Below are 57,671 nucleotides of genomic sequence, written 5' to 3'. Positions count from 1 at the left end.
GTTATCGAACATAAAGAAGATCTGGATAAATTGGATTACTCCAAAAATATTTGCCTGTTTTCACAAACAACGAAACCACTGGATGGATTTCAGGATGTTATTGACATTATTTCGTCCAGAATAAGTCCCGATGCTCAGTTTGAGTACTTTGATACCATTTGCCGTCAGGTATCCAATCGTATTCCTAACATAAAGGAATTTGCGACTAAACATGATCTGATCTTTTTTGTTGCCGGTAAAAAAAGTTCTAATGGTAAAGTGCTTTTTTCTGAATGTAAAAAGTATAATTCTAACTCTTATTTTGTATCTTCACCCGATGAAATCGACCCGGCTGTAATCAAGCAAGGGATTTCAATAGGTGTATGCGGTGCCACATCTACCCCCAAATGGCAAATGGAAGAAGTGGAGAAAAAAATCGCCGACATTTCGTCTCTAATAGCGAAATCTGTATAATAAAATAAGTTGAATTAATCATGGCAAACATTAAGTGTATTGGCGTTCTAACCTCTGGAGGTGATGCTCCGGGTATGAATGCGGCTATTCGTGCTGTTACCCGCGCTGCTATTTACAATAACATTGAGGTAAAAGGCATTATGAGAGGTTATAGAGGATTGATTTTTGACGAAATCGTCCCTTTCAAAACCAATAGTGTCAGTAATATTATCCAACAAGGAGGAACTATCCTTAAAACAGCCCGTTGTAAAGAATTTATGACAGCTGAAGGCCGTCAGGTTGCTTTCGAGGCTATGCAACGCGAAGGCATTGATGCCCTAGTTGTTATAGGAGGAGACGGTTCTCTAACAGGAGCACGAATTTTGGCTCAGGAACATAATATACCTATTGTCGGTTTGCCCGGAACTATTGATAATGACCTGAATGGTACTGATATGACCATCGGTTATGATACAGCGCTTAATACTATTATGGATGCTGTGGATAAGATCAGAGATACAGCAAGTTCACACGAAAGGCTGTTCTTTATAGAAGTAATGGGGCGTGAATGCGGATATTTGGCTCTAAACGGTGCTTTGGCAACAGGAGCTGAGGCTGCAATTATCCCTGAACGTGTATTCGAGTCTGACCAGTTAGGCGAACTTATTTCTAATGGGTTCAGAAAAAGTAAAAATAGTAGCTTAGTTCTTGTAACTGAAGGTGATATAACCGGTGGTGCTATGACCATGGCCGAACGGGTAAAAAAAGAGTATCCGCAATATGATGTGCGTGTTACTATTTTGGGGCACGTGCAACGCGGAGGGTCTCCGACTGCTGCCGATCGTATTTTAGCGAGCCGTATGGGAGCTGCTGCGATAGATGCACTTTTGGATGATCAGCGTAATGTTATGATCGGTATTCAGAATGATAAAATAGTTTATGTGCCATTCTCTAAAGCGATCAAAAAGAATAAACCAGTTAATGAAGATTTGATTAATACCTTGAAGGTGTTATCTATCTGATTATTACGGATTATATATAAACTGTAAAAGGAAGAACTTCAATAGGGTTCTTCCTTTTCTGATATTCAGATCGGCATATTTTGGGATTTCTTGAAAAAGAGACTATTTTTGTAAAAATTTCACATATGAAAAAATCTGTATTATTACTCTTTTTTATATTATTGGGATATACATTAAGTTACTCGCAAACTTTTATCGGATTCAGAGGTTCCGGAAATATAACATCCCTTAGTACTGCTGACGCTAAAAGCCGTTTCGGATTTAAAGCCGGAGGAATGTTGAGTACGCCATTAAGTGAAAAGCTATTTTTTCAACCAAGCCTTTTGGTCTCCTTAGACGGTTCGAAATCAGCTAAGAAATACAATCCTGACTATTCGGCATCAACCTATTCACTGGAAGTTCCTCTAATGCTTTCTCTAAGAGCAGGAGACGAAGATGTTAGCGTTGGATTTGATTTCGGTGCTTTCGCCCGTTATGCGTTTGCCGGAAGTTACTGGACTGATTCAGATGAGGGACGTATAAAGCCCGATATTTTTGATTCATATAAGCGTTTCAATTTCGGTCCCCAAGTCGGTTTTAGTGTAATGGTAAATGGTTTTTATATAGGTAGCAGCTTTCAGTTTGGAGTTATTAAACCGTGGGATGGAAAAAGAGGATGTAGCTACAACTATGGTATAAATATCGGTTATTTGTTCGAATTATATTGACATAAGTATACCGTAAAATAACAGAAGGAGAAAGGCTTTGTGGCTTTTCTTCTTTTTTTTCACAAAAAATAAATCTAAGAAATTATTCATCCATCAACAATCGAACAATTTCTTAGATCTATCCACCTTAATTCAGTGCGACTTTATCATTCAGAATGACTGTGCCCTCTAAGGAAACCAAATAGACAGCATATCATACCTACTATAATAGCTCCCATTCCATAGAGCATAAAGAGGTTTGCTTTATCCACTATTCCGGCTTCTCTGAGTCCACCTATCTGCATAAAAAAGAATAAAGAAGAAACAACCAAGCAGACTCCGACAACAGTCATAATAGTACGTCTTTTTTTGCCTTCCATAATAAACTTTTTTTAAGAGATTAATATATCTTTTAAACATCACTGATTGCTTTTAGTTTACTGAAATGCCATTTTTAACATAACTATTTCTTTTATTAAATATTGATTCTGTTTTTGAAGAAATAGACTTTCTTTTGAATAATCAAAACAATCCCTATATTTGGCACATCAGATAAGCTTTTTCGAGTAGAATGACCGATATTTTTACACGTAAAATATCGATAAATATCTAGATTTTAGCAGCTTGGGATAATGCATTATATGGTAACAACCTAATGGGGGAGGCGAATATATGGCTTTTCCTACAGCCTTGTATGCAGGATATTGTTATCCTACGGATTACTTGTATATAAGATTTGCTCTGGTAATGGGATTTAGGGTTTATAGTACGGTAACAAACCCGGCAGATGGATATTATACGGTGACCAACACCGAGCCTTGTATTATTACAATATATAATATGTGAGTACAAAAAAAATTAACAGAGAAATAATCAATATGTAAGGTAAAAGTATAGCCATACTTATCGATAATACCAATTGGAGATAAACAGAACCTCTTTTTATCCGTAATTATTCTTTCTCATTATAATTAAATTAGTAATTTTGTAAACAATAAAATTTACTAACTTTTTTATAGAAAGACATGAATATTTCGCACATCGAACATCTTGGCATTGCTGTAAAAAGCATTGAAGAAAGCCTTCCATATTATGAAGGCGTGTTAGGCCTGAAATGTTATAACATTGAAGTGGTAGAAGATCAGAAAGTGAAAACTGCATTTTTCAAAGTAGGACAAACTAAGATCGAACTTCTTGAGCCGACCAGCCCCGATAGCACTATTGCTAAGTTTATCGAGAAAAAAGGTGAAGGTATACATCACATTGCTTTTTCAGTTGACAGCGTAGCTGCTTCATTAGCAGAAGCAGAAAGCAAAGGAGTCCAATTGATCGACAAAGCACCCCGTCCGGGAGCAGAAGGGCTTAATATTGCTTTCCTTCATCCGAAATCAACATGCAGTGTACTTACCGAACTCTGCGAACATCCAAATAAGTAATATAAGCATATCAAAGAAGTTTTACTATATGGTTGGTAAAACTTCTTTGGCATATTATACGATTTAGGATTAAACAAAAAGATAAAATAAATTTAAGAATCAAAAAATAAAAACATGAGCCAACTTGAAAAAGTAAAAGAGCTTATTGAACTTCGTGAAAAGGCACGCCTTGGAGGTGGTCAGAAAAGAATCGATGGTCAACATGCAAAAGGAAAATACACTGCTCGCGAACGTATTGCTATCTTATTAGATGAAGGTAGTTTCGAAGAATTCGATATGTTCGTTGAACACCGTTGTACAAACTTCGGAATGGAGAAAACTAAATTCCTTGGTGACGGGGTAGTAACCGGATGCGGAACAATAGGCGGACGCCTTGTTTATATCTTTGCACAGGACTTTACTGTAATCGGAGGTTCGCTGTCTGAAACATTGGCAATGAAAATCTGTAAAGTAATGGATATGGCAATGAAAGTTGGTGCACCTTGTATCGGTATCAACGACTCGGGTGGTGCTCGTATTCAGGAAGGTGTAAATGCTCTTGCCGGTTATGCTGAGATCTTCCAACGTAATATTCTTTCATCAGGAGTAATTCCTCAAATTTCAGGAATCTTCGGGCCATGTGCCGGTGGTGCTGTATATTCACCTGCATTGACCGACTTCAATATCATGACTGAAGGAACTTCATACATGTTCCTTACAGGACCAAAGGTTGTGAAAACTGTAACAGGTGAAGATGTTACTCAGGAAGAATTAGGTGGTGCAAGTGTACATACCACAAAGTCGGGAGTTGCTCATTTTTCTGTTGAAAATGAAGACGATGGTCTTGCTTTGATCCGTAACCTGATGAGTTTCTTGCCTTCTAACAATAAAGAAGAAGCTCCTCGCGTGGAATGTACTGACCCAATCGCAAGAATGGACGACCTGTTGAATGAAATCATTCCTGACAATCCGAATAAAGCATATGATATGTATGAAGTAATCGGTGCTGTTATTGATAATGGTGAATTCCTTGAGGTACACTCGGCTTATGCTAAAAATATAATTATCGGTTTCGCTCGTTTCAACGGACAATCGGTAGGTATCGTAGCTAACCAACCTAAATATATGGCTGGGGTATTAGATATCAATGCCTCTCGTAAGGCAGCACGTTTCGTACGTTTCTGTGATGCATTCAATATTCCTTTGGTAACATTGGTAGACGTACCAGGATTCCTTCCCGGAACAGGTCAGGAGTACGGTGGCGTAATCGTTCATGGAGCAAAACTTCTTTATGCTTACGGTGAAGCTACTGTGCCTAAAGTAACTGTAACTTTACGTAAATCTTACGGAGGTTCTCATATTGTGATGAGCTGTAAACAACTTCGCGGAGATATCAACTATGCATGGCCAACTGCCGAAATCGCTGTGATGGGTGCTGATGGTGCTGTAGAAGTATTGTATGCAAAAGAAATTGCTGCTGATCCGGATCCGGTTAAGCAAGCAGAAGCTGCTGCCGCTAAGAAAGAAGAGTATAACAAACTATTCTGTAATCCTTACAATGCAGCTCGTTATGGTTATATCGATGATGTAATTGAACCTCGTAATACACGTTTCCGCGTGATCCGTGCTTTGGAACAATTAAGAACTAAAAATCAGGTAAATCCTGCTAAAAAGCACGATAACTTACCTCTGTAATTAGATCTGATTGAGAGTAATAAGTATTAAATAGCTTGAAATTATGAGTGATAAAAATATACCCACAGAGGTTTTAGCGGCTATTGCTATGGCGATATATGATTTTCAGCATCAACACGATGTTGAAAGTAATGTTCTTACCATTAAGCATGAGTCTAAAGCTAATCTTCCCTGGGTTGACAGAAGTGCAATGATGCTTCAAATGCCAACAAGAAAATAAAAATTAGAGAAATTTTATCATGAAACAATTCATATATAGAATTAACGGTCAGGACTATATCGTAGCCGTAAACAAATTAGAAAATTCTATTGCTCAGGTTGCTGTAAACGGAAGCAATTATGAGGTAGAATTAGTCAACAACGAGGAGGAAGTAACATTTACAGCGAATCCGGTTGCTAAACCAACTGCGGCCGCTGCTCCTAAGAAAACAGTTGTTGCGTCGACTCCTAACAAGCCTGCCGGTGGAGGTAGTAGTGCCGGTGCTATAAAATCGCCACTTCCCGGTATTGTTGTCGGTATCAATGTAAATGTGGGTGATGCTGTAAAGAAAGGACAAACTGTAGCCGTATTGGAAGCTATGAAGATGGAAAATTCTATCAATGCTCCTAAAGACGGAACAGTAACTTCGATAGGAGTGAATCCAGGTGATTCAGTTCTCGAAGGTGTTACTATTCTTACTATCGAATAAGAGTTCTTTTATTTGAGATAATAAAACCGATGGGAATCCCATCGGTTTTTTCGTATAGAGATATATCCGGACAATTTATGGCTAATCAATTTTTACTTTGAGAGCATATAAACTACATCCGGTGTCAAATTTTCCTACAGAATCGATATATCCGGACATTGAAGTCCCTACAGCCTGAGTTATATTTCCTACTGCCAGATAATAATTTTTGGAATTATCAGAGGTATTATTTATAACTATTTTAGCGTTAATGGTACTTGTAAGATAAGGAAATACGAGATTACCCCAATCGGAATGCCGATAACCGGCAGCTGTATCCAGAAAGATATCAGAAGATGCTGTAGATATACTTCCGGCTATATTGTTATCGGTAATAGTGATATGAAGCCACAGCCGGGCATTATAATCGATAGAAGGAATTGTAATACTGCTTCCATCTACCACTAAAGATATATTTAAGAGCCAGATACCTTTGTCGAGTGAAATATAAGTACCTGTGTTTATAAAGTTGCTTGTATTAACAGGGATACTTACTCCATTAGAGCTAAAAGTTCCGAATTTAGCAACTCCGGGTATAAGGTCTTTCCATAAAGTCTTTCCGTTAGAGTACATGAAAATCCTGTCTTTCTTTTCACTTCCGTCTGTTATCTTAATAAGAGGTTCCGGGCTATCACTGCTCTTTTTCTTGATATGTAGTTTGTACTGAGGGGAGATGGTTCCGATACCTACATTTCCGTTATCTGATATAACGATGTCATCATCATACCGGTTGCCGGAAGAACTGCTGCTATTGCCTAGAGGATCTATTTGCATTATCAGACCCGATGAAATAGTTTCTGTATTAATACCTATTTGAGCAAATAACGGGCATATATTTATTGTATACCACCAGATAAAAAGTATGGTTAAATTAATAATGTATTTATTCATAAAGAACAGAGTTGTAGTTTTATATTTGAGTAATGTATCTTAATTAGTTATCAGCCATTTTTATAGCTATAATTTGATTCTCGTGAGAGTCGGTTGATGGATAAGCAAACTTTGTGAGTATATCGGATGTTTCCAGATTGATATTCGATACAGGTCTTAATCCGAAGTAATAAGTAATATCTTTGTCTTCAGTATTTAAAATAATGCTATATCCTTCCATTATGCCATAAGATGCTGAGTGTCCGAATCCGGATACATACGAACCTGATACAACAGAGCCAGTCGAATAGTTTATGGTTTCGATTGTGCCATCTGTATATTGTGGTTTATCGGAGATGAAACCTGCTCTTATCCAAGCTCTTTTATCTCCGTCCGGCGATATACTGTTTACTGATAATTTCATTGTTATAGCTACTAACCATCGACCTTTAGGTAAAGTTATCCATCCGTTGGCATAAATAAAGGTTGGAGGTGAAGATGTCATAGTCGTTAAATAAGAAAATGGCAAATCACGTAATCCTCCATTCAGTTGTCCGTATATCAGAGGGATTGTTCCGGGATAAGTATCCCAACGAGCTACACCATTCTGGTCAGATAATAGCATTTTATCTTCGCCGGAAGATCCGGACTCTTCAGAGCCGTCATCGACACGAAAAGCCTCTTGACCCAAAGACGATTTGATGTCTAATCTGGTAATGGGTGATATATGTCCGATTGAAACATCACCATTGGTGTTAATAAATACATCATCTGTTGTTCCTGCTGTGTTATCCCCTCTGGAATCTATGTATAATGTACCACTAACAGGATTTTTTGTATTGATTCCTACTTGCCCGTATAGTGCAACATTTAGGAGAAATGTTATGATTGTTAATGCAAATTTCATATAATTATTGATTCTTAGTTATCGTTTGGTATAAGGAATGCAGACATGACATCCTCGGTCATTTGGGCAAAGTAAAGTCTGTTATTACCTGCTGCAGTTGGGATCAGAGAAACATCTCCAAGCATACCATAGTATGTTTTGGTTGCATTTGATGTGTTATTAACAATAATAGATCCCGATAATATACCGGATGCACCATAATGAGAGAAGAAGGATGTACGTGCAGTTAAATATTCTTCGATATCGGTTGATATATCAGAATCGGTCATCGGGTAATCATTTCCCAAATTTTTTTCGGTAAGGGTTACGTTGATTGAATACCGTCCTTTGTTACTATTTGTAGTTCTCATGTAAAATGTGAGCATTACAACCCAACGTCCCGGAGGTAATGAAATATATCCGCCTCCAATTAAAAAATATTGACCTTGTAATTCAGATAATAATTTATTATTAGCCGAAATTAGGGTTTTCCCGGTTTGGGCACTTTTTTCTACAATTGTAGACCACGTGGCAAGACCCGAATCATCGATACTTGTCAATGCTTTGTTTAGACCTTGATTTCCATCTTCAAGTTGAAACCCGGGAATAGGAGAGGTTGGGGTTCCTAATGTTTTGATATGAAACTTGGCTGTAGGAGTTATCGTTCCTATTCCAACGTCGCCATCGGTAGTTACTATTACATCATCCGTATACCCACTAGTACCACTTGCATTAGTATCCCCTTTTGGATCTATATGGAATACGCCCAAAGGGTTTTGCGTGTTTATTCCTACCTGTGCATTGGTTATTCCCAATGAGAATACTCCCATCAGTAAAAGAATCTTTTTTTTCATTGTCATTTAATTGAGTTGTTGTTTTTAGGGTTGGATACCCATTTGTTGTTTTTATGTAGAGTGATTGTTTTTTTATGTGGTTTTTACAGAGGAAGTGTTTTCCCCCTTTGTATCTTTGCGCCTTTGCGTTTAAAAGACTATCCGACAAATCTCGAAAATAAAGCAGCAAAGTGCACACACTGCACCCTGCTGCATGAATTAGTTGGCCAAAGCATAACCTGTTATCCGAAATAGTATTCGAACGACAACAAAACAACAATGATCCTACCGGACACAGCCTGCCCTGCCAACTTATTAGGAATTGGATATATACGACAAAGTGAACGGAGACATAAAAAAATGCCCCGTTATTTTGACACAATAAAACTTTTTGTTTAGTTAACGCCCTGTGATGCGTCTCTCTCTCTCTCTCTCTCTCTCTCTCTCTCTCTCTAATATTTCAGCACACAAAGACAAATCTAAACTGTTAAAATTTAGAAGATTGTTAATGCTTTTATGTGTGAAAATATCGGTCATTCCTTATTGGTAAAGGGTTGTTTGATGGGGCAAATATAGGGAATGTTTTTTTATTATGAACAAAAATTCGAATTATCTTCCCAATAACTATTTCTTTTATGTAAAGATCAGATTGACTCAGTGAAGTGAGAATTAACAGAATACAATTAGAGCTATAAGAATTCTTATAGCTCTAATTGTGTTCTAAAATGAACCTGAGTATATTAACTTTTAGCGTTGCTTATTTGTTTGTTATAGCATCGATTCTTCTCATGATAAACTTCTCAATTTCTACAATTATGAATATAGCAAATCCGAATACAAATGGATAAATCCAGAAATGCAGAGGTAATTGTACGGTACCGAATATATGATTCATAAATGGGATGTACGTAAGCGAAAGTTGCAGTAGTATCAAGAGTCCCGAAACTACAAAAACTGCCTTGTTTCCGAAGAAGTCATTGCTGAAAGCGGATTTACGTATACTCCGGCTATTAAAAAGATGGAACATCTGAGTGATAACAATAGTTTGTATTGTTATGGTTCTTACGATTTCTTCGTTTACTCCGTTGCCTAAGAGCCATAAGTTTAGCAGTAATGTACCACCTCCGATAAGAATAGATACGAATAGAATCCGCCAGATAAAATAGCCGTCTAACAGAGGTGTTTCCGGAGAACGTGGTGGCTGTTTCATAGTCTCCGGTTCGAGCTTCTCGAAAGCCAGAGCTAAAGATATAGTGACCGAAGTAACCATATTAACCCAAAGTATCTGGATAGGGGTAAGTGGCATCAATGTTCCGAATAAGATACTGGCGATAATCAAAAAGCTTTCGGCTCCGTTTGTGGGAAGGATAAATAAGATTGTTTTCTTAAGGTTATCGTACACCCTTCTTCCTTCTTCTACGGCGGCGGCTATTGTCGAAAAGTTATCGTCGGCCAATACCATTTCAGCAGCATCTTTGGTTACTTCTGTACCTTTTATTCCCATTGCAATTCCGACATCTGCTTTTTTCAATGCAGGAGCATCATTTACACCATCGCCAGTCATCGCGCATATTATATTGCGGGCTTGCAGAGCCTTTACTAAACGGAGTTTATGTTCGGGGCTGGTACGGGCAAATATATCGTATTCTACAGCAGCAGTTTCTAACTCTTCGTCAGTCATTTGCTCTATGGACTTGCCTTCTAAAGCATTAATCCCGTCGCCGATTCCCATTTCTAACCCGATTGATTTGGCCGTTTCTATATGGTCTCCGGTTATCATCTTCACTGTTATACCTGCCTGAGCACATTGTTTTATTGCTTCTATCGCCTCTTCTCTCGGTGGATCGATGATTCCGGCTAGTCCCAGAAATGTGATACCTTCATGAAGGTCTTCGTGATGCAGGTCTCTTTTATCTTTACTGACAATTTTATAGGCTCCCCCGATTACACGTTGACCTTTTCCGGCAAGTTCTGTTATTTTATTTTCCCACTTCTCCTGCTCGAATGGTTTTTCTCCGTCCAGAGTCAATTCTCTATTCGCCATATCCAAAAGGCGGTCCGGTGCTCCTTTTATGTATATAATGTTATTATTGTCGGCTTCTACTAATGTAGCCATATACTTATATTCAGAATCAAACGGGATAGTTGTTAGCCTGTCTGTTTCATGATGATCTACCGGTGCTTTTTCATATAGGGTAATAAGCGCTCCTTCAGTGGGATCACCTTTTATATACCAGTTATTATCGTCATCTTTTCCTAGTGAGGCTTCGTTACAGATGTAGAAGCAGCCGATAAGTTGGTCGAGTACAGGTTCTGATGAAAAATCAGCTTTCCGGTCAGTTTTCATTATATCTCCGGAAGGCGAGTAGCCGGTACCTGTTACAGAGAAGAGAGCATCGCTGGTAACAAGGCCTTTAACCGTCATTTCATTCTTGGTAAGAGTACCTGTTTTGTCCGAACAGATCACTGCTACAGACCCGAGTGTTTCTACAGATGGTAATGTTCGTACAATGGCTTTTCGGTTTGCCATATTTTGTACCCCTATCGCAAGTATGATTGATAATATGGCGGGCAGACCTTCGGGGATGGCGGCTATAGCCAGCCCGATAACGGACATAAGGAGTTCTCCGGTGTTGTAATTCCGGAAAAAATATCCGAAAGCAAAAACCAGTATGGCAATAAGAATAATAACAATGGATACACTCTTCCCGAAAGCCGTAGTTTGGCGCAGTAGAGGCGTTGTTATTTGCTTTACTTCCGACATCATCCGGTTTATTTTTCCTATTTCGGTATTTTGACCTGTAGCGACAACTATACCTAATCCGGTTCCTGCACTGACAGTGGTTGTCGAAAAAGCCATATTGCTTCTGTCTCCGAGAGGGGTCTCCGCCGGAATTTCGTTAATGCCTTTCTGCGAAGGCACCGACTCTCCGGTGAGGGCAGATTCTTCTATTCTCAGGTTATCGGCTTTTATGAGTCTTAAGTCAGCCGGAATCTTATCTCCGGGATGAAGCAGAACAAGGTCTCCAATAGCAAGATGTGAAGCTCCTATTTCGAGTCTTTTTCCGTCCCTTACGATTTGGGCTGTATGGGATAGCATTTTCTTGATATCTTCCAGAGCTTTTTCTGCCTTGTTTTCCTGAAAATATCCGATGGATGCGTTTACTATAGCAACAATGAGTATAACTATGGTGTCGACCCAGTGCCCTAAGAGGGCTGTAACAACAGCGGCTATAAGCAATATATAAATCAGTATGTCATTGAAGTGTTTGAAGAAGCGGACTAATTTACTTTCTTGTTTCTTTTCGGGAAGAACATTTTCTCCGTACTGCTCGAGCCGTTCACTTGCTATGTTTTCTGACAGGCCTTTTACAGCATTAGTATTCAATGTATTCAGAATCTCTTTTACTTCGAGCGAATGCCAGCTTTGGCTGGTAGCTATGGTCTCTTTTTGCATAATTTGGCTGGTTTTATATCTATAAAACAGAGTATAAAAGTTTATAATTAACCTGTGATTGATGTAGGTATTTCACTTTTTAACAATTGTATATTTAAAAAGTTTTCGGACTATATATATGTTTATGTTTTTTTATAAAGGTCGGAGGTGCTTGATTATTGCAGTATCAGAAGTGAAATATAATAGGGTATAAAAAAGAAAAGGTTGTCGTCACGACAACCAATCTTCATTGTTAACCTTAAAATCTAATACCATGAAAAACACATTGTAAAATTAGGCTATTCCGGAGATATAAACAAGCAAAAAGATCTGATTAATTGTTTTTTAACAGTAATGTGATACTTTTGTAATGTTTTAGGTTTTTCTAAACCTTTTCGATATATTTTCCTTTAAAAAGGATTAAATTTATATCCTCGCTAGGCTTGGCTAGGTAGATATAAATTGAATAATAGAACTAAAATATATAGATAAGGGTTCTAATAACAGCTTATGAGAATAATAGATAAAACTGTTCTTGCCAAATATATCTTTATTGCGGTTGCGGTTATTTTGGCCGTAAGTTTTCTGGTTATGTCTAACCGGATGTATAATGATATGGCGAAAGAAGAACGCCAGAAAATAGAGCTTTGGGCAAAAGCTGTACAGTTAGTAGCAACAGGCGAGGATAATACAGAATTGGATTTGACTCTGACTATATTATCCGGAAATAAGACTATTCCTGTAGTGTTATGCGATGAACACAATACAGTGCTGATGACAGCCAATATCGATATTCCGGATAACGACAGTGTTCATTTCCTGAAAAAGAAGATTGATTCGTTTAGGAAAAGCAATTCTCCTATAGTTATTCAGAATCCTAACTTTAAGCAAATTGTTTACTATGGAGATTCTTCTGTGTTAAAGAGATTACAGTATTTTCCATTTGTACAGATCGGAGTTCTGACGGTGTTTATTTGTGTATCATTTCTGGCATTACTGAGTACAAAGAACGCCGAGCAGAATAAAGTATGGGTTGGTCTCTCAAAGGAAACTGCTCATCAGTTAGGAACCCCTATATCATCAATGCTGGCTTGGGTTGAATACTTGAAGAGTCAGGCTACGGATATATCGGCTCTACAGGAAATGGAAAAAGATGTATCCCGGTTACAGGTGGTTGCCGATCGCTTTTCGAAAATAGGCTCGAAGCCTGCACCCGAAAACAAAGAGCTCTGCAAAGAGATACGTACATCTGTCGGTTATCTGCAAACACGCATATCGAAGAAAGTATTATTCGAATTTGATTTACCTGAAAAGCCTTTACATGTTATGATTAGCACAGCTTTGTTTAGTTGGGTTATCGAGAATCTGATAAAGAATGCTGTGGATGCTATGGAAGGACAAGGTACGATATATATAACAGTGACATCGAAGGGTAACATCGCTTATCTGGATATTACAGATACAGGAAAAGGGATGTCCAAGTCGATGTTCAAACAGGTATTTTCGCCGGGGTATACCACTAAGACCAGAGGGTGGGGGTTAGGATTATCTTTAGCTAAACGGATTATTAATGAATATCATAATGGCAAAATATACGTGAGGAATTCTGAAATAAGTGTAGGTACCACATTCCGGATAGAATTACCGATCGTTTGAGGGAATGATATTTGGACATAAAAAAAGAGTAATCTATATACAGATTACTCTTTTATATTTTATAAGACTACTCAATTAATTCTTAGGAGCAGCTGCATGTCTTTTATTTAATAATTCAACTACTTTATTCGTAATATCATATGAGTCTTTAGCATAAAGGATGTTATCCAGACCCGAATTACTGAAAATAATATGGTAGTTGGCAGTTTTATTGAATTCTTTGATACATGTTCTTACAGAGTCAGCTAACTGGTTGTTAACTTTCATTTGTTCCATAGTCAGTTCATTATCGAGACGAGATGCCATTTGTTCAAGGTCAGCTGTAAGTTTTTGTATGCGGCCGTATTCTTGTTCGGCTCTTTCCTGGCTCAAAAATGCATTATTCTGTAATTTTCTATTGAACTCTTGTTGCTCGTTTGCTACCTGTTTTTGCTTTTGAGAGATGGATGCTCTTGACGATTCGGTTTTCTTCATCAATGCATCGCTGGCTTCCTTTGCATAGTTATAATGGGTCAAGACGCTGTCTATATTGACATAAGCAATAGGTAATGACACTGTCGAATCATTTTCGAATTTCAGCGAAGGTGTGTCTGTAGTATCTTTTTTCGAAGTAAAGAAAAGGATAAAAAGGATAATGATAGCCACAGCTAAGACTCCATTTATCGCATAGGAAAGATTTTTCATAAAAATAATATTGATGACTAAAATAACTTTGCTATAAAAATTTATTTCTCAGACAAAAATAGAATCTATTTTTAAGATTTCACCATTTAATCGACGAATAAATAAATTTTTTCCTAAAATTAGCTGTTTTAGCAACTAAAAGTTAGTTTGGTGAACAAAGATAGTCGTTATACTTGATTTGCTATCTTGGCTTTTTATAAAAGATGTGAAAAAATTTGTCCACAGCCTTTATTTACCTACCTTTATATATAGGAACCGGCTTCAATATTAAGACTCGGTTTTTGTTATATGTATCTAAGGTGTGATAATAATGCGGCATCGGTTGGTTCGGTGCCGGTTATATATTATGCTTTTTTACTTTAGTATTTAATATAATAAATTAATATACAAACTATGACTATAAAAGAGTTGGAACCATCTATTGTATGGAAATATTTCTATGAAATAACTCAGGTGCCCAGGCCTTCAAAGAAAGAAGGAAAGATAATCGCTTATTTACTCGATTTTGCAAAAAAACATAATCTCGAAGTTAAAAAGGATGATGCGGGAAACGTATTGATAACTAAACCTGCCACAAAAGGGTATGAAAACCTGCCAACAGTTATTCTTCAGGGACATGTTGACATGGTTTGTGAGAAAAATAATGGAACTGAACACGATTTCGATAAAGACCCTATTGAGACATATGTAGACGGAGACTGGTTGAAAGCGAAAGGAACTACACTTGGTGCAGATAATGGGCTTGGTGTTGCAGCTTCGTTGGCTATTCTGGCATCTGACAATATAGAGCATGGAAAACTGGAGTGTTTATTTACTGTGGATGAAGAAACAGGATTAACCGGTGCTTATGCTCTTGGTAAAGACTTTCTGACAGGTGATATTCTGATTAATCTGGATACAGAAGAAGAGGGGGAACTTTATATCGGCTGTGCAGGAGGTAAAGGTACATTAGCTACATTTACTTATAAACAAGAAGAAGTACCTGTAAACCAGTTCTGGTTCAAGCTCGAAGTGAAAGGCTTGAATGGAGGGCACTCGGGTAGTGAGATTCATAAAGGGTTGGGTAATGCAAACAAGATATTAAATCGTTTTTTGTGGACATTATCCCGCAAAATACATATTTATCTGGCTGCCATTGATGGTGGAAACCTCCATAATGCAATTGCCCGTGAAGCATCTGCCATAGTTGGTATACCTGTGAGGGATAAAGATGAAGTAGTTGCTATGCTGAATGTATTTATTGCTCAGATTGAGGATGAATTGAAAGTTGTAGACCCGAATGTAAGAATAGAGATTGCCAGTACAGACCAACCCGAATTTGTATTCGATGACAAAACTACTTACGGGCTTATTAATGCTGTTTGTGCATGCCCTCATGGAGTATTGGCTATGAGTCAGGATATTCCCGGATTAGTAGAAGCTTCTACTAATTTGGCTTCGGTAAAAATGAAAGAAAATAACACCATTGTCATCGGTACCAGTCAACGCAGTTCGACAGAATCTCTTAAAAACTATGCAGCTAATATGGTGAATGCAGTATTTACTTTAGGAGGAGCAACAGTGGTGCATGGCGAAGGTTATCCCGGATGGAAGCCTAATCCAAATTCTTCAATATTAGAGGTTTCGAAACAATCATATAAGAAATTATATAATGTAGAGCCTGAAGTCAAAGCTATTCATGCGGGATTAGAGTGCGGGTTGTTCCTCGAAAAATATCCTCATTTGGATATGGTTTCGTGTGGTCCCACTATTACTGATGCCCATTCGCCGGCCGAACAGGTAAATATACCTTCGGTAGCTAAATGGTGGCCATTCTTGCTGGATGTACTGAAAAGTATTCCTGCAAAGAAATAAGTTGCTGTCTTGAATTATTAAGAGACAGTAAGTGTTTGATGGCGTGTTTTGGAGTTATGGCAACTTATTGCTGTTATAGCTGTTAAAAACAATAAATAGACTTGAGTCCTTAACATTAAAATTTAGGTTATGGAAAAAATGAAAATAGAAATATGGTCGGACATTGCCTGTCCATATTGTTACGTCGGAAAGCGTAAATTGGAAAATGCATTGGGTAAATTCCCTCATGCTGATGAAATAGAGATCGAGTGGCATAGCTATGAACTAAATCCGGCTTTACCTAAAAAAGCAGAAAAGCAGTCTTACTACAGTTATTTTGCCAAGTTGCATGGTTATACGGAAGACGATGCAAAAGATGATTTGAAAGATGTAATTAGTTTAGCTAAAAGCGTAGGTCTGGAATATAATTATGACAGGTTGATTGCGGCGAATACATCAGATGCTTTGCGATTGGTGAAACTTGCTAAGAGATATAAGCTGGCTGATCAGACGGAAGAAGTACTTTTCAGGGCATATTTCACTGATGGGGAAGATATAAGCGACCGCGAAACTCTGCTTCGTTTAGGAAAAGAAGTAGGTCTTCCTGAAAATGAAATCGAAGCTTTGTTAGATGGAGACGAATTCCTGTCTGAAATAGAGAAAGATATACGTCATAGCGAAGATGATTTAGACCTTGAATATGTACCATTTTACTTGTTCAATAATAAAGATGTGATTCAGGGCTCGTTAGCAGATGAAGAATATCTGGCTGTTCTGGATAAAGCTTATCAGGATTGGAAAGCTAATGGTGTATCGTCAGAGAAAGGCGACCGCCACAAAGGCAGAGCTTGTTCTGCCGATGGTGTTTGCAGTCTTGATTAACAAATTAAAGTAACTCAGAGATTAGATGAAGGCAGCTTCCTATATATTGATACTTGTTGTTTCCTTATCGATGCTTTTTGCCTGTGATAATGATGATAAGTTTACGAGCGATAGTAATATCCGTCTTAGTTTTTCATCGGATACAGTTCGTTTCGATACTGTTTTTACAGGATTTGGAACAGCTACAAAAAGATTGAAAATCTATAATAAGGATAAAAAAGCGGTTACTATAGACAATATTGAACTGATGAATGCTGCAAAAACAGGATTCAGAATAAATGTTGATGGAGTAAGTGGAGATAATATAAGTAATGTCGACATTTTAGGTAAGGACAGCATTTATGTATTTGTAGAAGTTACCGTTGATCCTTTAAATCAGAATAGCCCTCTGTTGATAGCTGATTCTATTCGTATGAGGTTTAACGGGGTCACTCAATATGTAAGGCTCGAAGCAATAGGGCAGGACGTTGTTTTCTGGAAAGCTCATAAAATAACAGAAAACACTACTCTTTCTTCGGATAAGCCTTATCTGATTTATGATTCGCTGCGTGTAGAAAAAGGTGTAAAACTAACAATCGATAAGAATGCAATATTGTATTTTCATAATAATGCCAGATTGTCTGTACAGGGTACCCTAGATGCCCGTGGCACAGTCACCGAACCGATAGTATTCAGAGGCGACCGTACCGATAATATGATTGAATCACCTGTATTACCCTATGACAGGGTTCCCGGTCAATGGGGAGGTGTTCATATAGCTTCGGATAGTTATGATAATGTATTTGAGAATGTGCGTATCCGGAATGGTATATATGGGATTGTCTTTTATCCTTCAGATACTATCAGGCAGAAAGCTACTTTATTCAATACAATAGTGCAGAATACAACGAAAGAAGGTTTATGGGCTGTTAATGCGAAAATATCGGCTAAAAATTCATTATTTGCTAATTCGGCGACCAATGCTGTTAAGTTGTTAGGCGGAAGTTATGAGTTTATACATTGTACAGTAGCTAATTATATGTATGGTGCATTCATTTCGCTGAGGCAACCGGCAATGGTAATAGGGAATTCGGGAACCGATATGTATGGCAACTCGATAACTGCGCCTTTAGGGAAATGTTTGGTAGCTAATACGATCATATCGGGTAGTTTAGCTGATAATAACTTGACATTCGAGCAAAAAGAGAATGTTGCATTTGAGCATCTTTTTGTAAATTGTTTGTTGAAAGTGAAAGGGACAGACGATGTTGATTTTGTAAATACAATATGGAATATGGATCCTGTGTTCAAATTCATATATTCGTCTGAAACTGCAGCTGATAACCCGGATAAAGTATATTATTTCAATTATGAACTGACGAGTCAGTCTCCGGCTATAAATTTTGCATCCAGAGTATATTCTGCCGGATTACCGGAGGATATACGAGGTGTTTCGCGTAGAAGTGACGATGGACCTGATATAGGTTGTTACGAGTGGGTTCAGTGAATACTCTGTGTAAGATTCGAGAAGACTTATAGCAAAAGGGTTTCGGTATTCCGAAACTCTTTTGTATTTTTGAGAATAACATCTGCCTGATATATAGCAGAAGTAAAGTTTTATTGCTTATTTTTGTATCTTATACCAAAATAGACAAACGATTGATTATAAATGGAGACAGAGAAGCAGCGTTTACTTGATATGAGGTATCTTCGCATGGCGATGATTTGGGCTGAAAATTCATATTGTAAAAGGCGTAAAGTAGGCGCTCTGATCATTAAAGATAAAATGATCATTTCTGATGGGTATAACGGAACGCCTGTAGGCTTCGAAAATATTTGTGAAGACGAAAATAACTTAACAAAACCTTACGTACTTCATGCTGAGGCTAATGCGATAACTAAGGTCGCTTGCTCTCACAACAGTAGTATGGGAGCTACCATGTATGCTACAACATCGCCTTGTATTGAGTGTGCAAAACTTATTATTCAGGCGGGTATCAGAAGGGTTGTTTATTGTGATCGTTATCATAATATGGATGGTTGCGATTTGCTCGAAAGGGCGGGGATCGAGACCGTATTTATTACATTAGAGGTAAATGAATAAAACAGACATACTATATAATTAATAATTGATTTCAATGAGATCATATTCTAATAAAAAGAGATATTTCGTTTGGTTACCATTGTGGATTGCATTAGGGATAGTGCTTGGTATATTTATCGGAAGTAGATTTGCGGCATTTCAGTCTACTAAAAGCCTGTTCCGTGGAGGAAGCAAAATAGACGCTATCCTGCAATATGTCAATGAAGCATATGTTGACAGTGTAAACACTCAGGAGTTAATTGAAAAGGCTTTACCTGGTTTGATCGCCGAACTAGATCCTCACTCGACTTATTTTTCGGCTAAAGACATGGAATTGGTCGGAGACGAGCTCGAAGGTCATTTCAGTGGTATAGGGGTACAGTTTGTCTTGAGAAATGATACTATAACTGTTGTAACCGTAATACAGGGAGGCCCATCGCAAGCTGCCGGAATTCTTCCAGGCGACCGCATCGTTAATGTAAACGATAGCTTGTTTGCCGGTAAAGAAATGACCAATGAAAAGGTAATGCGAAGCCTTCGTGGTCCGAAAGGGTCAGACGTGAAATTAGGAATTAAGCGTTTTGGTAAATCCGAGCTTGTGAATATAACTGTCACTCGTGGAGATATACCTGTCAATACAGTAGATATAGCTTATCAGCCGGTTCCTAAAATAGGACTTATCAAGGTGAACAAGTTTGGTAATACAACTGTGAAAGAGTTTATAACTGCCATATCTAAATTGAAAAGTCAGGGAACCAATTCTTTCATAGTGGATCTTCGTCAGAATACGGGAGGATCGTTAGCTGCTGCCATACAAATGGTGAATGAGTTTCTGGGTAAAGGACAGTTGATCGTCTATACCGAAGGACGTGCATATCCCCGGGAAGATGCTTTGGCTGATGGTTCAGGAACAACCAAGACAGATCAACTGGTAGTACTTATCGACGAAGGTAGTGCTTCGGCGAGTGAAGTATTTGCCGGAGCGATACAGGACAATGACAGAGGACTGATCATCGGTCGCCGTTCGTTCGGAAAAGGATTGGTACAAAATCAACAGGTATTTAAAGATGGATCGGCACTTCGTTTAACTATAGCCCGTTATCATACACCTTCGGGACGTTGTGTTCAGAAGCCTTATGAATTGGGTAAGTCGTCTGACTACAATCAGGATTTAATGAACAGGTATCTGCGTGGTGAATTTGATTCACAAGATAGTATCAAGCAGGCAGGCGAGCCTTTATTCCATACAGTGGCGGGTCGTCCGGTTTATGGAAACGGAGGTATTATGCCCGATATATTTATACCTCGCGATACTATTGGTGTAAATTCATATTATATTTCGGTAGCCAATAACGGTTTGATATACGAAAGTGCATTCTTGTATACTGATAAGAATCGCCAGCGTTTAGAATCATTTAAAACATGGGAAGAGCTGGATGCTTATCTGTCGTATCAACCATTGGTGCAGAATCTGGTGAGTCTGGCAGAAAATAAAGGAATTCGTAACAGACCTTATTTGGTAAGCGAATCACGTAGTTTATTGATGATCCAGTTAAAAGCCAATATTGTACGTAATATCTTTGGTGACGAAGGCTTTTACTCCATTATACTGAAAGACGATATAGTTCTTAAGAAGGCAATAGAACTGATGCAGGCGGGTAAGGCTCAGCCGGGTATGATAAGGTCGGGAGGATACAAGAAATAATAGTGGCGATGCAGTATTTTCATTGTCCATATAAATTATAGAAAGATTGAAAAAAGGAATTGATCCTGTAAAGGATAAATTGAGACAAGAAATAGCTTCTAAGAAACAAGAATATCAACAGAAAGATCTCCTCCGTATGTCGGAGGAGGTTTTTTCGGTATTAGAGATAACCGGTTCTTTTAGGGATGCCTCTACTGTTTTTATATATAATTCGATGCCAGATGAGGTTGCTACAGGGGCTTTCATAGAAAAATGGATAGAGGAGAAGGATTTTTATTATCCTGCTGTCGTGAATGACAATCTGGTATTCAGAAAAGTTATAAAAGATACTATTTATACGAAAAGTAAAATAGGAGTGTTCGAGCCACAGGGAGAAGACTTTACAGATTATAGAAAAGTAGATATGGTAATAGTTCCCGGGATAGCTTTTGATCGGAAAGGTAATCGCTTGGGAAGGGGAAAGGGATATTACGATCGTTTCCTTAGTCAGATTAGGGCTCCAAAAGTAGGAGTCTGTTTTGATTTTCAATTGTTAGACCAGATACCGGTTGCCGGACATGATGTTAAGATGGATGTTATTGTATCCGAGAATGATCTGATCTGGTAAACTACTTGTTATCCGGAGAAAGATTATTCTTTTGTAACCTTATATTCCTTTTGGTTGAATGAAATACCTGTCAATATTACGAACTCTGATATTATCTCTCTTTATTGCAGGAGGGATGCTTGGATGTGGTAATATTTCAGATGTTCCTCCCCGTCCTTATGGGCCTGTTCCTACAGTAGAACAATTGGCATGGCAAAAAATGGAGTATTATATGCTTATTCATTTTGGGCCCAATACATTCACTGATCAGGAATGGGGTACAGGTAAGGAGAACCCGTCGGTATTTAATCCTGTCAGTATCGATTGTCGGCAGTGGGCTGCTACTGCTAAAGCTGCCGGAATGAAAGGAATTATTATAACAGCAAAGCATCACGATGGTTTTTGTCTGTGGCCAAGTAATTTTAGCAAACATACAGTCCGGGAGTCTTTATGGAAGAACGGTAAAGGTGATGTTTTGCGGGAATTGGCTGAGGCATGCCGCGAATATGATTTGAAATTCGGAATCTACTTATCTGCTTGGGACAGAAATCATCCGGCATACGGAACTGCCGAATACAATCAGGTTTTCGCCGGAACTTTAACAGAAGTGCTTAGCAATTACGGTACTGTTTTTGAACAGTGGATTAACGGTGCTAATGGCGAGGGGCCTAAGGGTAAATTGCAGCTATACGATTGGAATCTTTTCCTGAAAGTAGTGAATCGTAATCAACCAGCGGCTATTATAACAAGTGATATAGGGCCGGGTGCACGTTGGGTCGGAAATGTGGATGGAATAGCCGGTGACACAAATTGGTCTAAACTGAATACTTCCGGATTTGGATGGGGGGATGCAGATGCTCCTCCGGCTGATACTTTAAGCAGAGGAAATATTAACGGAGAGGTATGGATTCCCTCAGAAGCAAATGTATCTATTCGTCCGGGATGGTTTTATAGTCCGTCGACAGATGATAAGTTGAAGTCGTTAAATCAATTAATGAATATATATTATACATCTATCGGACGTAATTCAAATCTTTTGTTGAATGTGCCTCCGGATAGGACAGGACGTATTTCACGGAACGATTCGATCCGTTTGATGGAGTTCAGAAAAAGCCTTGACCAGTTATTTGAAGAAGACTTAATACAAGGGGCAAAAATTACAGCTTCGCAAGTCAGAGGTAACTCGGAGCGTTTTTCGGAGTTGAATTTATTAGATGCCAATTACGATAGTTACTGGGCTACGGATGATACTATAACCGCCGCTACTATAGACATTACTTTTCGCCGCGAGAAAACGTTTAACAGAATATTATTGCAGGAGTATATTCCTTTAGGGCAGAGAGTTTCCCGCTTTGATGTCGAATATATGGATGAAGATGAATGGAAGCCTTTGGTCTCGGGTACTACGATAGGGTATAAACGCATGTTGCGGTTCCATATGATTAGTACAAAGCAGCTGCGCGTTCATATAAGGGAATCCCTGGCTAGTCCGGTACTTAATAAATTGGCATTGTTTGCTGCAAAAGAAAGTATCAGTGATCCCCGCATATCGAGGGATAAGTATGGGAATGTGAGCATAGAATGTGAGACTCCCGATCCTTTGATATATTATACGACTAACGGTAGCAAGCCTAACGAGAAATCACAGATATATAAAGAATCTTTTCCATTGCCTAAAGGAGGGCGTGTGAGGGCTATTGCCATGGTAGAGAAGGGCACAGGCAAGAGTAAAGTTATTTCTGAAAAATATGATATTGCTCCATCCTTATGGACAGTTGTATCCCCTTCGTCAGAAGAAATGTCTAAAATAATAGATGGAGATAATACTACTTATGCTGATATTTATAAAAATCATACCGTTTCGGTAGACTTGGGTGAGGAGTTGAGCCTGAGAGGCTTTTCGTATACTCCATCCGGAGAAGAGAGTGCCGGTAATATTTTCAGATATAATTTGTATACGAGTCTGGATGGGCGAACATGGACAAAGGTTATAGATAATGCATCGTTTCCTAATATGCGGACAAAACCGGCTAGGCAGAATGTAATGTTTGCTCGTATGGTGAAAGCCCGTTATATAAAGATTATGAATCTTGAAGCGGTGAAACGTGGACCGAAATATACGATAGCGGAACTTGGTGTTATCACGAAATAAAGAGAGGGAGTTTAATACAACTCCCTCTTTCTCTTCATCTTTATAGAAAGGGTTTCTTTTATTCCTGTTCCCAAACGAAACATCCGTCGAAATGGTGTTTCAGATCAGTTTTCTTATTGAATATTCCATAAACAGAAGATCCGCTTCCTGACATGGATGCATATACTGCTCCCAATGCATAAAGCTTCTGCTTAATGTGCTCTATCATAGGGTATTTTGGAAATATACTTTTTTCGAAATCATTTACCATCAGATTCTTCCAGTTTTCAATAGGGTGCTTGATTATCTCTTTTAATGACATATCAGGCTGTTTAGGCTCTATTGAAGCAAAAGCATCTTTTGTTGAAACAAATATTTCGGGTTTTACCAGAATCAAATAATAGTTTTCGAAAGAAACTTCTACTTCTTCCAGCTTTTCCCCGATTCCGGTGGCAAACATGGGTTTATTATATATAAAGAATGGACAATCTGCTCCTAACTGAGAAGCCATTCCTGCTAATTCATTGGATGAAGCACCCAGCGAATATTTGCTGTTGATCAGTTTCAACATGAAAGCGGCATCGGAAGAACCTCCGCCTATACCTGCTCCGAATGGAATTTGTTTCAGCAAATGTACTTCAACAGGAGGTATTGAATAATGAGAGCGAATAAGGTGCAGAGCCTTCATCACCAGATTATTTTCAGCTGTAGTTCCTGTTTTTATACCGGATTCCACAAAAATATCTTTTTCTAAATTAGGCGTCTCAATTATTTCAAGAGCATCTTTTATCATTATCGGATAAAAAACAGTTTCGAGATTATGATACCCGTCATCTCTTTTCGAAACAATATTCAGGCCTAGATTGATCTTTGCATTGGGAAAGCAAATCATCGCGAGATTATTAGTTTATACAAGTTTCTTTATTAAAGCTTCTTTATCTCCGTAAATATAGTCAATAATAGGAATTTCTATCATAGTATATGCTCCCGGATTTTGGCGAAGCGAAGCCCGGGCTGAGGCTACTAATACCTGAGCGGTAAGAGCCGGATTATTAATCTTCATATCAAATTCGAGAAGTTGGTTTTGTGTAACGCCCGATACTCCTTTACGAACCATATTCACTCCGTGTCCCATATCTTTCAGGCTATCTACAGATTCGACCTGAGTAACATGGGTTTCGTCGTGAGCGAAATAATCATCGGTTTTGATCGCTTTCGCTACATCTTCAAATTTATGGCCGTCTTCGATTTCTACATATACCATCCGGCGGTGTATACTTGTCCCTAGTGGAATTGTCATAGATAGGGCGGCTTTTACTCCTTTTATAGCCTTTACAGCTACAGTATGCCCCATGCTCATACCCGGTCCGAAGTTTGTATATGTAATTCCTTTAGGTGCCATAAATTCGAACATAGAGCGGATCATAGAGTCGGTTCCCGGATCCCATCCTGCCGAGATAACTGAAACTGTTTTATGTTCTTTAGCTACTTTATCAAGATTACTGCGCAGGTTTACAATTCCTCCGTGTATATCGTAGCTGTCAACAGTGTTAATACCTAATGAAAGGCACTCTTTTGCATATTCTTCTACACTGCGGGTTGGTGTGCAGAGAATAGCTACATCCACGTCTTTTAATTCTTTTACAGAAGCTACCACTTTATAGTTTTTCAGTTCAGACGGTATATCACCGGGGTTACGCCTTACTATACCTGCGACAGTAAAGTCCGGTGAAGCTAAAATTGCATCTAATACATATTTACCTATATTGCCATAACCGACAATAGCTGCATTTATCTTTTTCATATTGAGTTTATTTTAATTATTATAGGATATACAATATTGATAATAATTAGTGATTGCTATTTCTTCGGTCTGTCGAAAAAGTACAATAAATCAACAATCCAGCAATTAGCATTTGTCCTCTGAATTTTCCGAGGAAAACGTACGAAAGTACATAAAATTTATGAATATCCTTCCTTTATTTGCCTCTCAGACTCTGCTTTCAATAAAAAAGAATTTCTTATATTCGCAATTTAATAAATAGAGATAGAGATGGAATTAAATATACCCAATTTTCCTGTTGATGAAATAGAGAATATAATCTTTGACTTTGGCGGGGTCATTATGGATATTAATATCGGACGTACACTGGCCGCTTTTAATAACCTGAAGATCGAAGGAATGAAGTCGGATGATATTATATCAGGGCATAAAAAGTTTCTTCTCGATCTCGAACTGGGTCTTATTACACCGAGCCAGTTTGTTGAAGCAATATATACGGAATATCCCGCAGCGAAGAACGTAAATGAAAAAGATATATGGGATGCGTGGAATGCTCTTTTACAACCTTATGACAGGGCCCGTATAGAAATGTTGGAAAGAGTAAACGCCAGATACCGTACTTATCTTTTAAGTAATACAAATTTTCCGCATCGGGTCAAGTTCAAGGAGATGTATAGGAAACAATTCGGGGAGAATTTCGACGATCTTTTTATACAATGCTTCTATTCGGACGAAATGCATTTGCGCAAACCCGATCAGGCTATATATAAGGAGGTAATGGAAACAATTCGCCTGAATCCTCAAAGAACTCTCTTTATAGATGATAATGAGGCTAATATTACAGGTGCACGGGAGTATGGTTTGTGGGCATACCATTTGACAGGAGGGGAGAGTATATCCGATCTTTTTGTTCCCTGTTCAAACTAAAAAATGCACCTCTAAGAGATGCATTTGGAAGATATAATAAAATGAATAGTCGATATTTATTCGTCTTTCAGAAAGTGATATAACCATTGTAACGATTCGAATTCTTCGGCTATAACTTTTGCAAACTTTTCACTGTACACTTCTTTTCCGATGGGCTTTTCTTTCATCACATACAATGATTTTCTCTGAATCCATGTTTGGAAATATTCAGGAAGTTCATTAGGTATAAGTCTTTTGTATTCTTCGCCTTGTACCGAGAATCCTTTGTCGAGAATCAGTTGCGTTTTTGCCTGAAATTCTTCTGCATCATAAGCTATACTGTCTCTGAGGTTATCCATCGTTTTCTTCTTGGGTGCGAATAGCCCCATTCCGTACAAATAGTGGTCGGCGCTAAGTTCCATAAAATATCCCGGTATGTTTTCCCATTCGGTTGAAGGAACAAGGAAACTCATCCATAAGCAGGTTTTATATGGATCTTTGTTTTTCGAAAAGCGTGTATCTCTGTATATTCGCGATAATACTTTGTAAGGACGTAGTTCGAATTGAGCATCTATATTATACATGCTAGGGGAGAGCATGGCGATGAGTTCTTTAAAAGGAGTTTGTACTTCTTTGATAAAGACTTCTTTGTTTGCTTCGAACCATTCTTTATAGTTGTTTTCTTTGATATCTCTGAAAAACTGAAAAGTTTCTTCTGTAAATCCGTTGAATGCCATATTTCTGTTTTTTAATTTGCGAAAAGTTTGATGTCTTATTTTCTACCGAAGTCGGCAGGTATTTCTCCCCAGTCTTGGGTTTCCCATTTTATTATCTGCGTAGAATAGGTGTTTTCACGCAGCCATTTCTCGGCACGCTCTATCATATAAAATAAAGACATGTTAGCAGGTGTCCGTTCAAGCTTAGTCTTGCACTTCTTATCTTTGATCCATTTGATAGCATTAGCACTATCTGAATAGATGGGTATAGAAAGATTTTTTTGTTTGAGCAAAGCCAGTCCATGTACTAATGCCAGAAATTCGCCGATATTATTGGTTCCTTGTTCGTAAGGGCCCTGATGAAAGATCTGTTCTCCTGTCAATACATATACGCCCCGGTACTCCATCAGTCCGGGATTACCACTGCATGCGGCATCTACAGCTAAGCTGTCTTTTATTATTGCCGGATTATTGAGCGAAGTTTTCTTCGATGTAGGTTTTGCCTGTTTTCCTATATAATTCCAGGGACTTTCGTTATAAGCTTGGGTCGCTTGTTCCAGAGTAGGGAACGATTTGTATATTGCCCCATCGTAATTGGAAACTTGGGCTTTGCATTCTTCCCATGAGTTGTAGACTCCCGGTGTAATGCCGTTCCAGACAACATAAAAGTTTTTTTTCGCCATGCTTAATACAAAGAGGTTTTAATATATAAACAAAGATAATATTTATTTTATGAAAGTATCCCGGCTGTATTTTATCTATCATTAGTTGTTATTTATAATAAATTGCAGGTAATCCGAAAAAATCCTTATATTTGCTCCATCAAACAACCCTTTACCAATAAGGAATGATCGATATTTTCACACATAAAAGCATTAACAATCCTCTAAATTTTAACAGTTTAGATTTGCCTTTATGTGCTGAAATATTAGAGAGAGAGAGAGAGAGAGAGAGAGAGAGAGAGAGACGCATCACAGGGCGTTAACTAAACAAAAAGTTTTATTGTGTCAAAATAACGGGATATTTTTTTATGTCTTCGTTCACTTTGTCGTATATATCCATTTCCAAATTATAAGTTGGCAGGGCAGGCTGTGTCCGGTAGGATCATTGTTGTTTTGTTGTCGTTCGAATACTACTCGGGATAACAGTTTGATATCGAGCCAACTAATCTGTGCAGCAGGGTGCAGTGTGTGCACTTTGCTGCTTTATTTTGTATCAAAACAATCACTTTACATTATAAAAACAACAGAAGAGTCTCCGACTCCAAAAACAACAAACAATGAAAAAAAAGATTCTTTTACTGATGGGAGTATTCTTATTGGGAATAACCAATGCACAGGTAGGAATAAACACGCAAAATCCTTTGGGGGTATTCCATATAGATCCAAAGGGGGATACTTCGGCTATCGGCGTAAATGATTTGGATGACTTTATCGTTACCAATGATGGAAAAGTTGGAATAGGTACATCTAATCCACAAACGACATTAGATGTTAATGGGAGTATGCGATATTCCGATGGTACTGAATTTGACGGTTATATATTGCGGTCTATAGATGGATTAGGAAATGCATATTGGAGCGAACAGCGATTGGTAAATCAAATGATACTTCCCGATCAAACTAATATAGAATCAATAGTATCTAATACTATTTACAATATTACAAATGGCAATCCTCACTATATGGGAGTCAGTATAACTATACCTGAGCCCGGTATATGGAAGCTATTCTTTAAAGCAAACTATCGTCAATATGTGAAGGGGAATAAGGCTTATTATATCTTATGGTATCTTTCAGCCTCATCAACAGCAAATACTAATATTGAAAAAGCCTTTTCGAGTTATTCCGGTAGTGCATTCGACTCCAGATATATTATAGTTACGAGTAATTGTACATTTCTGATTACAACAACTACAGCTAATACAAAACTATATTTATGGGCAGAGGGATTTAGTGGTACTATGACTACAACTGAATTTAATATTCCTTATGTAACCGGTGACGGGTTCAACTTTTGGGCTCTGCCGATGAATTAATTATCTAACGGATTAATAAAGCGCTATGATCAAGAAAATAAAAATAATAAGCATTTTCCTGTTTTGCTTGTTCTCAAGCATATCAGCACAGGTAGGAATAAATACACTATCACCTTCAGGCATATATCATATTCATACGGGTAGTACAACGAACACGGATAATGATGTTGTAATATCATCCAACGGTTATATGGGAATCCATACAACCTCACCTCAGGCTAAACTGCATTTGAAAGGAACGCTGAGAGTATCCGGCATTCCTGGCATACCATCTGGTAATAAATACCTGATAGCTTCGGAGGCTGACGGGACTTTTACGACTATTGTACCGGGAAACATTCCTTGGATACAAGGTAACATCCCCTCAAATCTGACAAGTTTACCTTCCTTACCTGTAAGTGGAGCTAGCGTGAGTTATACAACAATAAATATTTCTTTACCAAAGGGTAAGTGGATAGTGTATCTTAATGCGACTCATTCCATTGATGGTACAGCATATACATCTGCTGTAGCAGAAGGTGCTTTTATTAAATGGGAAATGGTAAATGCGGCCACAGGGAATACAGATAATATTATTGCCGATTTTAGTACTGTAGGATATGTTAATTCTTATTTGTCGACAGGATGTATATTTTTGGTTGATAATTATACTTCGAATACAGCGAATGCAACGAAAACATATTACTTCAGAGGTTCTGCAACTACACAAAATACATTGAGTTTTGCTTATACAGCCAATCTTTGGGCTGAATTTTATACAACTCCTTAATAAACCTTTCTATTATGCGTAAAAATATATTTGTATTATTGATATCATTAAGTATATCCTCATTATCAGCTCAGATAGGGATATCAACCGAAACGCCTTTAACTCTCTTTCATATAGATCCTCTCTCGAACACAAATAGTGCAGTTCCATCTACATATACAGACGATGTTGTCTTTACAGATGGAAAGTTGGGCTTAGGTATTATAAATCCGGATAAAAGTCTGGACTTGAAAAATTCTTTTAGATTTTCTGACGGAAACGAAGCAACTGATTATGTTTTGTATGTAGATGATCAGAAGAATATAGGATGGGAAAAAGAAAAACCTGTATATCCACCTCTGGTAAGTGTGCCGGCAACTACTATCGAAACTGCTTTAACAGCCTTTTCGTTTCCGAATAATAGCGTTAATACTTACCGTTATTCGGGATTGAATATTACTTTGACTCAAGGAGTATGGTTAATATACTTAAAAACAAGCTTCTCAACCTGGTGGAATGTCAATACCAGTGGAAATGTGAGAGCACTTCTCTGTTCTTCTTCTACCGGAAATGGTTTAAGCACCTCAGAAGGGGCAATAACAGCTGTGGCTTCTACTAATGGCGGATTTAGTTATTTTAGCGGCTATATATTTGTATCGGTAATAAGCACATCTAAAACCTTTTATTTATGGTTCGGGTATATCTCCGGCAAAACGGTAATAAACGGGCCGGTCTACGATGTATCCAGGGCAAGTGGTTTGAACTCGTTTTATGCTTTAAGATATAGTTTATAAGATTAAGTTTCCTGCAAATTTTACCTTGCAGGAACTTTTTATTTTAAACTGTAGGCTTTGGCAGAGTAGGCTATAGATATTTTATGATATGTCTTGTCTGAGTAATAACTAATCATCGTCTTGCTTACAAAAACAATAAAAAGGACTGAGGCCTTAAAAGTTGGATGATAATTTTTACCTTTGTATAGATACTATGCAGAAAAATAGAATCTAATTGAATATCAGTCAATAAAGAGGGAAAACAAGAAGAAAAGGTAATGATTTAGAAACAACCGGAATACCTTGTCTCGCTTTACTTTTCATAGATTCAAATAACTCTTTTCGTAAAGGTAAGCATTTTTTTGACATAAATATAAAATTGAAAACGGTTTCAATTTATTTAATCGAAACCGTTTATATAAAATATATCAAATAAAGTTCTATCAACTATTTTTGAGCATTATACCAAAATCAAAAGATTATCTGAATAGAAAGAGAATATCCATCCTGCTTGTTTCTCATTGTTATGTGCCAGTTTCGGATTAAATTTTCCACCCATTGCTTTGAGTAAATCTTTGATTTCTTTAGTATCTCCGAAAAGAGCAATTGCTTTTTCTGAATAATCGACGATCTCAAAAGAGAGGTTATCGGATTCAAACTGAAGAGTAGGTTCTTTCTGCTCTTGGATAGAAGTATTATCATCATTGCCTTTATTGATGTAAATACCATTGGGACATCCTGCCACATAGGCAAATTCATCAATCTTATTCTTTCTGTCATATATCGGGGATTTCTCTATAATCCATCCGCTGTATTTGCTTTCTCCCAGATAATAGCCTGCACCCATTGAATACTTTTCCCTGTGTTCATGCTGCTCGTTATAGATTGCCAGATGGGCTGTTTCTTCAAAGTTTGGAGCATACTTCCGCATTTCGGAGAATATATCCCGTTTGTGTTTGGAAAAACCTAAGATTACAGTGCGTGTTACTTTTGAAGCATAATAATCGGTTTGCGAGTCAGATTCATCTGTTTTTAAACGAGCCACAATGATCGCTTTGGCATCTTTGGGTAGGTTTTCATTCAACCATTTGCGACCGATTTCTCTTACAGCCTTTCTGCGTTTATTCTCTAGCCTCTCTTTTTCCTGTTCTGCAACCTCTTTTGCCTTTGCTTTGGCATAGAGTTCAGCAACTTCTGTTTCGGGCATGAACTCAATATTGTTTTCATCATAATACATACCGATTCCAAACTTTTGGCTCAACGGTTTAATGATTTCAGATTGTTGCATATCAAGTGTACGAAGGTTAATCAGATGATAGTGATAGCCGTATTTGTCGTGTGTAATTTGGTAGACTACATAACGGCCATAGGAGTATCCTTCCATTTGGATGATTTGGTTTTCTGCTTTCTGTATCGGTTGTTGTTCCTGCGAACAATGAATATAATTTTGTCATGGCTGTATGGTTTAAAAGATTAGAAATAAGAAAATGGAGATAAGGATGATAAAGGCTATAATTGATAGTATCATCTTAATAAATAGCTTTACTATTTTAAATACAAGGCCGATAATCAGATAGCCACCGATAAACCCCGTAATAACGGAAGTATCTATACTCACTTGTGTCATTAGCCACGCACACAGAGCCACTATTGCTAGCCCGAAACCCAATTTTATGATGATTCCAGAGGGGAGGGAGTTTTGTTTCAAGGGCAACAAGCTGGTATAGGCTTTTAAACAGGCATATTTTTTCGGATAAATACGCTCGCCTGAGGATGATTTTTCCCGGAAACCGGAAGGCCTGACCTTGCCCCGCCGTTCAGGACACGGGAATACCTTTGCCTGTGGCTATGGGTATCTCCGATCCATCTGCTTATATTTCATATATTTCTAACTATCTGTACGGCAATTATTCTTTCTGTTTGTCAATTATTCACTAAATTTGTTAATCATAATTTGAAGCATGTTTAATAACGGCTAGGTTATGTAAACTATTCATAAACTAAAAATCTGAATTTGATTAATACAAATGAATCATTTCAATTCACTACGAGAACTTTTGAATGTTTTAAGCCGAGGTAATAAACTGTTGGCAGAAATGTTCGAAAAACGAACTACTCTTTCGTATAGATATGAGTATGCACTCGAAATTATGGATGGAAATGAAGATGTTATCAAACTTCTGTTAAGTAAGAGTATTATTAGGCAAACAGGGAATCAGTTAGAACTGGATGATCAGTTTTTGAGATTTTTCGAAGATATCCTAGAAGTTAATGAAGAAATAAATACATCATACATTAATGAAAATATCCGTCAAATAAAGGGTGAATATATGGTTTATTATCTCCAAGCTACAAGTGATAGCGAAAGATATAAGTATCTGAAAGCAGTAAAATCCTCGTTACGAAAAATAGAGAAAATTACAATAAGAAATATTGTTGATTTAGATAGAAATATAGAAAACACTTTTAAAACTGAACCAAATTATAAAATTAAACTCACAAAACTTGCTAATTATAAACTGAAATTGGAAGCTATTGAACAAATGATAATTCAAAGTGAAAATTTATTGAACGAAGATGAAATTACATTTTTCAAGACTGCTACTGACGAAGAACTAAAATATATTAAGACAGATCTGCTTTTAAGCCTATTAGATGCGAGACAAAACTTGATCGAAACTCGAAAGCAAATCATTGAATACATAAATCAAGTAAAATACCAAAGTAAGTTTATTGAGAAATTAAAACGATTGAAATACCTTCGAGATCAATACGAAATAAAACATAAAACCAACATTAAGGAGATTCTACTAAGATCGAATGCATTAGCTTTCGAACCTCAACCTACTTATTCATTGAAATTGTCATTGGACAGGTTACAGCAGGATGACGTTTATCAGTTAATTCGTAAAGTAAGTAAAAAATATAAAACAGGTATCAATGCGAAAAAAATAACGGCTGAGAATTTTTCAAAAGAAGAGCTTACCAGCGACGTTGAGAAAGAGATTTATATTGATTTATATGAAATAAAAAACAAATTTGCTTTTTCGGGAAAACAACTTTTCGAATATCTATCTGATTATAAATTCTCGAGAGAGTTAACTTTTGACGAACGTGTTACACTGTATTGCCAAATGGTTTCAATATTCGATGAAGAACTAGAAATAACCGACAAATTTGAGAAAAACAATAATATAGAATATGCTTTGGTTTATTATAAACATAACTCAATATGAAAGTACCGAAACAAACTGCTGAGATATTTGAACTGTTAAGTAAAAGACAGTTTATTTGTTCTAATTCTTCAGATATACATATTTCGAAATTGTATGAAATCATTGACGATTTAGACAATTTCGATGCATTGTACGATTACTTCAATGCCATTAACTTCATACTTGAAAAAGGTGATGAGTATTACTATTTTTCACGAAAAAATGAATCGCGTGCTGATTTGGAACGAAAACTAGAAATTGCTTGTCGCTGGATTGACATCCTTGATTTCCTGAAAACCTTTGATAATAATTTTGCATCCGGATACAATTTTACTCCAATGCAAGTAGCAACTGAAGTTAGTGTTCAAGCAGTATTGAAAAACAAGGCTGACAGTCTGAAAAACGTATTGAAACTGGATGAAAAAACGCCATATCTGGAAGTTGTGAACCGAATTATCAAATCGCTTTGCGATGATGGATTTGTCGAAGAGGAGAATGAAATTCTGAAATCGTATAAAGTACTTTCTTCATTCAAATTTCTCGAAGAGCTTGTGAACAATATAAATATTCCTGAAGAAATTCAACATGAGATACCTGAATAGAATCATATTTATCAATAGTGCAAGAATCCGCTATGCGGAAATAAATCTTGATGGAAACATCCATTTTATAGGAACGCAAGGGGTGGGGAAAAGCACTTTACTTAGAGCAATCCTATTTTTCTACAATGCTGACACTTTGGGATTGGGTATCTCGAGACAAAAGCAATCTTATGTCGATTATTACTTTAAAGATGCGAACGCTTACATTATATACGAAGTGGTCCGAGATGGTAGTACCTTTTGTGTTGTTTCATATAAATCACAACATAAAGTTTGTTTCCGTTTTTTTGATGGAGCATATAGTAATGACTATTTCATAAAGGAAAACGGCAACGTTCCTGATAGTTGGGAAGGCATTACCGAACGACTCGATAAAAATCGGATTTATTACACAAAAAGGAAGATCGATGAATACAAAGAATATCGCGACATTCTTTACGGCAATAATAATGGGAAGAAAAACGAACTGAAACGCTATTCTATTCTCGAAAGCAAAGAATACCAGTACCTTCCCAAAACGATTCAAAACGTGTTTTTGAACTCAAAAATGGAAGCTGAATTTATCAAGCAGACCATTATCATGTCTTTAGAGAATGATGTTCGAATAGACCTCAACCAATATGCACATCATCTGAATGGCTTTGAGACACAACTTGCCGATATTCGGAAAATGAAACAGCCGGGTACTATTGCTCAGTCTGACAATATTTCAAAACTTTATATTGCCATCAGGGGCTTAGAAAATGAAAAACAACAGATTATAAAGCATTTGGCTTGGACGATACACAATAATGAAGAACGCGAACCCGAATTAACGGAAAAGTTAGAACGAGAGAAAGATTTTGAAAATAATCTAAACGAAAAATTGAATAAACTTTCTGTTAGTTTTCGATCGAAAGAAGATAAAATTAAAGGTGACATCAGAATTCAGGAAGAAAATCTACGAAAAGTAAAAGAACTAACAGGTGAATATCAAAGAATAAGCATAGATGAACTGATTAATAGGATTGAAAAGAAAAATTCGATTGAAAAAGAGCAAGAAGATTTGCTTATTGAAAAAGAAATACTTTCAACTCAATTTTCAGAAATAAATCAAAAATATCAGGCTCTATTGAATAATGCAGAAAATCAACTGAGCGATTTTCTAAATTCTAAAGGTGAGGAGAAGAATACAATAAATGCCGAATTTCTTGCTTTTCAGGCAAAAACAAGAAAAAATTACGATAGACAAATTAGTGCCTTGAGAGAAGAGTATAAGAATGAAGTAGATTCGGCAAGAGAAATATGGGAGCAGAAAAAACAGGTAACAAGTAAATTGAGAATAGAAAAAGAACGAATAAAACATACTCGTTTTTATGAAGAAGAAATCAAAAATACAGGAGTAGATTTACAGTTGCTTATCGCCCAAAATGAGAAATTTAAAAACGAAAATACAAATGCAGAAAAACAGATAGAAACCCTTCAAAAACATTGGGAGCTTGATGAGAAAGAGTTACAGCGAAATTTTGATCGTGAAAAAGAGAAGACTGACGAGCTAATAAAACAATCAGTTCAAAGAATCGATGAGATAAACTCCTATATAGAGAATAGCAAGAACTCGTTATATGGTTGGCTTACCGAACAGTATCCAGACTGGGAAAATACGATAGGGAAAATTGTAGACGAAAAAAATGTGTTGTTTAACACTGGTTTATCGCCCAAACTAACCACTAAGACTAATAATTTTTATGGTGTAGAAATTGATCTGTGTGAAATTGATAAAACGGTAAAGACAGTTGATGACTATGAGCAGGAAAAATCGGAACTAAACGATAAACGAGAAGAACTGAGAAAGAATATCTCCATACTCCTCCAGAAATTAGAAAAAGACAACGATAATCTTAAACGGAAATATCAGCCTAAAATCCGTGAGCAGAAAGAACTTTTGAAAAAGAACGAATACACAATTGAACAAAATGAATTAAAAAAATCAGGGATAATTCTAAAAAGACAAGAATTGACGGCTCAAGCTGAAAAAGAAAAGCAAACTGCTCTTGAAAATCAGGAGCAAAAGATTGAACAGGCCGTCGCTGAAGAATTCCTGGCAAAAGATAAAGTTGGTATAGTTGAAGGAGAGCAATCGAAACTGATAAAGAAAAAGGAAGCCGAATGGGAGAAAAAGATTAAAATCGAAAATGAGCGAATAAATTTGCTTCTAGGAAAAATCGAAACTGAAATCGGAGCAAAGCAGAAAACTGTTGATGTACGAAAAAACGAAATCAAACAACAGAAAGATAATGAATTAGCAGACAAAGGAGCCGATACCAAGCGTTTGTCCGAAATTGAATTGAGAGTAGAACTTCTAAAGGTGGAATTGAATTTCATAGAAACAAACCGTGATATCGTTGCCGACTACAGGAAAGATAAAAGAGAATATCTGGATAGAATTGATGATTTCAAGCAAGCGAAACAGAAATCGGAAAAGCAGTTAGAAACGGAAAATTCAAAATACAAACAACAACAAGATACCATAGAGAAAGAACTCGAAATTATCATCAATAAAATTGAAATAATTAAAAGTGAATTGAGGTTGATTGCTGAAGATAATGAAGCTTTAAACAATTTTAAGGAGCTTGAATTTTATCAAAGCATTGAATATTTTGTGAATAATATTGATGATGAAGGAAAAACAAATAAAAGAGTAAAAATAGTAATTGACGAACTAAAAGAAATTCATTATGAAAAACTCCATAATCGGACAGATGAATTGCGAAAAAGCGTTACGGACTTTATAGCTAAATTCAGTGATAACAATATTTTTAAATTCAAAAAACAACTTACTGACGACAAATCGTTTCTTGATTTTGCTTTGATGCTTTCCGACTTTGTAGAAGAGAACAAAATAGAACAAATTGAAAAAGAAGTAAACGAACGATTCGCACTAATTGTATCTACCATTGCAAAGCAAGCTACCAATCTAGTCGAAAAATCAGGCGAGATTCAAAAAGTAATCAGTAAAATCAATAGTGATTTTGAAAAAAAGATTTTCGTTGGAGTCATAAAAAAAATCGAATTAAAATTGGATGACAGCAAAAATGAGATTGTTCAATTACTTGTACTCATTAAAAAGTATTATGATGAAAATCCTTTCGATTTAGGAGAAGCCAATCTTTTTTCAGGCGAAAACCAAGAAAAGAATAACAAAAAAGCGGTTGATTTACTGAAACAATTTGCAAAAAAAATCGGAGAGCTGAAAAGTGATTCTATTTCACTTTCTGATTCATTTGAATTGAAGTTCAGAATCGTCGAAAACGACAATGATTCAGGTTGGGTTGAAAAACTGTCAAATGTAGGCTCGGAAGGAACAGATGTTTTGGTAAAGGCTATGTTGAATATCATGTTATTGAATGTATTTAAAGAAAGTGCTTCGAAAAAATTCAAAGACTTCCAACTTCATTGTATGATGGACGAAATAGGTAAACTTCACCCGAATAATGTTCGAGGCATTCTGCAATTTGCTCGTGACAGGGATATCCGTCTTATTAGTGGCTCACCTATTGAAAATGATGCACTTGCTTTCGATCATATTTACAAGTTAAGCAAAGACAACAAAAGTATCACACGGGTCAAAAGGATCTTAACGCAATACTCTAATCCATGAAACTTCCAACTTCAATAGCAGAAAAACTTGCCTTGTTACAAGATGGTGAAAAAATTCCATTCAGTAAGATGAAGCATATTATTATTGAGTCGATGCTGGAGAACGGTATTCTTCATAAGCAAATTCAAGGGAGAAGAAAAACTTTAATTTATTTACAGAATACAGATAAATTGAAAGATTATCTGGGAAATCATTTTGGAATCAGCAATTTAAAAAACTATGTCGAAATATCGAAACGGAATGATTTAAGCCGAGCAGATGCAATCGCCATATCTTCCGACTCAAAATTGAGATCAATCAGAACATTCAAAGGATTTTTAGTCAATAGCTATGATCGCGTTGAGTGCATTATTAAAGGAGAAAAAATGATACTTTATCCCAAAGAGGGTACATTCACGTTCATTTATGATTTTGAAGATTTACAACTTTCTCCCGAAATTACAATTGTTGGTATTGAAAATCCTGAAAGTTTTCGGTATATCCGAGAACAAAAGTATCTATTTTCAGATATACATCCATTATTTGTTTCGCGTTATCCACAAAATCGCGATTTGATTAAATGGTTACAAATAATACCTAATAATTATCTCCATTTTGGGGATTTTGATTATGCAGGCCTAAATATTTATATGAATGAGTATAAAAAACATTTAAATAATAGAGCTAGATATTTTTTACCTCCAAACGTAGAAATAATTTTGAGTAAAAACGGGAACCGAAATAATTATGATAATCAAACTATTTTATTTGATAAAAAAAATATAATTGAAAAGGATATCCTTTTGCTGTTGGAGATAATAGAAAAATATAAGAAAGGCCTGGAGCAAGAGATATTTATAATGAAATAAATACTATAAACTAATATATATAATCATTTCCAATTTCCAAAGACTCAAGAATACTTTAATAGACACCTATCTAATGCTATAATATTGGTATTTTATTGCTTGTATGCAATTTTCACAGATATTCTTCTCTTTCCCAACTAAGTGCAATCTCCCTGATGACATATAATGACACTATATGCAACACATCGTCAAGCATATACAATCTATTGTGTTTTGTATTTTGTTTGCTTCAGAAATAAATTAAAAGAGAAATGTCATTGGTTGTCATATGTCCCTGCTGTTTTATCCCGGCCCGCATCTGTATATCCTAAGAATAAAACGTCAACACCAAGCCACAAGCGGTTTTACAAAAAATCTCGACATCTTCGCTCCGTTTCGGATTGTATTTTCCATAAAAGTGTTAACTAATTAATTCTTTCCATAGAAAGATGTGTTTACAAATTGAAAAGAAAAATTATATGAAAAACTATCCTCATAAAACACATCTACATACTTAAATTTCCCTAAATTACCCCTCCTGAAACTCATTATTTTTCATATATTTGCTTGATATTGAAACAATATATTGCTAACGATAATGAATAGATTGCTGACAAACCTCAAGGAAAAGAATCAGACTAAACCAAAAGGTGGATTGTATCACAAAACGCAAGTGAACCTTACCTATAATTTCAATAAAATTGAAAATAGTAAACTAGCTGAAGTACAAACCCGCTATATTTTTGAGACACATACTATTGATCTCAAAGGTTTGGAAGCTGTACTTGTTGATGATATTGTAAAAAAGTTTCATCGTATTCTGAAAACAGGAACTTCCGATGCTACAAAAGAGAGGATAAAATATTTTTATGCCGATTTAGTGGATGAAAACTTCGTAAAATAAATGAGCAATAAGGCAAAGATATCTATCCGTTTTTTTGATGACCGTGAAGTTCGTGCTATTTGGGACGAAGAGAACAACAAATGGTGGTTCAACGTCGTAGATGTTGTTGCTGTACTATATGGTCAGGATGATTATACGAAAGCAAACAACTACTGGCGCTGGTTAAAGCGAAAACTTATCAAAGAACAAAACGAACTTGTGAGTGCTACTCACGGCTTCAAATTCGTAGCACCGGATAGCAAGAAACGTCTAGCAGATACGCTTGATAGTGATGGTATTATTTCATTAGCTAAACATTTTCCGAACAACAAAGCTGTTAAATTCCTTGATTGGTTTACATACAGCGACAATAGTATTGACGGACAGAGTAAGAAAAAGGCATATTCTCTTTTTGAAAGCAATCTCATCAATGATGCTGAAATCGGGACAACAAAAAGTTTGCGACAAATTCATGCCTATATTTTTGGCGGATTATATGACTTTGCTGGACAAATAAGGCAAAAGAACATTTCAAAAGGCGGATTTCAGTTTGCTGTGGCGCATTTTTTAGGGAACACGCTAAAGGAAATAGAACAAATGCCAGAAAGCACATTCAACGAAATTGCTGAAAAATATGTAGAAATGAATATCGCCCATCCATTTATGGAAGGTAACGGGCGAAGTACACGTATTTGGTTGGATTTGATACTGAAAAAACGATTAAAGAAATGTGTTGATTGGAGTAAAATCAACAAAAACGATTATATGGGTGCGATGATAGAAAGCTCCACAGATAGCACTAAGTTGAGAAGTTTGCTAAAAATTGCGCTTACAGACGAAATTGATAGCCGTGAAATGTTTATGAAAGGGATAGATTATTCATATTACTATGAAGAGAATGAATGACCTGCTATCAAATACTGATAAAAATACGTATCTCATGGCTTGTAGTGGGATATGCTTTGTGTGGATGAAGTGTTGAAACTAAAAGTGAAACATCCGAACGCTTTGACAATTATCACCATTCCATTTATGAACCAAGAGTAAAACCATCTCTTGAAAACTTTAATAAAATTGAAAGCTTCTAAGGGCTGGACCGTTATGAATTACTGAATAAGAACAATCAAGCGCAATGAAAACATACGAACTGTTCTCAAGATATGTAATTGACACCTTTCTTACACATGACAAGAAAGATGAATTTGCTTCACTTGTTATTGATGAGCAGTTTATGGAAAATACAGCAAATAAAATTGAAACTTCAAGAGATAGCCTTATAAAGAATCTGTGTTCAGATCTGTTCACTCCTTATCCCGATCCAATTAGAAGTATTGACTCCATTATAGCGATTGTGTCATTACAACTTTATGCTGCGTCTAAATGCGAATCAGATGGTGAGTATTCTGCAAACGCTTACAATCCAAGGTTATGTGAGATAATAAATCGTGATGTTAGCTATTTACAGGCGTGGTATAGTAAAAATCAAGAAAAAGTGTGGAGAAGTTTTTATGAATGGTGCACAAATAATGATTTTATAGTACGAGAATGTCAACCAAGGTTTTATAAAAACAGATTTATACAATATCCACTAGAACTAGCAAAGTATTTGTTAAATAGAGAGGATCTGAAATATATCGCTTCTGTATTTAACAGATACAAGTTGCAACCTTATGAGAATATCTTTTACTCAGATTTTTGGAATATCATTGATATTAGATTTGACTTCAGGCAATTAAACAACCATATTCAAAAGGTATTTGATTCAGTATTTGAGGATACGGGTGATTATGATATTGTTAAATCTCAAGTATATAATCATTATATAGTTTGGGACGGAGAGTATATTGAACCATATGAAGCACGATGTAAAAAGGCACAACGAAAAGAGCTATTTCAAATACATCTATCTGACAAAAACGATATATATAGAATTGATATCAGAAAAGAAGACGGATCTAAAATTACAAATTTTCGAATAGATTCTACTTTTTATCAAGAACTGGGTAAGTATTATTCGTATAAACGTGATAGTATTATTATCTTTCAGAGGGACAGTGATGGAGATTTGAACTATTGGGATGAAACAAGGTTTATTGGAGATAAAAATGAATCGGGGCTTGCAATAGTATCTAACAATTTTCAACGGAGTAAATTTTATGGAACTACCCCGGTATTTTATTGCAAAGATATAGTTATATATGAGTTTAAATACAACGACCACACAAAGGAGTTTTATTCAAGTGGGGAACAAATCTTTGAGCTAATAGGCGGGCTAAGAATTACACGCCGGATATATCTAATTGAGGGAGAGCCGATATTACGCATTCGAAAGGATTGTACATATTTAATGAATGGGAAAACTCAATCAATAGTAAAAGGAGATCACCATTTGACTTTACCTGAAGGTGAGCATTCTTTTAAATTTCCTAAAAGTAGAGAGTTTAAAATTACGATGGTATCTTCATCAAACAAAAGTATCCTGTGGCATGAGGCATTTTGCAAATGGGAAATTAAAAAGAAGGAAAAGAAATGGTTGCCGGTTCCAAATGTGGAAGGAATTATAGGTCTTAACTTTGAACCCTATTCAAAACCTAATGCATCAAGCCCTGCATTAAAGCGATGGGTAAAAGCACTTAAGAATGAAAAAATTGATTTTGAGAATAATGTGTCATTAAAGCTACTAAATAACATTAATAGATATGAGTGATTTTGATTATAAGCTACACAAAATCATAGGTGTTGCAAGAAAAAAGAGTCAAGAAAGTCTTCATGCAAGTATTTATCCTTTAGGCTACCAAGATGGCAACTACCATTTTCAACCATTTAGCAGAGATATGCAGAAAAATATTTTCTTGCATAATGGAACTGTGTTTGGGTATAAATTTCGAGATCATTTGACAGATGAATTGATCATTCTTCACATTAGAGAAAATGAAGTTAAGGACGATCCTTCTAAGGATGTGTATTCTGCTGATTATGAAACTCCAATAATTAAATACGACCACACTCCTATCATAAATATTAATAAGTCCGGTTTAAGGGAGGCCATCAAACAAGGTCAATGCAATAGCTATTACAAAGTCGGGAATAGAATTTACTATATTACTGACGCTGATTCAAAAAAAGGAATTGTTAAGTATTGGCCTATTGAAGACGGATTATTTGATACGAATAATAATATGTGTAGGTTTGGTGATGATGTTTATTTAATAAGAGGAGATATAAAATATCCTTTTAAATACAGCGATATTCTCACTAATGAAGAAATCATAAAATATATCATTGATTTAATTAAACAGTATAACATTGATCCAGAAAAACATAACGAAATATCAGATGATCTAATTAATGTTCTGGGAGTACCAACTGATATTTTAAATTTTAGATTTGATGCATTTAAAGAATTACTTCCATCAATCGTATTGACGCAAAAAAACATTTTGGATCTGGCCTCTAACCCCATATTATCTGATGTTCTGCAAAGAAGCATTAAGGAATACGAAGATGAATATATAAAGACATACGAGGAGCATAATCGAGAAACTATTAAAAAAATAGAAAACGCAAAAGTACAAAAATTGAAAGAGGTAGGGGATGAATGTTTGAGAATAGAAAAAGAGCATATTGCAAAGATAAACTTGATCAAAGAAGATATCAAGGCTCAGGAATTAAAGCTCAAACAAATTATTGACAAGATTAAAACAAAAGAAGCTAAAGCTGATACTATAGAACAAAGATTTATAGATATTGAAGAACACAAGAATCGTTTGATTGAAGATTTTTCTATCATTAGGGATGTAATTGGGGGGCATAACCAGAATCCACGAATTAGTTCCACAATAATTAATATCGAAAGCGTAACGTGTAGCGGCGAACAGATAACTGAATTCGATGATTTTTGCAATCACTTAACCTCTCATTTGTCAAAAAGTTGTTTTTCATATGACAGTGCAACAGAGTTGTCCAAAAATTTAGTTCGTTTATTTGTTGCGAAAAATAGGTTAAATAGGGAGATCGCCGTAATATTATTGCCAAGTCTTTTAATCTTTAAATCATTGATTGATGCTATCGGACAGTATAAGTTACGTTCAATATCTGTAGGTGCAAACTGGAAGTCTTTTGATGATTTATATTGCAGTGGACTAGAAAATATGCTTATTTCAGCTAATAATAATCCAGAAGAGATACATATTCTATTGTTACAGAACATGAACCTATCCTATATTCCATCATATATGCAGCCAATAAATGACATCCTTATTGGAATTAGCCGCAAACTTCCGGGTGACCATAATGTGGTTGGTTTCCCATCTAACCTATGGATTTTTGGTACAAGAACAGCGATAAATGAAGAAGCCATACCGATTTCCAAATCAAATATAGAAGAGTATGGTTGTGTCGAATTTAAGGACTATGCCTACAGCGAAGACGAAGCGGCAGTAATTGTCTGTAACAAATTTATCACCATGGAATTTGTAAACTCACAACGAGAAGAAGGTCGCAGATATAAGTCATATCCTGATTCGTATTTAGATTAAATGTTATGCAAAACGCTCAAGAGTTGTTATACAAATGGCTTAAGGAAGTTGGAGATGTTAGATATGAACGTATTAAACAAACTTGTGAATATCTTAACATCAAACTCAATTTGGATTTAGAAAAACCTATTTACAATATTTTTTACCCTCTTTTATATAGCGGCACTGTGGAATTTGCAGGTAATAGCAGATACCATATGGCTCCTGAGTGCATTATATTCAAACATAGAGATTCTCAGGTTGTGTTAAATCCGGTATTAACTGACGGATTACAGCAAACGAGTTACATAGGCATATATTTACACAAAGACATTGATAAGTTTAATGGTCCAAACAGATTTAATTTCAACCTTGAATCTATTTTGGGAAATATGCCTTCCATTGACCATTGCGTATTATCAATGCAGGAAGTATATGACATAAAAAGAGATGATTTTGAACATTACATCGGAGTGGTATCGCGAAAGATAAATGATACTAAAAAATGGTATTTCATAGACTGTGAGCATAATAAGTGTTACGCTATACCACATCATTCAATCAATCCTGATGCATTAAATATTGCTTATTCTTATGATAGAGTTATAAAACAAGAGAATAACGGTATATATGATGTTAAGAATAAAGAGTTGAGAGTGCCCATATTCCATATGCCTATAATAATTTATAGAGCATTAATGATTGAGTCATTATTTGCAGAATCAATGCCCTATATTGATAATGGCTATTATGTATTTAAGAACGTAAATAGAAGAGTTTATACAGAACTTAATAGGATTTTTTGTGAATCAATAAAAACAAACTAAAGAATATGGACAATCCAATTAAAATACATAGAACATTACGAGAGTTATACCTTAAATATATTAACAGTGGAATGCCATTTTCCTCTGATTGCTACAATAATGAAAGAAATGAGTTGCTACTGTCGGACGCAACTATATGCCAGCCTCCCATTATTGAAATAGTGCCGAAGTATAAGGAAGTATGCACAATTGAAGAGTTGTGTGATAAGGAGGGAATCAACAAAGATTTTGCTGAGTTTGTCAATTGCGGCTTGTTTGATGGGAGCAGCAAATTTATAAGGAAATTGTATGAGCATCAGGTTGAAGCTATTGTAGAAGCAACAAAAGAGAGAAAGGATATTATTGTAACAACAGGTACTGGTTCGGGTAAAACTGAATGTTTCCTTTTACCTCTTGTATCGGACCTAATAAATGAGTCTAAAGTTTGGTCGAAGCAAAATCGTCCTCGTGCAATGAGAGCAATGATTTTATATCCTCTAAATGCGTTAGCCGAAGATCAAATGATACGACTTCGCAAGGCTCTGAATAGCAAAGAAGGTGACGGTAGGAATAATGCACGGAAATGGCTTGATATAAATAGAGGTGGTAATAGATTCTATTTTGGACGATACACAGGACGTACCCCTGTTAGTGGAACAAAAGAAAAAGCCGATGATAGACTAAGAGAAGAGCGAAAAGAACACGAAAGAGATTGGAAGGCAGTCGTAGAAGAAGTTGAAGCTAATGGTACAACTGAATTGTTGTACCAAATGCCATGTATGGATGAAGATAGTGCAGAAATGTGGTGCCGCCAAGATATGCAGGATAATGCACCAGACATATTAATTACAAATTATAGTATGCTCAATATTATGCTTATGCGTAATATTGAATCTCCAATATTTGAACAAACTAAAACTTGGCTTCAATCTGATCCTACAAATATCTTCCATATAATTATTGATGAGCTACATACATATAGAGGAACTTCAGGTACAGAAGTAGCGTACATACTTAGAATCTTATTAGATAGATTAGGGTTAACCCCAAACTCTCCACAAGTTCAATATCTGGCATCAAGTGCTTCTATGGAGGATAACGAACAGACAAGGGAGTATATAGGACAATTCTTTGGATTAACTTCAGAAGAGGTTAAAAATAGGTTCGTATTGTTGCAAAATCCGCCATCAGATGAGATAATTAAACCATCTGTAGAACTGCCAATAGAACAATTATCACAGTTCAATACAAATACTTCAGAGCTATTAGTTAACTTAAACTGTACATCGATTCTTGAAATTGTAAATAAATACGAGTTAGATAAATGGTTAAAATATGGAATGGTGAAGAATGGGAAGGTTACTGCATCAAAAGTTGATGATATTTGTACAAATTTACAGCTTCCTACCGACAAAGCTCCTAACGTCGTCGAATCCATTATTAAGATAATATGCCAAACTAAAACCGGCAATAATAATTTAATGCCGTTAAGAGCCCACTTTTTTTTCAGAAATATAAATGGATTGTGGGCTTGCTCAGATCCTTGCTGTTCTTCTTTATGCGAAGAGTACAAGACTGCTGATAGAGAAATTGGAAAGATGTATAAACATCCTAATTCTATTTGCTCTTGTGGGAAACGAATCTTGGAACTCATATTGTGCGAGAGCTGCGGAGAAGTTTTCCTTGGTGGTTTTTCTCAAATACAATCTGGGAGAAATATTGTTTCTGTACAACAACCTGTGGGAGCATCAAAGAACCCATATGTCGTTCTAAAAAAGTGGTCACAATCCAAGCCCATACCCAAAAATAGCGGTTGGAAATCAGTGTCGTATGATAATGTCTCAGGGGAATATCAAATTGATAAATCAGACGGCAATTATATTATATATCAAGAGCAAGCAGAAACTCAATTACCATATCAATGTCCTTGCTGTGAAGTAAAAGCAAGAGGGAAAGGTAAAGATAGAATCCCTCCATTAAAGAGACATTCAACAGGTGTTCAAAAGGTGAATCAGGTTATGGCTGATGCATTGGTTAAAACTCTAAAAAGTGAGGGAGCTAATCCTAAAATCGTTCTATTTTCCGATAGCCGCCAATCTGCCGCTAAACTTGCAGCTGGTATTGAACTAGATCACTACAGAGATGCATTGCGTTGGGCAATAATCAAAGCTATGAGTGTTAATGATGAAGATATTAACTTAATCAAACTATTTTACAATCTCTCAGATTCTCAGCTTTCAGAGAGCGAGTTGAATAAGAAAAAAGAGTTCAGACGAGATGAACGGTATAGAAAAATTATCCAGTTAATAAGGGATAAGCATGATGATTATTTAGATGCAAATGACAAAAAAGAATTAGAATGGTTAATGAGAGATCTTAGCCTGTCTGATTTAGAAGGAACCTTAAATTATGTAATACATTGTCTTGTTAGTGCCGGAATTAGCCCAATTGGACCAAAACCTTCAATTGCAAATAATAATAAGGCGTGGTATGAGCTGTTTGATCTCAATACTAATACTTTTAAAAGAGATTCGAGTGACTTTGACTATAGAACCCAGATAAGAAATATAAATAAGACAGAACAATTACGCAGTATTTTTGCCCATAAGAAGCGTTCCTTTGAGTCTATGAGATTAGGATATGTAACTCTTAAAGAGCGTGATTCTGATGAAATAAAAGCACAATTATTGGACAGCATAGTAAGAATAATGGGTGAACGAAGTCGAATTGTTGGTGTTGACTCTGATTGGTCAAGAACAAGTCTTACTAAACAATCCGAAAACTTCATAAAAGCGGCATATAAAGTTAGTGCCTCTAAAAAGGTTACAGAAATAAAAGATGAAATTGTTAAGACACTTCGATTAAAAGGTGTTTTAACCAGAGACGGCGAACTGTTACTTACTGGTGAGGGACTCGCTTTCAAAGAATCTACCATTGAGGATAAAGTATGGGTTTGCACTAAATGTAAAACAGCCCATCTACATCCATCTGTGGGGTACTGCATTAACTGTACAGAAAAGCTCGGAGAACCTGATACGTTAACTGAGAATGATATTGATAATCCAAATGATTATTATTTATCTCTTGTTAAAAACAGCGACACAATATTTAGATTACATTGTGAAGAGTTGACCGGACAGACTTCAAAAGATGATTTTCGTAAACGGCAGAGGCTCTTTCAAGGGTTCGCATATCAAGGTGAAGAGCGAAAAGTCGAAGAGATAGATCTGCTTAGTGTAACAACTACAATGGAAGCTGGTGTTGATATAGGTTCTTTGTCTGCCGTAATGATGGGCAATGTGCCTCCTCAAAGGTTTAACTATCAACAAAGAGTGGGGCGTGCCGGACGTAGAGGTAATCCTTTGTCCATCGCATTGACAATAGCAAAAGGAAATAGCCATGACCAAACACATTACGCAGAAACAGAGCGTATGGTATCTGCAACACCTAAAGCACCATATCTGGAAGTAAGAACTAAAGAGATTGCTGAAAGGGTGATAATTAAAGAGGTCTTGTACCAAGCACTTAAACCTATTATTTTAACGACAAAGGACAATATACACGGAGGATTTGGACGTGTTGAACAGTGGGATAGAAATAAACATACAGTAGAAACATGGATTAATGACAATAAAAAGGCAATTGAGAACATAATCTCTACTATTTCTAGAGGAACAAATCTTAAAGATAGCACTAAAAGTGATATATTATCGTTAATCAGCGATCAACTTGTCGAGCGAATAACTGGTGAAGTTGACAATAACAATGGCGTATATAGTTCTTTGAGTGAATTGCTTGCAAATGCTGGAATGTTGCCTATGTTTGGATTTCCAACTCGTGTAAGAAATCTATACTTGAAGTATCCCGGCAATAAACTCCCTTCGGAGGACGTAGTGTCTCGGGATATGGATATTGCAATAGCATCATTCGCTCCGGGCTGTGAAATAGTAAAAGACAAATTAGTTTATAAGGCTGTTGGTGTCGTTGATTATGAATACGACAAGACAGGTAAAGTACGGGTCAAAAATCGTTCTTTGAGCGTAATACGTAACAAATTACATAAATGTAAGAATTGCGGATTTTCATCAGTAACTCAAGACTTAGACATCTGCCCTATTTGTTCAAATTGTTTAGACAAAATAGATGCCTGCTCTCCACTTGGCTTCTGTATAGATTATACAAAAAAACCAAAAGACTTTAATGGTGTTTATGATTGGCACTCTTCTAGTAGTGATATTGCACTTGATTGTTCTGACAAATTAGAACCAATCGAACATTGCGTAAAGAATATACATATAAGAACTAATGTTATACCATCAACAGGCCGTGTCCACCAAGTAAATGACAATAATGGTGCATTATTCTCTTTGGGTAGAAGAGGAGAAAATAGTGAATGGATTTGTCGAAATGCTATTTCGGATGATAAGGAAAGAAATGAAATGAAGTTATTGTACGAATCTAGTTATGCCTTTGTTTCGTCCAAGACTACGGGAGTAATGGCTATAACATTGGAAAGTATTAATGAAAATATTAATATTAACCCTATTTGTAATGATAATTCTCATGCAGTAAAAGCAGCGTTTCTTTCTTGGGGGTATTTGGTAAGAAGGTCTATCGCAAGTTTTCTTGATATTGATGCACAAGAACTATCCGTAGGATTTAATATAGATGCGAAAACACGTAATCCCGAAGTCTTTTTTGTTGAAAAATTAGATAATGGCGCTGGATATTGCAATTATCTGACAAGTGGAGAAATTGTAAATAATGCTATTGTTATGCCTCTGGTTGAGGGAGGTCAAGAATACGAAAGACTAACAACGAAAGATCACTTGAAGTGTTCTTCTTCCTGCTACGACTGTATTCGTGATTATGGAAATCAAAATATACACAATATTATTGATTGGAGATTAGGATTAGATATCGCCAGATTATCTGATAATCCAAATGCAAATATTGGTCTAGATATTGAATATTGGAAAGAATATGTTGACACAGTAATTATTAATCGCATAAAAAGGCAGGGACTCGCAATGAATAAAATATCTGATAATATAATTATATTTAATGATAAACGAAACACTTTTTTATTAACTCATCCACTATGGTCAGACAACTATATTGAAAAGATTGAAATTGAATTAGGGGTTTCCTTAGAAAGGAAATCTATATATGATTTATCGAAACTATAATAATAAATAATAATAACCTTAGTACTGCCACTGTTTTTATATAGCCTACTTTGTTTTTCAATAGAGCAGACCTTAAAATAGTTATATAAATTTGTCTGGAATTGTGGAAACTAACTTTCTTATTAAAATCGCATCTACGGGTTGCGTTTTTTATACTTCTCAATTTAATGCTGAATGATGAGTTAAAATCTATTTTTCAACCATTTACCTTGTTTCTCTTAAATTTACTTTAGCCTCCATACCTTACCCCACATGTTCAATATTTTAGCAAATATCTTGCAGAAGGCGATGAACAACGGCAGGCTTTTGTAAACAGCCTGTCGTTGTAATTATTATAGTTTGTAATATAGCCAGATATGTCATTGGTTGTCATGTGTCCCTGTTATCTTATCCCGGCCTGAATCTGTTACCGGAGCGTCTTTTTTCCTGCGTATCATTAACCTGTCCATATCTTCGAAAAGTTTCTTCGGGGTAACGCGAGCATAAATTTGTATTGTCTGGATATTGCCGTGCCCGAGCATCCTACTGATCGTTTCTATCGGAACGCCCTCTTCGAGCGTAATAAGGCTTGCAAAGCTGTGGCGCCCGCAATGGTAGGTCATTGGCTCTTTTATATCCGCCATAACCCGCAAGCCTTTCATATTCGCTTTTACCATGTCGGTCGATTGCATCGGGAACAAGGTATCCCTGTTTTCATCCTTGTATTTCTCAATCAGGGCAATTGCTTCGGGCAACAGCTTGACGCGTGCCCGGTAGTCTGTTTTCTTCCTCCGGCATTTTCTCAAAGCTCTCCCGGCTTAATGCTTTCGGGGTTGTCTCTTTCTGTTTGGGCAGTTTGTAATGGGCAAAATGAAATTTCTCGGATAGGCCTTCCTTAAAAGCAATCTTACAGATTTTCTTCAGGATAGCCAGGTAATGGCGGACGGTATCCATCGAATATCCTTCGCTCAACACAAAATCCTGGTATTCCCGGATGAATTGCTCGTTCAGCTGCTCGAAGGCAATGTCTTTCATCTTGAACTTCTTTTGGATGAACTTACCGAGCGAACGGTGCGTGTAAACGTAAGTACTTAACGTGGTCGGGGCGACGTCGATACCGATACGGGCTCTTAATCCCTCCATGTGCCGGTCGAGAAGAGTAAGCAGGGTCGTTTGCGCGTAAACCTTCACTGACTCAGCGTCAAAAGGCTTATTACGTTTCACAAGGCTGTCAAATGCATGGTGCACTGCCAATAGTAATTTATCTATTTTGGCATTGACTTCGACCGCTTCATTACTTTTGCCGTCCAATCGCCTCTCGCGGGGATTCCACAACGTGGGGGTACAGGAGAGCTTGCTGCTGAACTGTACCTTTGATTGATTTACGGTAATCGTTTGCAAGCTAATCTTGACCCTCTTCTCGTTTCCACTCGCCATTTGCTTCCTTCCTACCCGCTCTCACAGGGTATTTCATCCGCAAGGCATCATTCCAACCTCAAAGACAGTCCCGGATCGGGCGGTAAGAGTACATCCGGCAGGTGTACACTTACTTTTTAATGAATGGTTTGATAACCATTGCTTCAAATAGTTATATCGTTAACAGCTATAAGTTTCCCGTTTATTTTCAATTATAAAATGAATCCTGCGACCCTTTCCTTTATCCGTTGCACTACTTTCGGAAACAGTCACCGGATAATGAACCAAGCGTAGCTTTAACTACACTTGAATAGGGTATTATCGATAATGCCGTAAGGTATGCTGCAACAGCATATCTTTTGCAAACTATCTATCTAACGATGCTTTTCCCGTTTTTTCTCCAAAATTATTCCACAGTTGGCAGGTGTCAATCCTTGGCCGGTCGTCTGTTCATCAGAGCAAAGGTATGATAGTGTTTCACAACGGCATATTCTGTTGCCCTCACGGGTTTTCACGGAAATCTTCCTCTTTCCCTCACGGCTTCGGGCGAGCGTATTTGCCGTGAAAAAATATGCCTAAAGTGAATCCGCAATACCTTTTGTTGCTCTATGAAACAAAAACGACCGACCCGATGGATGACGCATGAAAAAAAAATGTCATAATTATGAAAAACGAAAAAAACATATTGAAACAAAACTCCCTCGCCTCCGGACTCATCATAAAATTGGGTTTGGGAGCGGCTCTGTTGGGTATTTGCGTGTGGTGTGTGGCTGAAACGGGTATGTCGCTGTTAGCGGTGGCGGGTGTGTATATCCTTGTCCGTAGCGTGCTTAAAATCATACGTCTGGCTGTGGGTATTATTTATTCCCTGCTGTCTATCCTTTTCCTGATAGCTGCTATCTCACTTATCATAACATTTATCCTTTAACATATTACCATTATGAACCATATCCATATAGATAAACAAAAGACAATCGCCTTTACAGGACATCGCAACATGGAATGTAATCCTGTACTGTTGAAAGAAGAATTAACACATATCATCCGTGAACAGTATCACAATGGTTACACAACATTTATTGTGGGTGGTGCGGTAGGATTCGATTTACTTTCAGCAGAGATAGTCCTTGAGTTGCAACAGGAGTTCTCCGACATACAGTTATTCTGCGCTGTTCCCTATGCGGGGCATCACCTGTATTTCAACAATGAGGATAAACAGCGGTATATCCGCATAGCTGACAAGGCGACATCAAATATCATCCTGTCGGCACACTACTATAAGGATTGCTTCCTTCGCCGTAACGACTACATAATAGCGAACTGTTCCCTGCTGATAGCTTATTACAACAGTTCACGGCGCAGCGGTACGGCTTATACAGTCCGCAGGGCGAAAGCAAATAACATTTCGGTTATCAACCTATACAAATAAATTAATATTATGAGCAAAATATTTTTATTGGGTGCAAACAAAAGCATCGACAGAGCCGAACAAGCGGTAGAAGTAAACCAAGTGGTGCAAATGGAAGGCTATTCCTGTGACAGGTATGTAGTCTATGAAATCCGTAAAAACGATTGGGGCATTGTGTACATGCTAATTAACCTGCGTACAAAAGATTTTTATACAGCCGATATAATCCGACCCTTGAAAGAAAAATTCGGTATCGGTTACTATTACGACAGTGAGAACCTGCAATTTATGGACAGCTTCGAGGTAGCCATACTTCTTCAGGAAGCACAGCAACAGAAAAAGGCAGAGGAAGAAAAAGCCGGGCAGGAAAAAATCAGAGTAGAACAGGTTAAGGAAATAGGTCGGAAACGCTTTGCCGAGATCCTTCCCGAAGACGCACAGGCAGTTATTGTGGCACGTTTAAGACAAAATGAGAGCGACAGCTATACTGACTACTACTCATATAGCACACAGCGGACGGTTATCATAGGCTTTTCAAAGCACAAAAGGGATATATTCTCCGAAATGCGCAAACACGCATCCAACTTTGAAGAAACCGCCTATTTAGCGGAATATAACGAAGACTACGAACACCGTGAGAAATACTCTATGGGGGACGGGTACTACTTGGGCGAAAGCAAGTATCACGGTTGGATAATCGAAAAAGAACCAATCTATAACCGTGAAAGGACAATCGAAGAATTCGCCTATACAGCAGGATGTCCCGATGGTGTCCATATTAAACCGAATACAGCAGATAAAGCCAGTAATAGTAATAGTAATCCAAGCGAACCGGAACAACAACCTACTATACAGATACAATCCGATAACCTGCACTTTGAAATAGTTGATTATTCGGAGAAAGCCATTGCCCTGTTCGGGGATACCAAAGCCATCAAAGACCTGTTGTCCGCTATGGGTGGAAAGTTCAACCCCCGATTAACTTACGGGGACAGTAAAAAAGCGGGATGGATATTTTCCAAAGCTAAGCGCAGTGAGTTAGAAGGAGTATTAAACTTAAAACCGGAACAGCCATGTGGAGAATAATAGATGATAAAGGGACACTTTATTCAGGGAATGAAGAAGATATAAAAACCATATACGACCGGATCAGGAGCGGAAAGATACAGGAAAAATGGTACGGCGACTTACTGCTGGTACAGGTACATGACATATTCAGGTAAGCAAACAACTATTGATATAAAATAATCACAAGGGGCAGAAGCCACTGCCCCACAAATAACATAAAGATATGAAAGCGACAAATCATTTTACAAGGACGATATTGACCTATTTGGAGAAACGAGCCGAAACAGATGCGCTGTTCGCCCAATCATTTGCAAACCCAGCCAAGGACATTGACAGTTGCGTTACCTATATCCTGAACACCGTACAAAAGAGCGGATGCAACGGTTTTGCCGATGAAGAAATATATACAATGGCAGGGGATTATTATAATACGGATACTATCGAAATCGGCAACCCAGTCAATAATTGCAGGATTTCTGTCAACCACGTTGTAGAACTGACAGCCGAAGAAGTCGAGGAAGCGAAAAAAGAAGCCATCCGGAAGATTCACAACGACACGTATGACAGGATGATGCAACCCAAAAAGAGAATTGCGCCTAAAGCAATCGCAGAAACCAATAACCAACCCGGTTTATTTGATTTTTAAAATTTACACTTATGAAACCACAGAATAAATTTCAGGCAGCAGTTGTAGAAGCGAGTAAGAAATTACCATCTATCACTGGGGAGCAGATACAATGGGGATACCAGAACTGTATCGAACATACCGGACAGCGAACCGCCAAAGGTAAAATCACCTGTACCGAATGCAACCATATATTCACAGGCGAAGAAGGAGAACATACCTGCCCTAACTGTAAGACAAAGCTAAAAGTCAGGACTACTAACAAACGAATATTCAAAGGTTGTGAATACCTGTGTTTTATTACCACATGCCGGGGCTATCAGGTCATCCGCTACCTGATGATAAAATGCACGGCAAAGGTCGGTTCATATCCCGAATACACCCATGCCGAAGTAATGCAACGCTGGATTGCACCTGACGGCAGATACTGCACCTTTGCGAAACTGCGTCAGACAATGGGTACAATGTATTATGATTCGTGGATATTCAGCACACCTTTGGAACTAAGAAGCGAAGTAGATGCTTATAACAGGCTGTTCCCGTATTACTACTATCCGAAACAACAATTAATACCCGAACTCAAAAGGACAGGCATTAAAAAGCGTCATTTCAATCAAAGACCATTTGATGTGTACAGGGCATTATTAAAGGATAACCAAATGGAAACCCTGTTAAAATCGGGACAAACACACCTGTTTAAAGCATTTTTGAGCGATACAAGCCGTAAATTAGATAATTACTGGGCATCTATCCGTATCTGCATCCGTAACGGGTATCAGATAAAAGATGCTACCCTGTGGTTTGATTATATCGACTACCTGCGCATGTTCGGAAAAGACCTGCATAATGCTAAGTATGTATGTCCTGCCGACCTGCACAAAGAACATGACAGGTATATGCAGAAAAAAGCAAAAGCCGATGCACAACTGGCATTGGAGAAGCAGCTTGAAAAAGAAGCGGACTACAGGGAGGCTAAAGCACGGTTTTTTGGCGTCATGTTCTCGAATGGGCGTATCAGCGTGCGTGTCCTTGAAAGCGTACAGGAGATAATAGCCGAAGGAATCGCCATGAAGCATTGTGTCAGCAGCTATCACTCAAAGGAAGATTCGCTTATCTTATCCGCCTGCATAGACGGCAAACGGATTGAAACCATTGAAATATCCCTGTCCCAATTAAAAATCGTCCAGTGCAGGGGGAAATGTAATAAATACACCAAATACCACAATCAGATAATACAGCTTGTAGAAAATAATATTTCCCTTATCGGGGAAAGAATGGCTGCATAACGGCTCAAAACAAAAGAATAACCTGACAATATAAATAATAACCATAAAACAACAAAGAGAAATATGAAAACGACAGAAGTCAACGAAGAAATAATCGGCAAGCGATGCAAGTGCATCTTTACGGGTTTAATGGTAACAGGAACTATCGAGGACATCAAAATCTCCGTCCATACCGCCGAGGCGAAAGTCCGTTACGATAAACCGCACCAATGGGGCAATCACTCATACGAAGACGGCTGGGCATCCGCCCGGCTGCATGACGGTTTCGGTTCGCTCCAATACCTTGAAATCATTGACGACGCCTACAAAACCATAAAGGTACGCTTTGAAAAAGGTATTGCCGGGATAGACCAGATGTTTGCACAAAATTATAGCACATGGGGTGCGGTAAACCTCAAAGAATGGATCGATACATACGAATCGTCACGCTTTACCCGGATTGATGAGCATACAGCCATTATTACCTCCGGATACAATATGGACTGCATAAGGGAATGGCTGACTAAAAATACACCAATTCAATCTATTGAAACTTTAATCTGAAACATCATGAAAATAATCTATACGGAAGGCAACCGCAAATCAGTAGAAGAAATGGACTGCGAAGCGCAGGACGCAGTAAAGAAAGCGTTGGAACTTGTTGAAGGAAAGACAGGTTTCAGGACATACCATGAAACATGGCGTGACTGTTATCTGGAAATACGCATCGGGCATAATATCTATACCACTTCGATAGAGATACGCCCGTTCGAAAAATACCTGACGGACAAACGCAGGAAATGGCACAACGGATGCGCCTATTTCTGTAACGGCATATTCTGGGCAAGTATCAGCCGGATAGAAGTAGAACTTATATAAACAAATATACAATACCAACATATACAACTATGGCACAGGAAGTAATAGACGATTGGATGCGGGACGCTAAAGACCTCGCAAAAGCCGAAAAGGAACTGAAGATAGAACACTGGGTATATATCACATTTGAGATAAGGGACGAAAACGGCAACCGGGAAGTATTGCACAAAATAGACCTGCCCCGTGATATGCTGGAGCGTTGGCGATGGCTTGTCGAATGGCGCAGGGCAAAGCTGGTGTGCAAGTACCCACGCAGGAAGGTAACGGTATATCATTGCGCATATGATAAGCGGACAGGCTTGCAGACAGGATTTAACTTTCTGCTGTCGAAGGTAGCCTCCGCTAAGGCACAGATAACAAAGGTGGAACGAAAAATCGTAGAATATATAGAGTATAAGACACACAACGATTTGTTTTTCAATCCCGAAACGGACGAACAACTACTCAAAGCCAACGCCAAATTAGAGCAGAAAAAGAAAAACTATGAGGAAGCATACGCTATCTTACAGGCGGAAATAACCAAATATAAACAGGACAATACCATGTATAAGCTATTTGTAGGATTCAAGAAATTGGGCGAGTTCAAAAGTATATCGGAAGCCAAACAGTTTGCCGATAAATGTGGAGAAACGGGGGTGTTTAATCTGATAGGCCATCTGTATAAGGACAGTTGGTATGTTTTTGAACATCTGAAACCAAAGGAAGATAAAGAGAACAATAGTAATGCGGACTGATTTTTCAGTCCGTTTCTTTTTCGTGAGCCTGTGCGAAAAAAAGAAACAAAAACCGATAGAGGTAATATTTCGAAATAGTTATATTTGTCCTTTCAGAATCAATTAACCGGAA

At 37.1% G+C, this 57,671-nt stretch carries 50 protein-coding genes and 1 pseudogene (1 of these 51 running past the window's edge); 38 read left to right on the top strand and 13 right to left on the bottom strand.

Features of this window, described 5'->3' with window-relative positions; genetic code table 11:
- The 3 genes from BUC12_RS18195 to BUC12_RS18185 all read left to right on the top strand — a co-directional run.
- Positions 1–453: the 3' portion of a 4-hydroxy-3-methylbut-2-enyl diphosphate reductase gene (locus BUC12_RS18195; protein WP_062185030.1), read on the top strand. 432 nt of this gene lie to the left of the window's left edge; 453 of the gene's 885 nt are visible here — the last part of the coding sequence; its start codon lies beyond the left edge, outside the window; it ends in the stop codon at positions 451–453.
- A 20-nt stretch (positions 454–473) separates the two neighbouring features.
- The gene (pfkA, locus tag BUC12_RS18190; RefSeq protein ID WP_062185027.1) at positions 474–1,454 is read left to right on the top strand and encodes a 6-phosphofructokinase; all 981 of its coding nucleotides are present in this window, start codon (positions 474–476) and stop codon (positions 1,452–1,454) included.
- A gap of 125 nt (positions 1,455–1,579) precedes the next feature.
- Positions 1,580–2,161 (top strand): outer membrane beta-barrel protein, encoded by a 582-nt coding sequence (locus tag BUC12_RS18185; protein WP_062185024.1) that lies wholly within the window; start codon positions 1,580–1,582, stop codon positions 2,159–2,161.
- Positions 2,162–2,307: 146 nt separating this feature from the next.
- Here BUC12_RS18185 and BUC12_RS18180 read toward each other — a convergent pair whose 3' ends face one another.
- Positions 2,308–2,520, bottom strand: a complete 213-nt coding sequence (locus BUC12_RS18180) for a hypothetical protein (protein ID WP_062185021.1) — start codon at positions 2,518–2,520, stop codon at positions 2,308–2,310.
- 645 nt (positions 2,521–3,165) lie between these two features.
- On the opposite strand from BUC12_RS18180, the gene mce reads away from it, so the two are divergent.
- The 4 genes from mce to BUC12_RS18165 all read left to right on the top strand — a co-directional run bounded on the left by mce (position 3,166) and on the right by BUC12_RS18165 (position 5,939).
- Positions 3,166–3,576, top strand: a complete 411-nt coding sequence (gene mce, locus BUC12_RS18175) for a methylmalonyl-CoA epimerase (protein WP_062185018.1) — start codon at positions 3,166–3,168, stop codon at positions 3,574–3,576.
- 114 nt (positions 3,577–3,690) lie between these two features.
- Positions 3,691–5,250, top strand: coding sequence for an acyl-CoA carboxylase subunit beta (locus BUC12_RS18170; protein ID WP_062185015.1), 1,560 nt, complete (start codon positions 3,691–3,693; stop codon positions 5,248–5,250).
- 43 nt (positions 5,251–5,293) lie between these two features.
- Positions 5,294–5,470 (top strand): hypothetical protein, encoded by a 177-nt coding sequence (locus BUC12_RS20150; RefSeq protein WP_175552649.1) that lies wholly within the window; start codon positions 5,294–5,296, stop codon positions 5,468–5,470.
- 19 nt (positions 5,471–5,489) lie between these two features.
- Complete coding sequence (locus tag BUC12_RS18165) at positions 5,490–5,939, top strand: biotin/lipoyl-containing protein (RefSeq protein WP_062185011.1); 450 nt, start codon at positions 5,490–5,492, stop codon at positions 5,937–5,939.
- 81 nt (positions 5,940–6,020) lie between these two features.
- Here BUC12_RS18165 and BUC12_RS18160 read toward each other — a convergent pair whose 3' ends face one another.
- The 4 genes from BUC12_RS18160 to BUC12_RS18145 all read right to left on the bottom strand — a co-directional run bounded on the left by BUC12_RS18160 (position 6,021) and on the right by BUC12_RS18145 (position 12,024).
- Positions 6,021–6,869, bottom strand: coding sequence for a hypothetical protein (locus BUC12_RS18160; RefSeq protein WP_062185007.1), 849 nt, complete (start codon positions 6,867–6,869; stop codon positions 6,021–6,023).
- Positions 6,870–6,912: 43 nt separating this feature from the next.
- Positions 6,913–7,755 (bottom strand): hypothetical protein, encoded by an 843-nt coding sequence (locus tag BUC12_RS18155; protein WP_062185003.1) that lies wholly within the window; start codon positions 7,753–7,755, stop codon positions 6,913–6,915.
- Positions 7,756–7,769: 14 nt separating this feature from the next.
- On the bottom strand, positions 7,770–8,588 hold the full coding sequence (locus tag BUC12_RS18150; protein WP_139262116.1) for a hypothetical protein: 819 nt from the start codon (positions 8,586–8,588) through the stop codon (positions 7,770–7,772).
- Positions 8,589–9,324: 736 nt separating this feature from the next.
- A complete protein-coding gene (locus BUC12_RS18145) occupies positions 9,325–12,024 on the bottom strand; it encodes a cation-transporting P-type ATPase (protein WP_062184496.1) in 2,700 nt (899 codons plus the stop codon).
- Between the two features lie 489 nt (positions 12,025–12,513).
- Here BUC12_RS18145 and BUC12_RS18140 point away from each other — a divergent pair, with 489 nt between their 5' ends.
- The gene (locus tag BUC12_RS18140) at positions 12,514–13,659 is read left to right on the top strand and encodes a sensor histidine kinase (protein WP_062184492.1); all 1,146 of its coding nucleotides are present in this window, start codon (positions 12,514–12,516) and stop codon (positions 13,657–13,659) included.
- Positions 13,660–13,734: 75 nt separating this feature from the next.
- Here the strand turns inward: BUC12_RS18140 and BUC12_RS18135 are convergent, their stop codons facing one another.
- Complete coding sequence (locus BUC12_RS18135) at positions 13,735–14,343, bottom strand: OmpH/Skp family outer membrane protein (protein ID WP_062184489.1); 609 nt, start codon at positions 14,341–14,343, stop codon at positions 13,735–13,737.
- 393 nt (positions 14,344–14,736) lie between these two features.
- Between BUC12_RS18135 and BUC12_RS18130 the strand changes: the two genes are divergently transcribed.
- The 7 genes from BUC12_RS18130 to BUC12_RS18100 all read left to right on the top strand — a co-directional run bounded on the left by BUC12_RS18130 (position 14,737) and on the right by BUC12_RS18100 (position 23,563).
- On the top strand, positions 14,737–16,197 hold the full coding sequence (locus BUC12_RS18130; RefSeq protein WP_062184486.1) for an aminoacyl-histidine dipeptidase: 1,461 nt from the start codon (positions 14,737–14,739) through the stop codon (positions 16,195–16,197).
- A 129-nt stretch (positions 16,198–16,326) separates the two neighbouring features.
- Positions 16,327–17,058, top strand: a complete 732-nt coding sequence (locus BUC12_RS18125) for a DsbA family oxidoreductase (RefSeq protein WP_062184483.1) — start codon at positions 16,327–16,329, stop codon at positions 17,056–17,058.
- A 25-nt stretch (positions 17,059–17,083) separates the two neighbouring features.
- Positions 17,084–18,544, top strand: a complete 1,461-nt coding sequence (locus tag BUC12_RS18120) for a choice-of-anchor Q domain-containing protein (protein WP_062184480.1) — start codon at positions 17,084–17,086, stop codon at positions 18,542–18,544.
- A gap of 162 nt (positions 18,545–18,706) precedes the next feature.
- Positions 18,707–19,141 (top strand): dCMP deaminase family protein, encoded by a 435-nt coding sequence (locus BUC12_RS18115; protein WP_062184477.1) that lies wholly within the window; start codon positions 18,707–18,709, stop codon positions 19,139–19,141.
- A 34-nt stretch (positions 19,142–19,175) separates the two neighbouring features.
- Positions 19,176–20,825 (top strand): S41 family peptidase, encoded by a 1,650-nt coding sequence (locus tag BUC12_RS18110; protein ID WP_062184474.1) that lies wholly within the window; start codon positions 19,176–19,178, stop codon positions 20,823–20,825.
- A 46-nt stretch (positions 20,826–20,871) separates the two neighbouring features.
- On the top strand, positions 20,872–21,432 hold the full coding sequence (locus BUC12_RS18105) for a 5-formyltetrahydrofolate cyclo-ligase (protein WP_236689417.1): 561 nt from the start codon (positions 20,872–20,874) through the stop codon (positions 21,430–21,432).
- A 58-nt stretch (positions 21,433–21,490) separates the two neighbouring features.
- Positions 21,491–23,563 carry an alpha-L-fucosidase gene (locus BUC12_RS18100; RefSeq protein WP_062184471.1) on the top strand — a complete coding sequence of 691 codons (2,073 nt, stop codon included), beginning with the start codon at positions 21,491–21,493 and terminating at the stop codon, positions 23,561–23,563.
- 58 nt (positions 23,564–23,621) lie between these two features.
- Here BUC12_RS18100 and ispE read toward each other — a convergent pair whose 3' ends face one another.
- A complete protein-coding gene (gene ispE, locus BUC12_RS18095; RefSeq protein WP_062184468.1) occupies positions 23,622–24,434 on the bottom strand; it encodes a 4-(cytidine 5'-diphospho)-2-C-methyl-D-erythritol kinase in 813 nt (270 codons plus the stop codon).
- A gap of 15 nt (positions 24,435–24,449) precedes the next feature.
- Complete coding sequence (locus BUC12_RS18090; RefSeq protein ID WP_062184465.1) at positions 24,450–25,346, bottom strand: diaminopimelate dehydrogenase; 897 nt, start codon at positions 25,344–25,346, stop codon at positions 24,450–24,452.
- A gap of 249 nt (positions 25,347–25,595) precedes the next feature.
- On the opposite strand from BUC12_RS18090, the gene BUC12_RS18085 reads away from it, so the two are divergent.
- The gene (locus BUC12_RS18085; RefSeq protein WP_062184461.1) at positions 25,596–26,252 is read left to right on the top strand and encodes an HAD family hydrolase; all 657 of its coding nucleotides are present in this window, start codon (positions 25,596–25,598) and stop codon (positions 26,250–26,252) included.
- A gap of 56 nt (positions 26,253–26,308) precedes the next feature.
- Here BUC12_RS18085 and BUC12_RS18080 read toward each other — a convergent pair whose 3' ends face one another.
- The 3 genes from BUC12_RS18080 to BUC12_RS20145 form a co-directional block, all read right to left on the bottom strand.
- The gene (locus BUC12_RS18080) at positions 26,309–26,968 is read right to left on the bottom strand and encodes a DUF2461 domain-containing protein (RefSeq protein ID WP_062184458.1); all 660 of its coding nucleotides are present in this window, start codon (positions 26,966–26,968) and stop codon (positions 26,309–26,311) included.
- A gap of 35 nt (positions 26,969–27,003) precedes the next feature.
- Positions 27,004–27,630, bottom strand: a complete 627-nt coding sequence (locus tag BUC12_RS18075; RefSeq protein ID WP_062184455.1) for a ribonuclease H1 domain-containing protein — start codon at positions 27,628–27,630, stop codon at positions 27,004–27,006.
- 357 nt (positions 27,631–27,987) lie between these two features.
- The gene (locus BUC12_RS20145) at positions 27,988–28,143 is read right to left on the bottom strand and encodes a hypothetical protein (RefSeq protein WP_175552648.1); all 156 of its coding nucleotides are present in this window, start codon (positions 28,141–28,143) and stop codon (positions 27,988–27,990) included.
- A gap of 83 nt (positions 28,144–28,226) precedes the next feature.
- Here BUC12_RS20145 and BUC12_RS18070 point away from each other — a divergent pair, with 83 nt between their 5' ends.
- Genes BUC12_RS18070 through BUC12_RS18060 form a run of 3 tightly spaced genes read left to right on the top strand, consistent with a single transcriptional unit; the run spans position 28,227 to position 30,527 of the window.
- Entirely contained in the window at positions 28,227–28,985 is a 759-nt protein-coding gene (locus BUC12_RS18070) for a hypothetical protein (RefSeq protein WP_062184452.1), read from the top strand.
- Positions 28,986–29,010: 25 nt separating this feature from the next.
- The gene (locus BUC12_RS18065) at positions 29,011–29,754 is read left to right on the top strand and encodes a hypothetical protein (protein ID WP_062184449.1); all 744 of its coding nucleotides are present in this window, start codon (positions 29,011–29,013) and stop codon (positions 29,752–29,754) included.
- Between the two features lie 14 nt (positions 29,755–29,768).
- Positions 29,769–30,527, top strand: a complete 759-nt coding sequence (locus tag BUC12_RS18060) for a hypothetical protein (RefSeq protein WP_062184446.1) — start codon at positions 29,769–29,771, stop codon at positions 30,525–30,527.
- Between the two features lie 439 nt (positions 30,528–30,966).
- On the opposite strand, the gene BUC12_RS18055 is transcribed toward BUC12_RS18060, so the two are convergent.
- Entirely contained in the window at positions 30,967–31,890 is a 924-nt protein-coding gene (locus BUC12_RS18055) for a fusion protein (RefSeq protein ID WP_236689416.1), read from the bottom strand.
- A gap of 643 nt (positions 31,891–32,533) precedes the next feature.
- On the opposite strand from BUC12_RS18055, the gene BUC12_RS18045 reads away from it, so the two are divergent.
- The 10 genes from BUC12_RS18045 to BUC12_RS18000 all read left to right on the top strand — a co-directional run bounded on the left by BUC12_RS18045 (position 32,534) and on the right by BUC12_RS18000 (position 50,185).
- Positions 32,534–33,742 (top strand): hypothetical protein, encoded by a 1,209-nt coding sequence (locus tag BUC12_RS18045; RefSeq protein WP_062184433.1) that lies wholly within the window; start codon positions 32,534–32,536, stop codon positions 33,740–33,742.
- Positions 33,739–34,323, top strand: coding sequence for a condensin complex protein MksE (locus BUC12_RS18040; RefSeq protein ID WP_062184430.1), 585 nt, complete (start codon positions 33,739–33,741; stop codon positions 34,321–34,323). Before BUC12_RS18045 ends, BUC12_RS18040 begins: the two co-directional genes overlap by 4 nt.
- The gene (locus BUC12_RS18035; protein ID WP_062184427.1) at positions 34,307–37,963 is read left to right on the top strand and encodes an ATP-binding protein; all 3,657 of its coding nucleotides are present in this window, start codon (positions 34,307–34,309) and stop codon (positions 37,961–37,963) included. The genes BUC12_RS18040 and BUC12_RS18035 overlap by 17 nt, the downstream gene beginning before the upstream one ends.
- Positions 37,960–38,811, top strand: coding sequence for a hypothetical protein (locus BUC12_RS18030; protein ID WP_062184424.1), 852 nt, complete (start codon positions 37,960–37,962; stop codon positions 38,809–38,811). Before BUC12_RS18035 ends, BUC12_RS18030 begins: the two co-directional genes overlap by 4 nt.
- 577 nt (positions 38,812–39,388) lie before the next feature.
- Positions 39,389–39,694 (top strand): hypothetical protein, encoded by a 306-nt coding sequence (locus tag BUC12_RS18025; protein ID WP_062184421.1) that lies wholly within the window; start codon positions 39,389–39,391, stop codon positions 39,692–39,694.
- Positions 39,695–40,579, top strand: coding sequence for a protein adenylyltransferase Fic (gene fic / locus BUC12_RS18020; protein ID WP_062184418.1), 885 nt, complete (start codon positions 39,695–39,697; stop codon positions 40,577–40,579).
- Positions 40,580–40,805: 226 nt separating this feature from the next.
- Complete coding sequence (locus BUC12_RS18015; protein ID WP_062184415.1) at positions 40,806–42,380, top strand: hypothetical protein; 1,575 nt, start codon at positions 40,806–40,808, stop codon at positions 42,378–42,380.
- Positions 42,373–44,211 carry a hypothetical protein gene (locus BUC12_RS18010; RefSeq protein ID WP_062184412.1) on the top strand — a complete coding sequence of 613 codons (1,839 nt, stop codon included), beginning with the start codon at positions 42,373–42,375 and terminating at the stop codon, positions 44,209–44,211. Before BUC12_RS18015 ends, BUC12_RS18010 begins: the two co-directional genes overlap by 8 nt.
- 5 nt (positions 44,212–44,216) lie before the next feature.
- Positions 44,217–45,017, top strand: coding sequence for a hypothetical protein (locus BUC12_RS18005; RefSeq protein WP_062184409.1), 801 nt, complete (start codon positions 44,217–44,219; stop codon positions 45,015–45,017).
- Positions 45,018–45,022: 5 nt separating this feature from the next.
- Positions 45,023–50,185 carry a DEAD/DEAH box helicase gene (locus BUC12_RS18000; protein ID WP_062184407.1) on the top strand — a complete coding sequence of 1,721 codons (5,163 nt, stop codon included), beginning with the start codon at positions 45,023–45,025 and terminating at the stop codon, positions 50,183–50,185.
- A gap of 359 nt (positions 50,186–50,544) precedes the next feature.
- Here the strand turns inward: BUC12_RS18000 and BUC12_RS17995 are convergent.
- Positions 50,545–51,601: pseudogene (locus BUC12_RS17995) on the bottom strand (phage integrase SAM-like domain-containing protein).
- A gap of 643 nt (positions 51,602–52,244) precedes the next feature.
- Here BUC12_RS17995 and BUC12_RS17990 point away from each other — a divergent pair.
- From BUC12_RS17990 to BUC12_RS17955, 9 genes are all read left to right on the top strand, one after another.
- Positions 52,245–52,508 (top strand): hypothetical protein, encoded by a 264-nt coding sequence (locus BUC12_RS17990; RefSeq protein WP_062184404.1) that lies wholly within the window; start codon positions 52,245–52,247, stop codon positions 52,506–52,508.
- A 12-nt stretch (positions 52,509–52,520) separates the two neighbouring features.
- Complete coding sequence (locus tag BUC12_RS17985; RefSeq protein WP_062184401.1) at positions 52,521–53,009, top strand: SLOG family protein; 489 nt, start codon at positions 52,521–52,523, stop codon at positions 53,007–53,009.
- Between the two features lie 9 nt (positions 53,010–53,018).
- Positions 53,019–54,074 (top strand): hypothetical protein, encoded by a 1,056-nt coding sequence (locus BUC12_RS17980; protein WP_062184398.1) that lies wholly within the window; start codon positions 53,019–53,021, stop codon positions 54,072–54,074.
- Positions 54,062–54,211, top strand: a complete 150-nt coding sequence (locus BUC12_RS20140; protein WP_157257591.1) for a hypothetical protein — start codon at positions 54,062–54,064, stop codon at positions 54,209–54,211. Before BUC12_RS17980 ends, BUC12_RS20140 begins: the two co-directional genes overlap by 13 nt.
- 68 nt (positions 54,212–54,279) lie before the next feature.
- Positions 54,280–54,702 carry a PcfK-like family protein gene (locus BUC12_RS17975; protein WP_062184395.1) on the top strand — a complete coding sequence of 141 codons (423 nt, stop codon included), beginning with the start codon at positions 54,280–54,282 and terminating at the stop codon, positions 54,700–54,702.
- Positions 54,703–54,713: 11 nt separating this feature from the next.
- Positions 54,714–55,967, top strand: coding sequence for a PcfJ domain-containing protein (locus BUC12_RS17970; protein ID WP_062184392.1), 1,254 nt, complete (start codon positions 54,714–54,716; stop codon positions 55,965–55,967).
- 63 nt (positions 55,968–56,030) lie between these two features.
- A complete protein-coding gene (locus BUC12_RS17965) occupies positions 56,031–56,510 on the top strand; it encodes a DUF7258 domain-containing protein (RefSeq protein ID WP_062184389.1) in 480 nt (159 codons plus the stop codon).
- Between the two features lie 6 nt (positions 56,511–56,516).
- Positions 56,517–56,825, top strand: a complete 309-nt coding sequence (locus BUC12_RS17960) for a hypothetical protein (RefSeq protein WP_062184386.1) — start codon at positions 56,517–56,519, stop codon at positions 56,823–56,825.
- A 29-nt stretch (positions 56,826–56,854) separates the two neighbouring features.
- Positions 56,855–57,559 carry a hypothetical protein gene (locus BUC12_RS17955; RefSeq protein ID WP_062184383.1) on the top strand — a complete coding sequence of 235 codons (705 nt, stop codon included), beginning with the start codon at positions 56,855–56,857 and terminating at the stop codon, positions 57,557–57,559.
- Positions 57,560–57,671: the final 112 nt, after the last annotated feature.

It is taken from the genome of Indolivaga macrotermitis, from assembly GCF_900128985.1.
GTDB classification, from domain to species: domain Bacteria; phylum Bacteroidota; class Bacteroidia; order Bacteroidales; family Dysgonomonadaceae; genus Dysgonomonas_A; species Dysgonomonas_A macrotermitis.
Note: the sequence above shows the minus strand (reverse complement) of the source record. Positions and strands in the feature narration are given on the sequence as shown.

Excerpts from the sequence above, each read along its gene's own strand:
- pfkA (WP_062185027.1), top strand. The coding sequence starts at position 474 with ATGGCAAACATTAAGTGTATTGGCGTTCTAACCTCTGGAGGTGATGCT.
- BUC12_RS18185 (WP_062185024.1), top strand. The coding sequence starts at position 1,580 with ATGAAAAAATCTGTATTATTACTCTTTTTTATATTATTGGGATATACA.
- BUC12_RS18180 (WP_062185021.1), bottom strand. The coding sequence starts at position 2,520 with ATGGAAGGCAAAAAAAGACGTACTATTATGACTGTTGTCGGAGTCTGC.
- mce (WP_062185018.1), top strand. The coding sequence starts at position 3,166 with ATGAATATTTCGCACATCGAACATCTTGGCATTGCTGTAAAAAGCATT.
- BUC12_RS18170 (WP_062185015.1), top strand. The coding sequence starts at position 3,691 with ATGAGCCAACTTGAAAAAGTAAAAGAGCTTATTGAACTTCGTGAAAAG.
- BUC12_RS20150 (WP_175552649.1), top strand. The coding sequence starts at position 5,294 with ATGAGTGATAAAAATATACCCACAGAGGTTTTAGCGGCTATTGCTATG.
- BUC12_RS18165 (WP_062185011.1), top strand. The coding sequence starts at position 5,490 with ATGAAACAATTCATATATAGAATTAACGGTCAGGACTATATCGTAGCC.
- BUC12_RS18160 (WP_062185007.1), bottom strand. The coding sequence starts at position 6,869 with ATGAATAAATACATTATTAATTTAACCATACTTTTTATCTGGTGGTAT.
- BUC12_RS18155 (WP_062185003.1), bottom strand. The coding sequence starts at position 7,755 with ATGAAATTTGCATTAACAATCATAACATTTCTCCTAAATGTTGCACTA.
- BUC12_RS18150 (WP_139262116.1), bottom strand. The coding sequence starts at position 8,588 with ATGAAAAAAAAGATTCTTTTACTGATGGGAGTATTCTCATTGGGAATA.
- BUC12_RS18145 (WP_062184496.1), bottom strand. The coding sequence starts at position 12,024 with ATGCAAAAAGAGACCATAGCTACCAGCCAAAGCTGGCATTCGCTCGAA.
- BUC12_RS18140 (WP_062184492.1), top strand. The coding sequence starts at position 12,514 with ATGAGAATAATAGATAAAACTGTTCTTGCCAAATATATCTTTATTGCG.
- BUC12_RS18135 (WP_062184489.1), bottom strand. The coding sequence starts at position 14,343 with ATGAAAAATCTTTCCTATGCGATAAATGGAGTCTTAGCTGTGGCTATC.
- BUC12_RS18130 (WP_062184486.1), top strand. The coding sequence starts at position 14,737 with ATGACTATAAAAGAGTTGGAACCATCTATTGTATGGAAATATTTCTAT.
- BUC12_RS18125 (WP_062184483.1), top strand. The coding sequence starts at position 16,327 with ATGGAAAAAATGAAAATAGAAATATGGTCGGACATTGCCTGTCCATAT.
- BUC12_RS18120 (WP_062184480.1), top strand. The coding sequence starts at position 17,084 with ATGAAGGCAGCTTCCTATATATTGATACTTGTTGTTTCCTTATCGATG.
- BUC12_RS18115 (WP_062184477.1), top strand. The coding sequence starts at position 18,707 with ATGGAGACAGAGAAGCAGCGTTTACTTGATATGAGGTATCTTCGCATG.
- BUC12_RS18110 (WP_062184474.1), top strand. The coding sequence starts at position 19,176 with ATGAGATCATATTCTAATAAAAAGAGATATTTCGTTTGGTTACCATTG.
- BUC12_RS18100 (WP_062184471.1), top strand. The coding sequence starts at position 21,491 with ATGAAATACCTGTCAATATTACGAACTCTGATATTATCTCTCTTTATT.
- ispE (WP_062184468.1), bottom strand. The coding sequence starts at position 24,434 with ATGATTTGCTTTCCCAATGCAAAGATCAATCTAGGCCTGAATATTGTT.
- BUC12_RS18090 (WP_062184465.1), bottom strand. The coding sequence starts at position 25,346 with ATGAAAAAGATAAATGCAGCTATTGTCGGTTATGGCAATATAGGTAAA.
- BUC12_RS18085 (WP_062184461.1), top strand. The coding sequence starts at position 25,596 with ATGGAATTAAATATACCCAATTTTCCTGTTGATGAAATAGAGAATATA.
- BUC12_RS18080 (WP_062184458.1), bottom strand. The coding sequence starts at position 26,968 with ATGGCATTCAACGGATTTACAGAAGAAACTTTTCAGTTTTTCAGAGAT.
- BUC12_RS18075 (WP_062184455.1), bottom strand. The coding sequence starts at position 27,630 with ATGGCGAAAAAAAACTTTTATGTTGTCTGGAACGGCATTACACCGGGA.
- BUC12_RS18070 (WP_062184452.1), top strand. The coding sequence starts at position 28,227 with ATGAAAAAAAAGATTCTTTTACTGATGGGAGTATTCTTATTGGGAATA.
- BUC12_RS18065 (WP_062184449.1), top strand. The coding sequence starts at position 29,011 with ATGATCAAGAAAATAAAAATAATAAGCATTTTCCTGTTTTGCTTGTTC.
- BUC12_RS18060 (WP_062184446.1), top strand. The coding sequence starts at position 29,769 with ATGCGTAAAAATATATTTGTATTATTGATATCATTAAGTATATCCTCA.
- BUC12_RS18055 (WP_236689416.1), bottom strand. The coding sequence starts at position 31,890 with ATGGAAGGATACTCCTATGGCCGTTATGTAGTCTACCAAATTACACAC.
- BUC12_RS18045 (WP_062184433.1), top strand. The coding sequence starts at position 32,534 with ATGAATCATTTCAATTCACTACGAGAACTTTTGAATGTTTTAAGCCGA.
- BUC12_RS18040 (WP_062184430.1), top strand. The coding sequence starts at position 33,739 with ATGAAAGTACCGAAACAAACTGCTGAGATATTTGAACTGTTAAGTAAA.
- BUC12_RS18035 (WP_062184427.1), top strand. The coding sequence starts at position 34,307 with ATGAGATACCTGAATAGAATCATATTTATCAATAGTGCAAGAATCCGC.
- BUC12_RS18030 (WP_062184424.1), top strand. The coding sequence starts at position 37,960 with ATGAAACTTCCAACTTCAATAGCAGAAAAACTTGCCTTGTTACAAGAT.
- BUC12_RS18025 (WP_062184421.1), top strand. The coding sequence starts at position 39,389 with ATGAATAGATTGCTGACAAACCTCAAGGAAAAGAATCAGACTAAACCA.
- fic (WP_062184418.1), top strand. The coding sequence starts at position 39,695 with ATGAGCAATAAGGCAAAGATATCTATCCGTTTTTTTGATGACCGTGAA.
- BUC12_RS18015 (WP_062184415.1), top strand. The coding sequence starts at position 40,806 with ATGAAAACATACGAACTGTTCTCAAGATATGTAATTGACACCTTTCTT.
- BUC12_RS18010 (WP_062184412.1), top strand. The coding sequence starts at position 42,373 with ATGAGTGATTTTGATTATAAGCTACACAAAATCATAGGTGTTGCAAGA.
- BUC12_RS18005 (WP_062184409.1), top strand. The coding sequence starts at position 44,217 with ATGCAAAACGCTCAAGAGTTGTTATACAAATGGCTTAAGGAAGTTGGA.
- BUC12_RS18000 (WP_062184407.1), top strand. The coding sequence starts at position 45,023 with ATGGACAATCCAATTAAAATACATAGAACATTACGAGAGTTATACCTT.
- BUC12_RS17990 (WP_062184404.1), top strand. The coding sequence starts at position 52,245 with ATGAAAAACGAAAAAAACATATTGAAACAAAACTCCCTCGCCTCCGGA.
- BUC12_RS17985 (WP_062184401.1), top strand. The coding sequence starts at position 52,521 with ATGAACCATATCCATATAGATAAACAAAAGACAATCGCCTTTACAGGA.
- BUC12_RS17980 (WP_062184398.1), top strand. The coding sequence starts at position 53,019 with ATGAGCAAAATATTTTTATTGGGTGCAAACAAAAGCATCGACAGAGCC.
- BUC12_RS20140 (WP_157257591.1), top strand. The coding sequence starts at position 54,062 with ATGTGGAGAATAATAGATGATAAAGGGACACTTTATTCAGGGAATGAA.
- BUC12_RS17975 (WP_062184395.1), top strand. The coding sequence starts at position 54,280 with ATGAAAGCGACAAATCATTTTACAAGGACGATATTGACCTATTTGGAG.
- BUC12_RS17970 (WP_062184392.1), top strand. The coding sequence starts at position 54,714 with ATGAAACCACAGAATAAATTTCAGGCAGCAGTTGTAGAAGCGAGTAAG.
- BUC12_RS17965 (WP_062184389.1), top strand. The coding sequence starts at position 56,031 with ATGAAAACGACAGAAGTCAACGAAGAAATAATCGGCAAGCGATGCAAG.
- BUC12_RS17960 (WP_062184386.1), top strand. The coding sequence starts at position 56,517 with ATGAAAATAATCTATACGGAAGGCAACCGCAAATCAGTAGAAGAAATG.
- BUC12_RS17955 (WP_062184383.1), top strand. The coding sequence starts at position 56,855 with ATGGCACAGGAAGTAATAGACGATTGGATGCGGGACGCTAAAGACCTC.